Genomic DNA, 57671 nt, shown 5'->3' with positions numbered 1-57671 from the left:
ACCCGTTATTGGCTTCTCAGTTGAGAAACATGATTGCAAGCATGTTATTGCCTAGACTATTAACCAATGAGGATATTGAGGATATCATGGGGAGATTTCAGCAGTTCATACTTCAACTGCCTGTCTCTGAACAATTGGTTTTTCAATTCACTGATGACCGCAAAGAATATCGACCGCTTCAGGAATTTTTTATAGGTTCAGGCGTGTTAGCGGAAACCTATAGGGACATGGATCATAACAAGTCTGTGCTTTTTCATCTTTCAATGGGATTACGAGACGCCTTAATGAAAGCTTTATATGGTGAAAACGCCAAAGCGCTCTTCCCACGATTAGGAAGATTTTCCATTGATTTGATCGATGCAGGCATGCATCGAGGTGGCCGATATTCATGTGTTCCCTTTTCAAAAACAGCAGAAACTGAAAGCTTCCATGGGCAAAATGCCGGTGTTTTTTATGCTTTATTGCACGATGAAGTGCATCGTCGACTTATCTCAGCCATTCCCAATCATTTATATCAAGCGGTGTTTCATTCCATTGATTTGATTCGCGAAAAAACAGGGGTGAAATGGTCGCATTTTATCTGGAACATGGTGGATCTCGAATTTCAGTCTAATGATCAAAATACCAATGGAAAAATGGAGGATACGGCTTCCTCAACAAGGGCTTTCTGTGAAATTCTCTCAGAAAAAACTGCTGACACAGGATGAACAGTTTGGTCTTTTTACCGCTTCACCGAAAAACATTTCAATCTGGATATTATTGCTGGATATATTCGAACATCCTGATGCCTGGAAGCGTTATGGAGTGGTAGCTGAACACTTAACAATACCTTATTTATCTCTTTTTCAGCAGATTGAAGCCCGGCAGAAACAACTTGCAGGTAAAACCTTGGCAGAAAAAGTACTTTATTTATACGCTTCCTGTCTCGAAAATGAAAGCTATGAAACCAGTTATTCCTTACGATTTACAGTAAAAGGAGCAAAAGGCAGAAAAGCGATTGTGATGACAACCGACTCTCCTGAAGAAGATAAAAAATTTAAGGAACTATCCGAGTCGGACTGCCAGCTATCCTGGTCTGAAAAAGTATACCTTTCAAACCCACTTGTTTCTATAGATAAATACCTGGTTCGAGGATATTGGGATCTTGAAAAATTGTTGGATATTTATCCTTTACATTTCAGAGAAATCGCTCAAAGGATAATTGATGATGGTTTAATAAAGGTGTTCGATGGAGATCGTTTTGTCGAAATGGTAGAACGTTTCCCCTCTTCTATTCAAAAAGAGCTTATTAACGCATTATTTGCTAATCCCTATTACCTAAGTGATATTTTCTCTGATATTTTATCGTTAAAAACGCTTTGTACGCTTGAAGGCGTAAAGGAAAGAATTTTACCTGAAATTCTGAAGTCGACGGAGTTATTAGAATCAGTGACTGTAGGCTTTCATCCTGAACAGATTGATATGCTGATTAAATTTTTTCCAGAGCATGGCAGAGAAATTTCAGAAAAAATTAAGGAAAGGGCTGAATCTGCAACTAAGGTAAATTTGTTCTTTGGACAGAAAACAGCATTTAATTTTTTTGTCAATAAAATCATTAATTTCGAAAAAAGCGATCCAAATAACTTAAAAGAAAATCAAAATCATATTGAAAAATTCAATAAGAATTTCTTCTGACCCTTAACATTTGTAAGTTACCAATCTAAATGATGAACATGGAGTTCAAAGTTTAAAGCACGATATTCTCGATAAAGTTGTCGGCTACACTCTTTCGAAGTGTCATCGTTTGCTACAATTTCGATAATTCGTTGAAAGCGGGAATGGAATGAAGGCATGCTCCCTGACATGTTCATTAAAATGTCATTAAACCCACGTGGCTCGCCCGCATGACCTATTTGAATGGGGGGAGGTGGCTCCGGGCCTTCGCCTTGCAGATTATGAGGGACAAAGCTATCTTCCCGATAGGTCCATAACCGTTCATCCAATTTTTCAGCTTCCTGCTGACTTGAGCAAAAGACAAAAACCTGACGGCCTTTAAAATAAGCCTTTTCAAGCAAGCGACAGGCCACCAGCCAGCGATGGTCTGGCTGATGCTGGTTCAGCAGATAAAAATCAACTCTCATGAGCACTCTGGCGAAGCAATTGAGTTAACAAGGGAACCGGTCTGCCGGTGGCATGATGATTCTTCCCCGATGTCCAGGCCGTTCCGGCAATGTCCAGATGCGCCCAACGGTATTTTTTCGTAAATCTTGACAGGAAGCAGGCTGCGGTAATGCTGCCAGCGGAGCGGTCAAAGCTGGCATTTACAATATCAGCAAGCGAACTGTCCATGGCCTCTTGATAAGCATCATCCAGAGGCATTCTCCAGGCTTTATCCTGACTGTATTCAGCAGACTCATTAATTAAAGAAGCCAGCTCCTCATCTTGAGTCATAAAACCAGTAGCGACACTGCCAAGGGCAATCACCATGGCTCCGGTTAGAGTGGCAATATCGAGAACAAACTGCGGATTAAAACGCTCTGCATAGGTGAGAGCATCGGCTAATACCAGCCGGCCTTCCGCGTCTGTATTGATGATCTCAATGGTTTGTCCGGACATGCTGGTGACAATATCACCTGGTTTAACGGCTTTGCCGCTTAACATGTTCTCAGCACAGGGTACTAAACCTATAACATTAAGGGGTAAATTAAGCAAGGCACAGGCTTTAATGGTACCTAAAACACTCGCGCCGCCTGCCATATCGTACTTCATTTCGTCCATGGATTGTGCGGGCTTTATGGAAATACCGCCGCTATCAAATGTAATGCCTTTACCCACCAGGACAATGGGAGCAGTTCCAGGATTTCCCTGATACTGTACCTCGATAAGCCGCGGTGGCTCATCAGAACCTTTTGCCACAGCCAGTAAAGACCCCATGCCCATCTTCTGCATGTCTTCTGGCCCTATAATATTCGTTGTGATCTGGGGATGATCTTTTGAGAGTTCCCTGGCTTTTTCAGCCAGATAGGACGGCGTGCAGATATTCGCTGGTAAATTGGCGAGTGTTCGACAAAAGCTGATCCCTTCAGCAATACTTTGCGCTTCCTGTAAGGCTTTTTCACTGGCATCAGGCACATAGAAACTGATTTTTTCCAGTCGATGAGCACTATTATTTTTCTTTTTAAAATCAAGAAGTTGATAGCGCTGATAATCCGTTTGTAACAACATTTGCTCCAATTGCCAGTCGGCTGAATGAGAGGATAATTGCGGCATGCAAATGGTAGCGGAGTGAATCTTCTGTTTAACCAGCTGATTGATAATTTCCTTCATGCGCTTTTTTAATGAGGAAGGATTATAGTCTTTGTGTTTTCCGCAATGAATTAAGAACAAACTATGTCCTTGTACGTCAGCCTGCCATAAAAAATCACCTGGTTCATGCAGTTTTTGGCTAAGTCGTTCAAGCAATCTATCCGTCGTTTTGTTAAGATCCTTAAGAAAGTCATTAAACTGGCCGTTTTGCAAAATACCTATCACCAGACATTCATTGGCAGTGAGTTCCGGTTGATGTATTAATCCATAGTTCATGATGATTTCCTTAGATGGATAAAATGACTCTTAGTTTACCTGGGTTGTATTGAGTTTTCTACTCCGTTGAGTTTCCATTATGATGTCTTACGCGCTATTGCAAGGCTCGAATTTCGATGTTTTCATGTCTGAGGATAAATTATAATTGTACATTTGAGCCTCCGAAGTATGGGAAAAAATTATACAATGAGGTAAAATAAACCTTTTTTTAGATTTTTACAGGATGTTCGATGAAGTCCCGGGAACGAGGAGCTGGAAAATTGAACATTGCGTAAATTTATTTTCATCGATCATTAGGATAATTCGTGCTGATATTTCGCTATCTGGCAAAAGAAGTCTTTATAACCTTAGTGTCATTAACCAGCATTCTGATGCTCATTTTTATGAGCAATCAGTTTGTGCGTTACTTAAACCGTGCAGCAAGCGGCAATATTCCGGGTGTTATCATCATGAAGTTAATGATGCTGGAATTGCCTACTTTAATAGGATTATTGCTGCCTTTAGGTTTTTACGTGGCCTTGCTGATTGCCTACGGCCGATTGTATGCTGAAAGTGAAATGACCGTGCTGCGAGCCTGCGGCTATAGTTCGGGGCAGTTGCTGAAGCACAGTTTTATTATGGCAACGGTGGTGGCTGTGATTGTTGCTCTTATCATGATATGGGCCAGCCCAGGAATTGCCGTTGAACGTGCCAAATTATTACGCTCTTCCGGGGTACAGACATTGATTCAAACCATTGTACCAGGACGCTTTCAAGCTGTTTCAGGAGGTAAGCATGTGTTTTATGTGGAATCGATGTCTCGTGATCACACTAAGGCAAAGCATATCTTTCTCGCTGGATTGCAGGCGAAAAACACTGGACTGCAATGGGATGTCCTATGGGCTGACAAGGCTTATGCAGAAACGGATCCTCAAACCTCGGAAGATTACATTGTTTTGCATGACGGTAAGGAATATGAGGGCGTGCCAGGGCAAGCCAGTTATCAGGTGGCGGAATTTAAACAATACAAGGCGCGTTTACCGCATCCTGTGATCGCTGTGAATAAAGATATTCGTACCGTTAAAACATCAGAGTTATGGCCGCTTAATAATTCCGATAAAGTAAAGGCGGCGGAGTTGCAATGGCGATTTTCAGTTCCTATCATGGTACTGACCTTAACTTTGATCGCCGTGCCTTTAAGTCGAGTCAATCCACGAGCTGGAAAATTTGCCAAATTGCTTCCGGCCATCGTGATCTATATTATTTACGCCAATTTTATGTTCATTGGACGTGATGCAATGATGGATGGCAAAATTCCGGTTTGGGTTGGCATGTGGTGGTTGCATTTATCTGTGTTGGCTTTGGGATTTTTTTTAGTCTGGCGTAATCGGATAAAAATGGCATGAAACTTCTGGACCGCTACATTGCAAAAACCGTTTTGTCTGCCATTGCTTTAGTGACCTTAATGCTGGCTGGACTGCAGATCTTTATTTTGTTTGTCAATCAGTTGGATGATTTGGGCAAAGCAGATTTTGGGATTGTACAAGCGGCTTTTTTTGTATTACTGCAAATGCCTTACCAGGTTTACCTGTTTTTCCCTATGGCCAGTCTGTTAGGATGTTTGATTGGTCTTGGTATTTTAGCCAATCATAGTGAGTTGGTCGTCATGCGCGCTGCTGGAATGTCTATCACTCAAATTACCCTGGCCATATTTAAAGTCTCTGTATTGCTCATTTTACTGGTGACCGTTATAGGTGAAATGTTTATACCGCGTATGGCTTCTTATGCCAATGATTTTAAAATGTCCAGTTTAAGTAAGGGACAGACCTTGCGTACGGCGAAAGGTGTCTGGCTTCGCGATCAAAACCGCTTCATTATGATTGGTGCGATCATGCCAAACCATGTCCTGCGGCTGGTTTATCAGTTTCAATTTGATACAGAACACAGGATGCAATCTGCTCGTCTCATCGATCAAATCAGGCTTGAAAACAAACATTGGCAAGCTTATAACATAAATGAAACACGTTTCCATAAGGATAATCGTACTTCATCTCATCATATAGACAGTATGCCCTGGGATGTGGCAGTGAATCCTGCGGTGCTTAGCATCAGCGGCAATGAGCCAGATGAAATGTCCCTCAAGCAGCTCAGACGATTTATCAGGGAGCAGAAACGCAATAAACAAAATGTCATGGACTATAAGCTCGCTTATTGGCAGCGATTAATACAACCATTAACGACAATGGTCATGATGATATTGGCTATTCCTTTTATTTTTGGCCCTTTACGCTCTTCGACCATGGGATCGAAATTTTTAATCGGTGCCACCGTAGGCTTTGGTTTTTATATCGTTAATCGCTTTTTTGGCCCAGTCAGTATGGTGTACCAATGGCCGGCGGAACTTGCTGCTGTGGGACCTACGTTGATGTTTAGTATTATTGGTGTTTATCTTATGCGACGGGTACGTTGAATGGTTGCTTTTCGACAATTATTAGAAGCCTTGCTGAATCCTTTTTTCTTATGTATTCTGTTGTTTGGCATTGTTTTTATCGTTTTGTGCCTTAAAGGCTACAGTCATTCACTACGCCTTCTTCTGGGTTTGATTCTGGTTATTTTGTTGGCATTAAGTACCGGCTGGCTTCCCAGGTATTTAACTCATCGACTGGAAAACCAATATCCCATCATCGAGGAAGTAAATCCAGATATACACTGGATCGTAGTGTTAAGCGGCGGCCAGGCCTCGGTACAAAACATACCGGCCAATATGCTATTGTATAACTCAAGTATTCGGCGTCTGGTGGAGGGAGTGAGACTTTTTAGACAATTGCCCAAAGCACAGTTACTGCTTTCTGGAGGCAGTCATGATGAAAACAGGTCGGAAGCCTTTCATTTAAGCCAGCTTGCTCGTTGGTTTGCTATTCCTGAGCATCGCCTACAGCAAGAGCCGTTTTCATTAAATACGGCGGACCAGGCGCGAGAGATTAAAAAAATAGTAGGCGAGCAACCTTTTTATCTAGTGACGGCAGCAAGCCATATGCCAAGAGCAATGGCTTTATGCCGGAAGCAAGGGCTACATCCCATTGCCGCACCTACAGATCACACTTTTTACTGGAATGATGAACGTTGGCAAAAAACCTGGATACCCGATGCTCATAATATAGTGTATTTTAACATTGCCTTACATGAATTACTGGGAATGTTATGGGGAAAGCTGACGGGGCAGATCTGATGTCACTGATGCTTTTTTAACATTAAAATTTGAATGACGGGTATAATGTTTAGCCAGAAATCGGTAAAATAAGTCACTTTATCTTAGATTTGTTGTAAATATGCCAAAACGAACTGATATAAAATCCATCCTGATACTTGGAGCAGGGCCGATCGTCATAGGTCAGGCCTGTGAATTTGATTATTCTGGAACACAGGCTGTGCGAGCGCTTAAAGAGGAAGGTTATCGCGTTATACTGGTGAATTCCAATCCTGCCACCATTATGACCGATCCTGAGCTTGCCGATTCCACTTATATAGAGCCTGTGCAATGGCAAGAGGTCGCCAGGATCATTGAAAAAGAACGACCGGACGCACTGCTGCCGACCATGGGGGGGCAGACTGCACTGAATTGTGCCCTGGATCTGGTTCGTGAAGGCGTATTGGCTAAGTACTCTGTGGAAATGATAGGCGCTACCCGGGAAGCGATTGACCGGGCCGAAGATCGTGATCAGTTTCGCAAACTGATGGCAGAAATTGGTCTGGAAATGCCTCGTTCAGCCATTGCTCATAGCCTTGAGGAGGCGCATCAGGTTCAGGCGCAATTAGGATATCCTGTCATTATCCGTCCTTCCTTTACCATGGGAGGAAGCGGTGGTGGAATTGCTTATAACCGTGAAGAGTTTGAGGAAATATGCAGCCGTGGGCTGGAACTGTCTCCGACTCACGAATTATTGATTGATGAATCGGTTCTTGGCTGGAAAGAGTACGAAATGGAGGTTGTCAGGGATAAAAATGATAATTGCATTATCGTTTGTTCCATAGAAAATTTTGACCCGATGGGTGTGCACACAGGAGACTCTATTACGGTAGCTCCGGCACAAACCTTAACCGATAAAGAATATCAACGCATGCGTGATGCAGCGATTCTTGTTCTTCGGGCCGTAGGGGTAGATACAGGGGGTTCTAACGTTCAGTTTGCCATTAATCCTGATGATGGAAGGATGCTTGTGGTTGAAATGAATCCTCGTGTTTCTCGAAGTTCTGCCCTTGCTTCCAAGGCCACCGGATTTCCCATTGCTAAAGTCGCGGCTAAGTTGGCTGTAGGTTATACTCTGGATGAACTGAAAAATGACATTACCTGCGGCAAAACGCCAGCTTCTTTTGAGCCAACAATTGATTATGTGGTGACCAAAATCCCACGTTTCAATTTTGACAAATTCCCACAGACCTCCACCACACTTTCCACTCAGATGAAATCGGTGGGAGAGGTGATGGCCATTGGCTCCAGTTTTCAGGAATCCTTACAAAAAGCGATTCGAGGTTTGGAAATTGATCGTTCAGGTTTGATTCCTCTATTTACAGAGGAAGATAAAACTTTATTACGTGGACATTTGCGAGAACCAACACCAGACAGACTTTGGTACATCGCCGATGCGTTTCGTTATGGCCTGTCTATCGAAGATGTTTACGCTGAATGTAAAATAGATCCTTGGTTTCTGGCGCAGTTGGAAGAGTTGGTTGTCCTGGAAAGAAGCATCTCCGGCAAGTCACTGAATGAAATCGATACAACGTTTCTGAAATTATTAAAAAAACGCGGCTTTTCCGATGCCCGCATTGCTTCTTTAACAGGCAGTAAGGAAGAAGAGGTCAGAGCTTACCGGCATGAGATGGGCGTGCTTCCGGTATACAAGCGCATTGATTCCTGTGCCGCGGAATTTCCGAGCGATACCGCTTATTTGTACTCTTGTTATGAGGCGGTATGCGAAGCTCGTCCTGAAAAAGATAAAAGAAAAATCATGATATTAGGAGGCGGACCTAACCGAATTGGTCAGGGAATTGAGTTTGATTATTGCTGTGTTCATGCGGCAATGGCCTTAAAGGAGGCAGGATATCAAACCATTATGGTGAATTGTAATCCTGAAACGGTTTCCACGGACGTTGATATTTCCGACCGCTTGTATTTTGAGCCTTTAACTTTGGAAGATGTATTGTCCATTGTTCAGCTTGAAGAGCCCATGGGAGTTATAGTGCACTATGGGGGACAAACACCCCTCAAATTGGCAAAATCCTTAGAAGCCAATAGGGTGAACATCATCGGCACCTCACCGGATGCCATTGATCAGGCTGAAGATCGTGAGCGTTTTCAAAAACTGGTCGGCGAGTTACATCTGCATCAGCCGGCGAATGGGACCGTCCGCAGTGAAACGGAAGCCTTGCAACTGGCTGAGAAGATCGGCTATCCCTTGGTTGTTCGCCCGTCTTATGTTTTAGGAGGCAGGGCTATGGAAATTGTCTATCATGAAAATGAGTTACGGGACTATTTAGGGCATGCGGTGGAGGTGTCTAATGACTCACCCGTATTGCTGGATCGTTTTTTGAATGATGCTATTGAAGTGGATATTGATGCCGTTTGTGATGGCAAAGAGGTGATGATTGGTGGGATAATGGAGCATATTGAGCAGGCAGGTGTTCATTCAGGTGATTCTGCCTGTACCTTACCGCCATATAGCTTAAGTTCGGTTGTACAACAGGATTTAATTGAACAACTAAGACAAATGGCTCTGAAATTGGGTGTGGTCGGATTGATCAATGCCCAATTTGCCATCCAGGCTGATGATATTTATGTTCTGGAAGTTAATCCGCGTGCTTCAAGGACTGTTCCTTTTGTCTCCAAGGCCACCGGTTTACCTCTTGCCAAGATTGCAGCTCTTTGTAAAGCCGGTAAGAGTTTAAAACAACAAGGGTTAAGACAGCATTATCCAATGCCTGCTTTTTATTCTGTTAAACTGCCAGTCTTCCCTTTTGTTAAATTTTCTGGGGTTGATTCCATTTTGGGGCCGGAAATGAAATCCACCGGTGAGGTGATGGGTATTGCCAGGCGCTTTGGACAAGCGTATTCTAAAGCTCAGTATGGTGCAGGTTCTAATATTCTTAAGCGTCGCAGAGCTTTCGTTTCTGTTCGCGATGCAGATAAAACCCGTGTGGGTGAAATTGCTAAGCGGCTGATTGAACTGGGTTTTGAAATCATTGCCACACGTGGGACGGCTTTAGTTATTCAGGCTGCGGGTATTGATTGCAGACGCGTATTTAAGGTTGCAGAAGGACGGCCTCATGTGGTTGACTATATTAAAAACAATGAAATTGATTTTATTGTGAATACCACCGAAGGCTGTCAGGCGATTGCTGACTCCTTTGCTATACGCCGTAATGCCCTTCAGCACAAAGTCAGTTATACAACAACATTATCGGGCGCTGAGGCGGCTTGTTTGGCAATGAAATATGAGGATCGGGAAACGGTGACCCGATTGCAGGATTTGCATTAGGCCATGTTTTTAGAAGGTTTCTTGGTTGTAAATTGAGGCTGATTTGCTTAAATTTTATTTTGACCTCATTAAATAGAAATAGCTATTCGTCTCGGTCAAAAATAATTTGAGTTAAATCATTCCCATTTTTTGAGAAATATCAGGACTACACGGCCTAAGTCGTGGGGTAATGTTATCATTTGAGTCGTAAATCTTTGGTTTTCTTCGCTTTGTGATTTTTGCAAGGCTCTAAAATTCAGAGTTACCCACTCAAGTCAATCTTTTATCCCATGATCAGGTATAAAACTCTATTAGAGGTGATTATGAAAAAATATCCTATGACTGTAAAAGGTGCAGAGGCGCTTAAAGAAGAATTAAAACGTTTAAAATCTGTAGAACGCCCAAGAATTATTGAGGCTATTGCCACGGCGAGAGCGCATGGTGATTTAAAAGAAAATGCTGAATACCATGCGGCCAGAGAAGAGCAAAGTTTTAATGAAGGACGTATTCAGGAGCTGGAAGAGAAGCTGGCCAATGCACAGATCGTTGATGTCAGTAAGTTGTCGAATGAAGGTAAAGTGGTTTTTGGCTCAACGGTTAAAATATGCCATGTATCTACAGATTCAGAACTGATTTACCAGATTGTTGGGGAAGATGAAGCTGACATTAAGGTAAATAAGATATCCTACAGTTCCCCCATTGGCCGAGCCTTAATTGGTAAGGAAATTGACGATACGGTCACGGTGAATACTCCGGGAGGTATGGTTGAATATGAAATCATTGAAGTGAAATATGTTTAACCTTTTGGCTTTTTCTTGCTTTTTGGGAAAAATTTTTAGATTAGGCTGTGAGAAAGCTTCTCTCAGGTGAAGTTTTTTTTCGACTGGTGATTTGGACACCGTGGCATCGACCGCGGTATGCGAAGTTCCGTATGGACCCCGCTATCAAGTAGCGGGGATTCGATCCCTAAAAAATGGCTAAAATTAAGAGATAGCTATGTGAGCACTTTGAAGGCTTATTTTTGTTCAAAATGGACCAAATACGGCCGCTCAAGGCAGGGGGTTGATCTCTTACAACAGAACTTAGGATAAATAATAAAAAGGATTGGGAAGCTTAAAGCCCATTTGAGTATAGCCACCTTCAATATCACTGACTTGATCTCCAATGGAAGCAATGATGATATAGCCTTTCCGAGTAATTTCAGCTCGCTTCTGAGTTTTATACCGGAGGGCGGGAAGAGTTTTTTGTGCATTGGATTTCAGGTAAAGACCAGACCAGTTTCTGTAGCCTGCTTTATGAAGATTTTTAATGGTTGCAGTGCGCTCATCCTCCGTTCTGCCCGTGATGAAAAAGACATGGATACCGTGCTTTATAGCATCATTGTATAAGGCCCGCATAGGCAAAATGGCAGGAGCGTCTGCTTTAAGAATTTCCTGATGAACCTGTTTTGGGTTATTGCTGAAATCTCGCTGTAAAAGATACTTATAATTGGAAAGACTGGTTTCATCAATATCCAGAACAATGGCCAGCTTTTGACCTTTCCTGTAATGTTTCGCCTGTTGGAGAATCAATTGATGTGCTCTGTCGATTGCTCTGGTAAGTTCCTGTTGATAGGCTCCTGAATCATGATATTGGATTAGCATTTGCTTGGCTAAGCCTAAATTATAGGGTTCTGCATAAGAGACTTGGTAAAACAGGGAAGCAAAAAATAAGGTCAAGAAGAATTGCCGAATACAGGGGAGAGTATTTTTCATTCAATGAGCCAATTAATTGTTAAGAGCAACTTATTATATCGCTAAAACCTTGTCTGTCAATTCAATACATCGTGTTGGCTTATTTTCCTATAAGATCCTTGTTTGCTGTGATAGTTTAAATTTTGATCATTATCGGTTATAATTCTGCCCTTTTTACGATCTTATAGGCGTTAAAATGTTAAAAACGAAAATAGCGAATACCAAATCAAATGCTTTAAACATCAGGGTGATAAATAACTTGCCCTATAAGGCAGACACTACAGAATTTTCATTAAGACCGGTTCATGACGTGTTTACAGAGGAGTGTATCGGATGGACAGATATGCCGATTATAGGAGAAAGTCTCGCTCATGAGCAAAATATTGATCCGGAACAATTTGAACTCAGTTTTCGCAAGGAATTTGCCGATTATCTGCACAATCAGCAAGCTATTTTGGATTTGTTGGCGTTGGCGGACATGGGAAAGTATGGAAAGGGACTTTTTGCCTTTCAGGATATTCCTGAAGGTACGGTTCTTGGTGTTTATACCGGTGAGATTCTTTCCTTAAAAGACAATACACCTTCTGATTATGCTTTGGGAATGCTAACCCACAATACCAGTAGTCAACATACAATAGCCGCCCGGAAAGATAACTTATTGGCCGTTGATGCTTTAAATTATGGAAACTTGACTCGTTATATGCAGCATTTGGTCAATAAAGACAACATAGAATATCATTTCACCAATGATCTTAAAAAAATTCAAACCGCTAATGTTCAATTAAAAGTGAAGCTAATAGCAAATGTGCCTGTTTTTTATCTTGTTGCCTCTGAAAACATCCCTAAACATTCCATCATCGGGTTTGATTATACCTTGCAATACTGGAAGGCCAAGAAACAACAGCCTGCTTTTTTTACACATAATGGCGAGGAAATTTCTGATTGTGTCCCATATAAAGAGTGGTCTCCCAAAGTACTGAATATAGCTACGCTGGTTACCGAGATATTTCATGCTTTGGCAAAAGCCGAGGGCAAATTAAACAAAGAAGATTTGCTTTTATATTGGCAGGCCTTTACAACGGCAACAAACGTTTTAATTGATGAAGATAAAGAAATCATTGAAGAATTGAAAGAATTTAAAATCGGCAATGACTTGTTGATGGACGTTTTAAAAGCCTTGATTTCTCAGCTACCTGTGTCTTTAATGCAAGAGGATATTCAGCAAAAAATAAACCTGCTCGGTATACCGAAAACAGCCGCAGCGGATTTGACTCCTGCTATAAAGATATTAGGGCGTGATTCAGCCGTTTATGCTTTGTATAAAGAAATAAAACCTGAAATTATAGGAAACCTTGATCACATGAGAAGACAAGTTTTTGGACAATTATCCACAGATGCTGAATTCAAATTGCATCTGAAAGCGATGTCGTCTGTAGAATGGAAATCCAAACAAAGTGAAAATCGTTATACTTTCTGGTCTATTGGCGATAAAAAGACCATGGATAAAGTGGATGAAATACTGACAGAACATCATATTGAGCATAGAAAGGGACAGATTAAAGGAAAGGATGAATACTCCGTTCAAATTGCAAAAACCTTTTAAATCATCTTGATGCAGCCATAGGCTGTATCAAGGCATTCATCTGCTATTATGAAAGTTTCCCATTCAGTTATTTTAGTTCACTAGTTCCGTCCATTTCGGGCTTTTTCATTTGCTATAATTTTTTAGCAGATATTTTATTTGCTTTGAATATTGCCTTTGCAAGGGAAAAGCCTAATGTCCGAACAAAAAAAAGTAAGTCCTGTTTTAAATGAACAAAATTTGCTTATTTTGTTAAAAAAAGTAAATTTTTTAAAAACCTTAAAAGAACGACAAATAAAAAAGCTGGTTAAATATTGTGAACAGGTCAATCTCAGCAAAGATGAGATTTTATTTCGTCAGGCTGATCCTTCCGACGGTTTTTATATTTTATCGTCAGGTCAGTTGGCCGCTATCTTGGAAAATGATAAAGGCAAACAAGTAGTGGGTATCGTTCATCCAGGCGAAACGGTAGGTGAATTAGGTGGGCTTAGTCATTGTCCCCGGACATTAACGATTAAAACCCTTACTGATGCTGTTCTCATCAGGTTTTCGCATGAAAACATTAAAACGTTTATGGATAAATACGGCTCTGCCGAGTTGTACATGCAACTGCTGGACACCATTATAGCCCGCTCGCAATCTGTTATTAAACTGTTGGGAAATGAAAAGTTGTTCCATCATTCTGTTCTGATTCCAGCAGCAAACCATCCTGTTCCTGAAGCGTTCATCGATGCTTTGAAAAAAAACACTCATCCCAATCATCGTTTGTTGCTGGTGGATGATACTTATTTGCCTGAAGAAGATGTGGAAAAGAAGATTGAAAAAATCAGGGAAATGATGAAACAGGCTGATGAGAACTGCCAACGCTTGCTTTTTATTATAAAAACATCTGAAAGACTACGTCAGTATCTGCAATGGTATATGCAACATCAGGACATGCCACTTTTCCAAAACATTGACGGATTGTTTGTCATTGCCGATGCGAGCAAGGACAGTACCTTAAGTGAAGAAGTGAAGCAATTGCTGAAAGCTGAATTCGCTCCTTTTCTTTCCAGAAAGGAATTGATTTTGCTGCATGAGCCAGCACCTGTCTGCCCAAAGAACACAAAACGATGGCTTGCTGAAGGTGAATTTAGTTTTCATCATCATCTACGTTACCGTTCAGAGGATTTTCTTCGCCTGCTTCGTTTTATTCTCGATAAACCCAATGCAATGGTGTTAAGCGGTGGTGGCGCCAAAGGCTGGGCTGCCGTGGGTGCAATAAAAGCGCTTCAAGAATCCGGCATTCCCATTGATGCTATTGCGGGAACAAGCGCCGGCTCTATTTTCAGCTCAGCTTTTGCTCTATGCCAAGATTATAAGGCAGCCTATCAAATGATAAAGCCGATAGCCAAAATAGGCTATAAAATGTTTGCCCCCAAACATTGGTCTTACCCCTTGATTTCAGTGACCAGTGCCAAACATGTGACCCATACCTTGCAGGAGGTGTTCGGGGATTTGCAGGTAGAAGATCTCTGGTTGCCTAACTTTTCTGTTGCCGTGAATTTAAATACGGGGAAAGAAGTGTTTCAAAGTCGGGGAGCTGTATGGGAAGCGGTTCGTTGCAGTACATCCATTCCCCTGGTTTACCCTCCTTTTACTAAGAAGGGTGAGATGATTGCTGATGGCGGATTATTAAATAATTTATCAGTGGATAAAATGCGAGAGTTTACCAGCCATGGCAGCTTTGTATTTGCACTGAATTTAAAGCCTTTTACAAGCAGTGGGCATTATGATTTTCCTCCTATCATCACCTTTATAAATGGGTTGATGAGACGTTGCAATTTGATTAAGCCCCCTTATCATTACCCCTCTCTGGTGGATATTTTTTTGAAATCTTTAATGATTGGCTCACTGAGCCGTACTATTGATAATGCCAAAGCTTCTGATGTTTTAATAAGCCCAGAAATGGAAGAGATTCCCTGGCTTAATTTACCGCCCGATAAAATAGAACTATTAATCGATATGGGTTACACAGCCACGATGAAAGAAATCAAAAACTTAAGCATTGAAGCCAACACGCAGATCTTGAGTAACATGAGCATATAATTGCAGAAAGTGGTTTCTCTGCACCTTGCTCATTGTGTTACAATCCGCAGGTGTCTAGGAGTAAGTGCCCAGCCTTGCTCGGGGGAACGGCCATATTTGGCTTATCTTGCAAGAAACTTCACTAAAAAGTGCTCACATTGGTCACTATACTGCGCTTTTTTAGCAAAGTTTTCTCGCAACCGGAACTCAAATTAGTCCGTTTGTAATATGTCAACATAGAGGGTTGAGCCATGATGTCCAGGACACCTGTTGCTTATTACTGGTTTAAATAGTACAAAAATGGTACTATATTTAATATAAGACTTGTTCAGTACTAGATTATTTTAGGGGAGAATGTTATGCTGCGCATCAGCAAACTGGCCGATTATGGAACAGTGGTTATGGTGTATCTTGCCAAGCGTCCTGAAGCGTTATGCAATGCGCGGGAAATAGCAAAACATACTCATATTACTGTGCCAATGGTCAGCAAATTATTAAAACGTTTGACCGCTGCAGGTTTGTTGGTCTCTGCGCGCGGTGTCACGGGTGGTTATCGTTTACAACGGTCTGCAAAGCAGATATCTGTGGCTCAGATTATTTATGCCCTGGAAGAACAACGTGGACTCACAGAGTGTAGTTTGCAGCCTAATGAATGTTCTCTGCAGGGAGTTTGTCATGTACAGGGGAATTGGCGTTTGATAAGCCAGGCGATTGAGACGGCACTGGACAGTGTGAGTTTGGAGTCGCTGGCAAAACCATCTCTCCAGGCGGTTGAAGTGGACCGCATTCAGCAATTAGCAAGTGGAGTTAGTCGTGGCTAAAAGCAATGAACAAATTAATTCCCTGATTGAAAGGGAGTATCAACACGGTTTCGTGACTGAAATTGATGTGGATACCTTTCCGCCCGGTTTAGATGAAGAGGTCATTCGTCGTTTGTCAGCTATTAAAGGGGAGCCGGAATTTTTATTGGAGTGGCGGTTGAAAGCGTTCAGACATTGGCAGACCATGAAGCATCCGCATTGGTCCAGTGTTCATTATCCTCCGATAGATTATCAGGCAATCTCCTATTATTCTGCGCCTAAAAAGAAAGAAAATGCACCTAAAAGCCTGGATGAAGTGGACCCAGAGCTGTTGCGGACTTATGAAAAACTCGGTATTCCTTTAAAAGAACAGGAAATGCTGGCTGGCGTTGCTGTGGATGCGGTTTTTGATTCTGTTTCTGTGGCAACTACCTTTAAAGCAAAACTTGCTGAAGCAGGGGTTATTTTCTGCTCTTTCTCAGAGGCTGTACGTGAATATCCTGATTTAGTGCGCAAGTATCTGGGTTCGGTGGTTCCCTATCGTGATAATTTCTATGCCAGTTTAAATTCCGCCGTATTCAGTGACGGTTCTTTTGTCTATATTCCCAAAGGCGTGCGTTGTCCGATGGAGTTGTCCACGTATTTTCGCATCAATGCGGCATCAACCGGTCAGTTTGAACGAACATTGATTGTGGCTGATGAAGATAGTTATGTTTCTTATCTTGAAGGTTGTACGGCGCCGATGCGGGATGAAAATCAATTGCATGCGGCAGTGGTTGAGTTGGTGGCGCTAAAGGGTGCGCAGATTAAGTACTCCACAGTACAGAACTGGTATCCTGGCGATAAAGAAGGAAAAGGCGGTATTTATAATTTTGTTACCAAGCGAGGAGCCTGTCGTGGGGAGCATTCCAAAATCTCCTGGACGCAAATTGAAACAGGTTCTGCCATCACCTGGAAATATCCCTCTGTCATTTTACAGGGCGATAATTCTATAGGAGAGTTTTATTCCGTAGCATTGACCAATCATTTTCAACAGGCGGATACGGGAACAAAAATGATTCATTTAGGTAAAAACACTCGCTCAACTATTATTTCCAAAGGAATCAGCGCCGGCCGTGCTCATAATGCTTATCGTGGGCTTGTACGCATTGCACCTACTGCTGTGAATGCCCGTAACTACACACAATGTGATTCCATGCTCATGGGCAGTGAGTGTTCTGCACATACGTTTCCTTATATCGAGGTCAAGCATCCTTCTGCCCAGGTGGAACATGAAGCAACAACCTCCAAAATCAGTGAGGAACAGCTATTTTATTGCCAACAGCGCGGTATTGATACTGAGGATGCTGTATCGATGATTGTCAATGGTTTTTGTAAACAGGTATTGAAAGAATTGCCTATGGAATTTGCAGTGGAAGCCACTAAATTACTAGGCATCAGTTTAGAAGGGGCAGTAGGTTAAATATGTTAACAATCAAACAGTTAAATGTTGCAATAAACGAGAAACCCATTTTAAAAGGTATCAACCTCGAGGTAAAAGCAGGAGAGGTGCATGCGATCATGGGGCCTAATGGTTCAGGTAAAAGTACTTTGTCGAAGGTACTTGCCGGTCATCCTTCCTATGAGCTCACACAGGGTGAAATGATTTATCAGGGTGAAGATTTGCAGCCTTTATCGCCTGAGGAACGCGCTCGTGCCGGTATTTTTATGTCCTTTCAATACCCTGTGGAAATACCGGGTGTCACCAATATTAATTTTCTCAAAGCAGCGGTTAATGCGGTTCGAAAAGGACAGAATCGAAAAACACTGGATGCTATTGAGTTTTTAAGTTTTATTCGAGAGAAATGTCAGTTGCTGGATATGGATGAAAGTTTTTTATATCGCAGCATCAATGAGGGTTTTTCCGGCGGTGAGAAAAAGCGCAATGAAATCTTACAAATGGCAGCCCTTGAGCCTAAGCTTGCCGTTCTTGATGAAACAGACTCAGGGCTTGATATCGATGCCCTGCGCATTATTGCCCAAGGGGTCAATGCCATGCGTTCTCCGGAACGTGCCATTATTCTGGTGACTCATTATCAGCGTTTACTTGATTACATAGAACCGGATCATATTCATGTGCTATCAAATGGCCGAATCGTTAAATCCGGCGATAAATCATTGGCTTTAGAGCTTGAGAAAAAGGGCTATAGTTGGCTTGAGGAAAGGGAGGAAGCATGAGCGAACTCCTGAGGTATTATCATGAGCAGGCAAGAGCCAGTTTATCATCGATGCCCTGGCTTGCCGAGCTTCAGCAAAAAGCACTGCGGGATCTCTCGCAGCAAGGATTTCCGAAGCGCTCGGATGAGGACTGGAAATACACGCGAATAGAACCTTTATTAGAGCATAAATTCATTCCTGGTCGTGCGCAGAAAACGGTAAAGCCTGATTATACCACTGATGCTCCTGTTGCTCACCAGGTTCGCATCATTAACGGCCAGGTTTTTGATATAGAGAAAGTAGCCGGTGCATTGCCGCAAGGGGTTATTCTTCTGTCTTTATCGGAGGCTTTAAGGCAACATGCAGATAAAATAAAGCCTTATCTCGGTCAGTGCTTTTCTCATGAGCATGGATTTCAAGCGTTAAACACGGCCATGTTACAAACAGGTGTTTTTCTTTATTTGCCCAAAGGGGTTCAGCTTGAACAGCCCTTATTACTGACTCATTGGCAGGATGAAAAAGAGCAGGCTGTTCACGTTCGTCATTTGCTGATTGCTGAAGAAAACAGTCAGGCCAGCATCCTGGAAGAATACCGGGGAGCCGAGCAGTGCATGTATTTGACCAATACGCTGACAGAAGTGATGGTTCATGCGCATGCCAATATCAGCCATTATAAAATACAGCGTGAAAGTCGTATGGCTTATCATATTGGCCATGTTGCTGTAAAACAGGAGCAGAACAGTCAATTTAACAGCCATTCCTTAAGTTTGGGCGGTAAGCTGGTACGCAGTGACGTGCATATTCAATTATTACAAGCACAAACCAGTTGTTTGCTGAATGGCATTTATGCGCCTGGGAAACAGCAGCATGTTGACCATCATACCACAATCGAGCATTTGGTGCCCAATTGCAGCAGTCATCAGGACTATAAAGGCATTTTGGCAGGGCATTCCAGGGCGGTATTTAATGGAAAAGTGATCGTGGCTAAAGGTGCACAAGGTACAAACGCCAGACAGCAGAATAAAAATCTGCTGCTATCCGAGCAGGCAGAAATAGATACCAAACCACAGCTTGAAATTTTTGCTGATGATGTGCTTTGCTCTCATGGTGCCACAGTGGGGCAATTAGATGAAGAAGCTTTATTTTATCTGGCAACCCGAGGCATAGAGCGGGAAGAAGCCAGTGCTTATTTAATTCAAGCTTTTGCTGCCGAGAATATTCAGCTCATTCCCGAGCCAATTTTGGCAGAATGGATGAGTCATTTGTTAAATCAACAATTAGGTGAAAACAATGGATAATGCAGCTTCCTTGATTGAATCTCTGGATATTAACGCCATCCGCGCTGATTTTCCTGTATTGCATCAAACCATTAATGATTATCCTCTGGTGTATTTTGACAACGCTGCTACCACGCAAAAGCCTAAAGCGATGATTGAGGCCATGTCAAAATTTTATGAGCATGATAACTCCAATGTGCATCGAGGTGTTCATTCTTTAAGCGTCAGGGCTACTTTGCTTTATGAGGCGGCGCGAGGAAAGGTCAAACGCTTTATCCATGCCAATTCATCAACAGAGTGTATTTTTGTAAGAGGAACCACTGAGGCCATTAACATGGTCGCGCAAAGTTATGTTGCGCCAAGAATTTTGCCGGATGAGGAAATTCTTATTACTCATATGGAACATCACTCCAATATCGTACCCTGGCAAATGGTATGCAAGAAAACAGGCGCCAAACTTAAAGTGGCGCCCATTTCATTGTCTGGTGAAGTGCTGCTCGATGAATTTGAGAAATTACTGAACGAAAACACCAAGTTTGTATCCATTAATTATGTATCCAATGCTTTGGGAACCATTAACCCGGTTAAGCAAATGATTGAAATGGCGCATGCCTATGGAGCCCTGGTGTTACTGGATGGAGCGCAGGCTACACCCCATTTGCCGGTCGATGTCCAGGATTTGGATTGTGATTTTTATGCCTTTTCCGGCCATAAAATGTACGGTCCCACGGGCATTGGTGTGCTTTGGGGAAAAGAGCGATTACTGGATGATATGGCGCCTTATCAAGGCGGTGGTGAAATGATCAACTATGTTACTCTGGAATCCTTTGACTATGCATCGCTGCCTCATAAATTTGAAGCCGGTACACCCAATATTGCCGGCGCTATAGGACTTGGGGCAACCATTGACTATCTATGGTCCCTGGATATGGATGCTATTTTAGCTTATGAAGCGCATCTGCTGGAGTATGCCACTGAAGCTGTAAAATCGGTGAAAGGATTTAATATTATTGGAACCGCCAAAGATAAAATTCCAGTGATCTCCTTTGTTCATGGGAAGATTCATGCGCATGACATTGGTACGATCCTCGATAATGAAGGCATTGCTATTCGCAGCGGACACCATTGCACCATGCCATTAATGGATTTTTTTGATGTGTCAGCAACAACAAGAATATCCTTATCGTTCTATAATACAGAGCAGGAAATTGATCAGTGCATGGAAGCCTTGCATAAAGTAAAAGAGGTATTTGCATGAGTATGGAATTGCGAGAGCTTTATCAGGAAATCATTATTGATCACAATCGCCATCCGCGAAATCATCATTCCATGGACGATGCAACCACTCAGGCGAATGGTTATAATCCGCTTTGTGGGGATAAATTGACCGTTTATCTTAAAATGGAAAAAGGCCGATTAGCGGATATCAGCTTTGTCGGTTGTGGCTGCGCCATCTCGCAGGCTTCAGCTTCCTTGATGACGGAGGCTTTAAGAGGAAAGAGCAAAGAAGAAGCGGAAGAGATGTATCATCATTTTCACAACATGTTAACTCGAGATGAGGTCAGTGGCTCTGTTTCCATGGATAAACTGGCCGTGTTGGCAGGGGTTAAAGCTTTTCCAGCCCGGGTTAAGTGTGCCACTTTGGCATGGCATACCTTTGAAGCTGCATTAAATAAAAAAGAAGCCACAGTGAGTACGGAGTAGAAGCGATGTTTGGCCTGAAAAAAAAACAGGATAAGGATGTGTTGAAAGAAGCTATAATTGCCGCCTTGAAAACGGTTTATGATCCGGAAATCCCTGTTAATATCTATGATCTAGGCCTGATTTACGATATTAACGTGGATGATAAGCAGCACGTTGATATTAAAATGACCTTAACGACGCCTGGTTGTCCCGTTGCTCAAACTTTCCCCGGTACCGTAGAGCAGACTGTTCTTAACGTCGAAGGGGTTAATGAGTGTACGGTTGAGTTGGTCTGGGACCCACCCTGGACACAGGATCGTATGACTGAAGCCGCACGACTTGAATTAGGTTTATTTTATTAAATATGCAAACAACGTCCTGGCATCCTTCTGCCTCCATTGAAACACTGCAGCAGCGTGCAAAGCTTATTAAAAACATTCGCCGGTTTTTTGAGCAGCGCGACTATCTGGAAGTAGAAACGCCTGCCATGAGCCGTTTCGCTGTTACCGATGTTTATTTGAATAATATTGAAGCTTCTTTTCGTCAAAAGACCTATTATTTACAGACGTCACCGGAATATCATATGAAGCGCCTGCTTGCAGCAGGTAGCGGTCCAATTTTTCAGTTGGTAAAAGTATTTCGTGATGATGAACTTGGGCGATGGCACAACCCTGAATTTACCATGCTTGAATGGTATCGGCCAGGGATTGACCACCATGCTTTAATGGAGGAAGTTAACCAGCTGCTGCGAGAGGTATTGCATTGTCCAGTTTTAATTAAAAAAACGTATCAGCAGGTTTTTAAAGAAAGTTGTGAGATTGACCCTTTTAAGGCCAGTTTGAGTGATTTGCGCCAGATTTTAACCCATTTTGGATTGGATGGTGTTCTGCCGGAAAATGAAGTAGAAAGGGATCAATATTTATTTTTACTGATGAGTCATGTGATTGAACCGTTTTTGGCTGAAACTAAGGCGCCTGTGGCTGTTTATGATTTCCCCGCTTCTCAGGCTGCTCTGGCAAAAACGAACACTGCAGGTTTTGCTGAGAGGTTTGAAGTGTATTATAAGGGCGTGGAATTGGCTAATGGTTTTCACGAGTTGACTGATGTCGGCTTACAATCAGCTCGTTTCCATCAAGATAACGTACATCGCAAGGCACGAGGTTTATCTGTAAAACCGATTGATGAATATTTTTTACAGGCTTTAAATTCCGGGTTACCTGAATGCAGCGGTGTGGCTTTGGGAATTGACAGGCTGATAGCCTTATCCTTAGATAAACCAACGCTTGCAGATGTCATGGCTTTTGATTTCAATAGGGCATAAATCTTGTTGTTGTACGGTGAACATTGTCGATGACTGGGAAAATACAACCTCACGAATGACCGCAGTATCCACACGAAGCTCTGTTTGGGCCTCGCTATCAAGTAGCGGGGATTCGATGTAAAAAATGACTTTGGAAAAAAATAATTCCACGAATGACCGCGGCATTGTAAGTTACAAAAAATTATATAATGGCCATTAAGAGAGTAGCCCCTTATTGTAAAAATAAAGGGCACGGGCGTGAGCGACCGTCGCGGAATAGGTTTTAACAACCGTCTGGATCAAGGTACTCTAGCCCTGCTCTCGAAACGTTTGAATAGTTGAAAGGACTCTGATTAAAGAACGTCCGCTTACAATCCTAAACAATAAAATTTCGAGGCGCGCATGTCATTATACAGTAATTATATTGGTATCGATATTGGAAAAATTTCTTTTGTTGTAGCGATGTATGGCTCAAAAAAGATATACGAATATGAAAATAATCCGACAGGTATTAAAGCGTTTATAAACGATTTCAAGAGTAAATTAAAATATGCTTTAACTGTATTAGAAACGACAGGCGGTTATGAGATGCAATTATTGCTCACTTTGTGTGAGTCAGGGTTTGCAGTACATCGAGCTAATACACGTAAGGTCAAACGATTTATTCAATCTTATGGCAATGAGGCAAAGACGGATAAACTGGATGCCCTCTCATTGGCTTTATATGGGTATGAGCGAGCACAACGACTAGAACTATTTACTCCTCAATCAACAAAAGCCCTTGCCTTATTTGAGTTGGTGCAGCGTCGTAATGATTTAAAACAAATGCTTGTTGCAGAAAAGAATAGATTAAAAGCTCCTCGCGCGGACATCATCAAAGCGAGCTGTAATGCAATGCTCGAGGTGCTTAATAATCAAATCAAGACCATTACAGATGAAATAAATACCTTGATAGAGGCTGACTCTGTGTTAAGAGAAAAAAAAGCTATTCTAAAAACTATTCCCGGCATAGGGGATATCATTGCTAATGAGCTTCTTGTCTTATTACCAGAATTAGGTTCCTTAACGCGACGTAAAATTGCTTCGCTTGCTGGCCTTGCACCAAAGGCAAATGATAGCGGGCAGTTTAGCGGTTATCGGTGTATTGGTTATGGCAGATGTGGAATTAAGCCCATATTATTCTTAGCTGCCATGGCTGCAAGAAATTCAAATTCTAGCTTAAAATCTTTCTACAATCAGTTAATTTCTTCCGGAAAGAAAAAGATGGTAGCTTTAACTGCTTTAATGCGAAAAATCATTGTTATTGCAAATGCCAGAATAAGAGATTTTAATTCGGGATTATTTTGTGCATGATGATAGATTAATTAAATTTAAAAAAACGGTTAAGACATAGTTGATCCATACAAAGCTAAATTTCAATGACAAATCGATTTAAGCGAGCTCATAATGGAATAAACCTCATTATCCCCGATGATTAAATGATCAAGCAGACGGACATCTATGAGCTCCAAAGCGTTTCGCATTCGCTTTGTCACCTCAAGGTCCTGTTGGCTGGCATCAGAGAGGCCGGACGGATGATTATGCGCCAGAATTAATGCAGCAGCGTTCAGTTGCAATGCCCGCTCGACCACTGGACGCGAATAAACCACTGCAGAATGGATGGTACCTTGAAACAATTCTTCATAGGCCAGTACACGATGCTGATTATCCAGGAAGAGCGCTGCAAAAGTCTCGTGTTTTTTATCCCGCAATTGTTTTTTTAAAAAACAGTAAGTTTGTTGTGTATTGGAAAGTTTGATGTTTTTCTGTAAAGAAATGAAATCGCTGCGGCGACAGATTTCTTTACCGGCTTGAAGTTGTGCAAAGCGGACGGTTCCTAATCCGGCAATTTTTTTAAAACTGGTCAAATCGGCGTTGAGGATAGCGCGTAAATCACCGAAAAGCCCAATTAAGTCCATGGCCAGTTGCAGACAGGATTTTTTGTTGCTGCCTGAGCTGATGAATACAGCAAGCAATTCGGCATCGGAGAGGCTTTTAGCGCCTTGGTGAAGTAATTTTTCACGCATACCAAGCGTGCGGGGCGCAAGGACGGTATTCATTTTTTCTATTCCTTTATAGCGAAGTTTATGCTTTGATCTCAGATATTGTTATTAAAATTAATCTATCATGCAAGATTTTCGCAATAAAAAAGTTTTGGTTGGTGTTTGTGGTGGCATAGCAGCTTATAAATCCGCCTTTCTTGTTCGTGAACTGACACGTGCAGGCGCTGAAGTTCGCGTGGTCATGACAAAATCGGCGCAGGAGTTTATTACTCCCCTGACCTTCCAGGCTCTGAGTGGACATGATGTGCGTTGTGCGTTGTTTGATGCGCAGGCTGAGCGGGCCATGGGGCATATTGAACTGGCACGCTGGGCTGATTATTTGCTGATTGCCCCTGCAACAGCCAACGTTCTGGCAAAAATGGCTCAGGGCATTGCTGATGATTTATTATCCACATTATATCTTGTGGCAGAAATACCGGTGATTGTTTGTCCGGCGATGAATCGCAGCATGTGGGCTCATCCATCGACACGTCTTAATTGTGAGCAGCTGCTTAGTCGAGGAGTGATTTTCATGGGACCAGGAGAAGGTTCGCAGGCTTGTGGAGATGAGGGATTAGGGCGGCTGAGTGAGCTGGAGCACATTCTTAATGCTTTGCGTCTTTGCAATGTTAGCCAGCTACTTACAGGACAGCAGGTGTTAATTACGGCAGGTCCTACACGAGAGCCTGTTGATCCGGTCCGTTATTTAACCAACCGAAGTTCTGGAAAAATGGGTTATGCATTGGCTCAAGCTGCGGCTATTGCTGGAGCAGAGGTCGTTTTGATCAGTGGGCCAAGCGAACAATTACCTCCAGAACATGTCAAGTTGATACCCGTTGAAACAGCGCAGAATATGTATGAAGCAGTTATGGAGCATTTGCAATCGGGTATGATATTTATTGGCGCGGCAGCTGTTGCTGATTATCATTGCGTACAGCCAGCCAATGAAAAAATGAAAAAAAGCCAACGCTCATCGATGTCGCTTGAGTTTGCCCTAAATCCAGACATTCTTGCGGAGGTTGCTGCCTCCGGTAAAGCTTTTACGGTGGGCTTTGCGGCTGAAACAGAACATGTTTTAACCTATGCCAGAAAAAAACTTAAGCAAAAGAAACTCGATATGATCATCGCCAATCAAGTAGGTGAAAATTTGGGATTTGATCGGGATGAAAATAAAGTTACCGTACTCACTCCAAAGAATCAAATTGAATTGCCTGAAGAACATAAAGTTCGAATTGCAGGAAAAATTATTGCAATCATTGCCGCATCTTTGCAAAATGACGCATAACTCTTCAGCACGATTCACAAAAAGCTGTATTAGATACATTTTAATCCAGTCTGTATTCAAATGTAGCTTTTTACCCTGTTCGATAAATCCTGCTGAACGGTTACAATGATGCAAAAAACACAGGAGAAAGAAACATGCGGCAGGGCATTCAGTTAAAAATACTTGATTCACGTATCGGTAAGGCCATTCCTTTGCCCCAATATGCAACCACCGGTTCTGCCGGTCTTGATTTACGGGCCTGTTTGGATGACTCACTTCAGATAGCACCACAAGAGACGGTGTTGTTGCCTACCGGACTTGCTATTCATATTGCTGACCCCAACCTGGCTGCTGTGATTCTGCCACGTTCCGGTCTTGGTCACAAACATGGCATTGTCCTGGGTAATTTGGTAGGACTTATTGACTCGGATTATCAGGGAGAATTGAAAGTCTCTTGCTGGAATCGAAGTCAGGAGCATTTTACCGTTCAGCCTGGAGAGCGTATTGCACAATTGGTTTTTCTGCCCGTGGTCCAGGCCGATTTTGAGATAGTTGAGTCTTTTGCGGATAGTCAGCGCGGTGAAAATGGATTTGGTAGTTCTGGGAGAGTATAGATGTATCAGCAGAAATCAATTCATCGCTCTGTGTTCAGAGCATACGATATTCGCGGTATTATAGATCAGGATTTAAATGAGGATGCCTATTACGCTATCGGACGGGCTTTTTCCTGTCTTTTGGCTGACAGTCAAAGAGACAAGGCTCTGTTGGCCCGCGATGGACGATTAACGAGCGAAAGGCTGGCCTCTGCTTTGAAACAAGGACTGCTTGACAGTGGCATTGATGTTGTTGATTTAGGTGCCGTAGCAACGCCTGTTCTGTATTATGCCACGCATACTTATGGAATTGATTCGGGATTGATGGTCACCGGCAGCCATAATCCCTCTGAATACAATGGCATTAAAATGGTTTTGGCGGGAAGGACTCTGGTGCAGAAGGACATTGATTTGCTCTATGAGTTGGTCTGTTCCGAAAGAAGCATGGATGGTCAAGGTAGGGCGCAGGATTTTAATATCATTGAAGAGTATAAGCAGCGAATTTTGTCGGATATTCATCTAGAACGTCCCTTGAAAGTGGTGGTCGATTGTGGTAATGGAATTGCCGGAGCGGTGATCCCTCATGTCATAGAGCAACTGGGGTGCACAGTGATTCCTTTGTATTGCGAGGTTGATGGCCGCTTTCCCAATCATCATCCTGACCCAACCATAGAAGCCAATTTAGCTGATTTGAAGAAAGCAGTCATTGAGCATCAAGCTGATCTTGGCCTTGCTTTTGACGGAGATGCGGACAGATTGGGTGTAATTACTAACAAGGCTGAGCTTATCTGGCCTGATCGTTTAATGATGTTATATGCCAAAGACATATTAAAGCATCAGCCTAAGGCAACCATTGTTTTTGATGTCAAATGTTCCAGCCATCTGGCAAAAGTCATTGAGGCTGCTGGAGGCAAAGCTAAAATGTGTCCGACGGGACATTCCATTGTCAAAGCCGTCATGAAAGAAGAGAAGGCAGCGCTTGCGGGTGAAATGAGTGGACATCTTTTCTTTAAAGACCGATGGTATGGTTTTGATGATGCTTTATACAGCGCTTGTCGCTTATTAGAAATCTTAAGCCAAAGTCCTCAAAAAGTCAGCGAACAATTTTTTGACATACCAGACAGTGTGAATACACCAGAAATAAAAATTGGTATTTCCGAGGCTCTGAAATTTGAATTTATGCAACGCTTTATTCAATTAGCACAGTTTCCCGAAGGGAAAATGCTTCATATTGATGGTCTGCGAGTAGAATTTGCCAACGGCTGGGGACTGTTAAGAGCATCGAATACAACGCCTTGTCTTGTGGCTCGCTTTGAAGCGAATGATCAGGCAAGTCTTGCAGAAATACAAACTTTATTCAGGGCTCAATTACAACAAGTGGACAGTACGCTCAATATTCCCTTTTAACACCGAAATATATTCGGCCGGGCATTCAAAATATGAGATTTTAGGCGATTTAATTTTTTTGTCCATGCCGTCAACATAAGGGTTGGGCTATTACCATCTTTTTTGCATGATGGCCGGAGAATGATCGTTCTCAAGCAAAGCTGAGCGTTCCATTTTATTTGGGTGCTTGTAGGGCTTGTTTAAATGACAAGGCCTGTTGCAGATGAGAAACTGACACGCTGTTTTGTTGCTTCATATCGGCTATGGTTCGGGCAACTTTGAGTAAGCGATGATAACTGCGAGCAGACAATTTGAGTTTGTCCATGGCCTTGCTTAGAAATTGCTGCTCAGGCGATCCAAGTGAGCAAAGTTGTTCGCAAGCTTTAGCGCTTAAATGCGCATTCAGGCAATCCTGACGCAACCATTGTGTTTTTCTTATGCTTGCCACTTTTTCTCTAAGGACAGCACTTTGATTTTCCTTTTGTTCATTAGGCTTGATGAGTTCTTCTTTTGACAAGGGATAAACATGAATTTGCATATCAATACGATCCAGTAAAGGCGCGGATAATTTACCAAGATAACGACTGATGCGATCGGGGCTGCACAAGCAGTCAGCCTGAGGATTTCCCCACTGACCGCAAGGACAAGGATTCATTGCGGCAATGAGTTGAAAATGAGCTGGAAATTCCATTTGTATAGCTGCTCTGGAAATACAAATATGACCAGATTCCAAAGGTTCTCTTAAAGTTTCCAGAACATGGCGATTAAATTCCGGTAATTCGTCAAGAAACAAAACACCACAATGAGCGAGAGAAATTTCGCCGGGTTTAGGTGGATTACCACCTCCGACAAGAGCAACAGGTGAGGCCGTGTGATGCGGTGAGCGAAAAGGCGGTATTCGCCATTGCTGAAAATTAGGCAACTTGCCGCGAATAGAGTGAATAGCCGCACATTCCAGCGCTTCATTTTCCGAAAGATCAGGCAGAAGTGTGGCAAATCGTTTTGCCAGCATGGTTTTACCGCTGCCTGGCGCGCCGCTTAATAAAACGCTGTGGCCTCCACAGGCTGCTATTTCCAGGGCATGTTTCGCGTGAGGCTGACCTTTAACCTCTGACCAGTCGAGTTTTTGATCATCGCGAGTAACTTCAGGTCTGGGTGGCAGGGTTTGTAAGGTTGTATCCCGGCATAGATAACTGCAGACTTCTCTTAGATGATGTGCTGTGTAGACGTTTTGATGTCCTGCAAGAGAAGCTTCTTCCTCATTATCATGGGCGATGATGAGTTGTTGTTTCTCTTTAAAGGCAGCAAGAACAATAGGAATGATGGCTGTGACGCCTCTCAGGTGGCCATTGAGCGCCAATTCGCCAATGAACTCATGGTCGGCTAATTTTTGTTGGGAAATTTGTCCGGAAGCTGCAAGAATGCCGATAGCAATGGGTAAATCAAAACCACTACCGGACTTGGGTAAATCCGCTGGAGCCAGATTGACCGTGATTTTACGACAGGGAAATTCAAACTGGCTATTGATAATGGCACTGCGCACGCGATCCTTGCTTTCCTTCACAGCCGTTTCAGCCAGTCCTACAATGGTGAAAGCAGGAAGACCATTGGAGAGGTGAACTTCTACAGAGACTGATCGTGCGACAATGCCCACAGCACTGCGCGTTTTAATGATGGCGAGGTTCATGGGTTGGAATTCCTTTATTTTTTTAATGGATAAAGCGTTATTTTTCCGTTTTATTCTGGGCTTGTTGCTTGGTTAAACTGTCAATCTGCATTTGCAGGGTATCCACTTTTTCACGAGTTCTTGCCAGAACTTTACTTTGGACATCAAACTCTTCACGAGTGACCAGGTCAAGACGGGAAAAAGCAGCCAACAGGATCTCCTTAAATTTCTGCTGCATTTCCTTTTCAAAGTTTTGTGCGCTTTCCGGGAGGGCTGCAAATAGTTTTTTGGCAATTTCATCAAATTGTTTGGGATCGAACATGATCTATACTCCTGTAGATTGTCATCAGACTACTTTTCAAATTCTACTGCAGAGGAGAAGGTCACCGGCGATAGTGCTCAAATCCTACACACTCCTCTGGTTCTGCGCTCTGTGCCTTTGCGCACTTCTCTGTAGCAAGTTTCGAAAGAGGTTTATTCGCAGTTTAGCAAAATTAGATGGACATGATAATTATTATTTGTGCAAAGGCAGGGAAAACCATAAAATGATGGACTCTATACACAAATATAAAGCTGATATTGACTTTTTCAATAACAACGAACTGACATTAAAGACCTGGTGGTTGAGCGAGTGACTCTGATGAAAATGATTGTAGCAATTATTAAACCTTTTAAGCTTGACGATGTCCATGAAGCTTTGATAGAAATCGGTATTCCTGGTATCACGATTTCAGAAACCCGTGGTTTTGGTCGGCAGAAAGGGCATACTGAATTGTATCGCGGCGCAGAATACGTGGTGGACTTTCTGCCTAAAATAAAAATTGAGCTTGCTTTGCCCGATGAAATGGTTGAAGCAGCCATTGATGCTATCTGCAAATCTGCCTATACGGGCAAAATTGGAGACGGTAAGATTTTTGTCTATGAACTGGATCAGGTTATAAGGGTGCGTACCGGTGAAGTAGGCAGGGATGCACTGTAAATAATAGCTCGCCTGCTCGTGAAACGGCCATTTTGAACGCCCTCAAAATAATAGATTAGCCCCCATGTTGAAGTTTTATCGTAAGAGCTCAACTCCTGCCTTGAACGGTCGGATTTGAGCTGCCGTCAACATAGGCGAGTTATTATACTTAACGCAGCTCACGTTGAATAAAATTCCAGGCTTTTTCGCTCACAGGCATAACCGAGAGGCGATTCCCTTTTTTTACCAAAGGCATATCGGCAAGTTCTTCGTGTTTTTTTAATTCATCTAAAGGGATGATCTCATCAAATTTTTCCTTAAAGCGTATATCGACCATAAACCAGCGCGGATTATCGGGAGTGCTTTGAGAATCAGGGTGATCGCTTTCAGGATCAAAGGCCGTATAATCCGGATAGGCTTCGCTGCTGACTTCAGCGATACCCACAATGCCTGGAGGCTTACAGTTGGAATGATAGAAGAAAATTTGATCACCTATTTTCATATCGTTTTTCATGAAATTTCGTGCCTGATAGTTTCGTACACCATCCCAATGGGTGGTTTGGTTTGGCGAGTGATATAAATCATCAATGCTGAAACAGGAAGGTTCTGATTTCATTAGCCAGTATTGGGTCATGATTGGCTCCAGTATAGTTTTTTTGGGGTTACTACAGCAGTTAAAGGAATGTCCCAGGACTGTACACTGAGAAAACCTTCATGCTGGAAATCATAAGCCACGCCAATCAGTAAAGAATGTTTTTTTTCAGCCAATGTACGATCATAATAACCTGCGCCCATACCCAGGCGAGTCCCCATGTCATCGAAAGCCACCAGCGGCATAAAAATGATATCCAGTTCGTTGACAGGTATAGCTAATTCGCGACTGACATCAGGTTCAGGAATATTAAATCGGTTAGGTTTAAAGGCCGTTGCTGGTGTGGCAGGCAGAAAGGAAAGTGTTAGATTTTCATTTAAAACCGGAAAATAACAGAATTTACCTTGATAAGGTGCTGACCGCCATAATCTTTCCAGATCAATTTCACCCTGAACAGCATGGTAAAGCGCAATTTTTTTGGCATAACGATATTGATGAATTCTGTTGATGCGCGCGCAAACTTTTTCAGAAGCTGCATTTTGATAGGTGGCAGGTAAATGAGAGCGCACCTGCTTGTATGATTTTCTCAGAATTTGTTTAAAGCGATCAACCATGGTCTTTATGAGCGTCAAAATGATAACCGATTATGGCGCAGTTTGTTAAAGAAATTCAAGGGTCGTCAAAGGCATTTCTCAATTGATGAAGAAGATTTTGAAAAAAAATTTAAATATTGAAAAAAGGGGCTTTGCAAAAAAATAAAAAATAATGTATATAACCTCAACTCGACGTAAGGCGTGATGCTTAGGTCGAGTTGAAGTTATATGGCCATCAAAAATGATAATGATAACTGAGAGAAATAACATGAGTGACTTTTATGACGATGATGAGTTGCTGGACATCGAAGATGAATTTGCAGATGCGGATATAGAAACGACATCGAAGGAGTCTTTACGTACTGGTCAGGATGCGCGAAGACGCCTTGAAAGCCTGTTGGAAGAAAAACGTTTAAGAGATGAACTGGATGATTTTGTTGATTATTAGTCGCCTATGTCGCTTTGCCCATCCATTTTTCAGAAAATGTTCCCTGCTACGGAATATTAAAAACGGCAAAGCTAAATCATTACTGTTATGAGTAACGGTATTGTCCTGGACGGTTATCCTGACGAGAGGAGGCTTTCCATCAGAGATCGCATTTTTCTTGGTGAAGGATTATTTGAAACGATTCGCGTGACACAGGCCAGAAGCCGCCATGCGGAACTTCATTGGCAAAGATTGGCTCGTTCAGCAAAATGTCTTGGCATGAAATTTGACGTATCTTTGCAGGATTGGAAAATGCTTCTGCAGCAACACATCAGCCAGGAAAAATTACAGGAAGGGGCTCTCAAGGTTATTCTTACAGGAGGTATAGCTTCTAGAGGTTTAACCAAGCAAGGGAAGCATCCTCAATTGCTCTTGCAGACGTTTCAGTATGCTCGACAGAAAAAGCCCATGCGCTTAATCAGCTCAGATTGGCTTCGTGATGCCAGAAACCCGATGTATGGTTTGAAAACCATTAATTATCTTGAAGCCATTCTTGCTCGTCGAAAGGCCATGGCGGCCCAAGCAGATGATGTTTTGTTTTATAATACAGTCCATCATGTGACTGAAACCAGTTGTGCGAATGTCTTTTTGATTCAGCAAAACAAATTGTTTACACCTCCCCTCGCAGACGGTGTTCTTCCAGGCATTACCCGGCAACGGGTCATCGCCGCCTGTATAAATCAGAATATTAGCTGCACTGAAAAATCATTGACACAGCAGGATATTGGCAATGCTGAGGTTGTATTTCTGACCAATACTCTACAAGACATACAGAGCGTTTGCTCCATTGATGAATTGGTTTTTTCTGTAGAGCATCCTCTATTGGAAAAATTGGAAAACCAATTAAACAAAATATGATGAATTTATCAATAGGCAGGGGTTATCCTGATGCTATTGGTGTCTGAACTGCATTGCTCGCCTCGCCTAACGATCAGAATATTTACAGGATGAAGTACTAGTCCTTGTCGATGTCCTTTTTTAATTGCATTCTGCGACGGTGCATATATTTAAACGTGGTGATTAACAAGGTGGTGACCACCAGAATGACGACACCTGTATTTTTATAAAATTGCTCAGGATTTCTCAAAATTTTGATGCCGGCATGTCCGCAATAGGTATATATAATTTCAGCAGGAATAAGAAAAATAAAAGTGGTTATAAGATAGGTTCTGAAACGGATACCTGTGAGGCCTAGACCATAATTCACCAGATTAAAAGGAATAAGGGGGAGAAGACGCAGAATAGCTACAAACTGCCATCCTCGTCGTTCAACACCAGAAATCAGCTGATTTAACCGCTCGCCTTTTCGTTGTTCAAACCAGTTATAAGCGAGGTAACGAGTGATAAGAAAAGCACAGGCGGCGCCCCAGCTAGCGCCAAGCAAGTTAAGAAGCGTTCCTGCAACAGGCCCAAAAATGGCCCCGCCTGCAAGAGTTAAAACCATAGTAGGCAAGATTAATATGGTAGCAAGACAATAGATGATTAAAAAAAGCAAAGGTGCGAATAAACCAAGGCTTTTAATAGCAGAGATTAAATCAAGCATGTATTGTTGAAAAAACCAGGCACAAACAATGAAAGTCGCTAAAACAAGGGCGAAACAAATGGTTTTTATGTGCTTTATTGTATTGCTCATGACAGACACTTTATTACAGCTCGCAGCTACAAACAAGTTTGAAGATGATTCATTTTTTAGCTGAAAATGAGATATAGTGATATATTTGCTTTTCTAGGGGTTCTGTTTATGAAAATTTTTTTATTAAGTCTCTTGCTGGGGGCTGTTTTAGTCACTGTGATTATGCATTTTTTTCCTAAAATCAATTATAGAAGCATGCCCGAGGGACTTTGTGAAGGGCAGTTGAGCAGTAAAAAAACCAATTGGGTCAGTAGTCAGGTGAAGCGCACCGATACTCATTATGTAGAACCACTTCGTTTATCGGATATTGAGACACTGGCCAATTGCCTTAAGCTGAAATTTCCTTCCATGACAGTGACTGAGGTGAACGACTCTTTTCTTATTGCCTATCGTCAGTCAAGAGTGTTTAATTTTGTGGACTGGATTTGTATCAAAAAAGACGGAGCTGTCAGCGCATCGGCAACCCTGGGACATTCAGATTTTGGTAAAAATCGAGAGTTGGTGGAGCAGATTCGTCTGTTATGTCAGGGCATATGTGGTCAACAGTGCGATTAACCATGTAAACTGCGCTGTGCTGCTATACGCCTGTATTTGGATACTGAATATCAGCTTATTTACTGTTATCTGAATCCTACGATTTTTTCAGTACGTACTCACCTGGCGCATCTGCCAGCGGTTGATAGGGCAGTTTCGCCATTTCAGGTGCATTTTTTAATCGTCCTGAATGTCTTTTCAACCAGGTTATCCATTCCTGCCACCATGAACCCCCATGTTCTGTTGCTGATTTCAGCCACTTTTCAGGTTCCGCAGGTGCGTGCTGATTGGTGTAATAATTGTATTTATTTGCAGAAGGCGGGTTGATAATTCCAGCAATATGGCCTGATCCTCCCAAGATAAATCTCTTAGGACCTTTCAGGAGTTTAAAACCTGCATAGACGCTTTGCCATGGGGCAATATGATCTTTTATCGTGGAAACAAAAAAGCTGGACGTGTCAATACGCGTTACATCCAGGGGTACGTCATTGAGTTTGATTTTTCCTGGTTTTACCAGATCATTATGTAAGTACATCCAGCGTAGGTATTGAGAATGCATGGTGGCTGGCATGTTGGTGGAATCAGCGTTCCAGTACAATATATCAAAGGGAACGGGATTTTTTCCCTGTAGATAATTTTTAATGAAAAATGACCAGATTAAGTCGTTGGCTCGCAGTGAATTGAAACTGGAGGCCATGAACCTGCCAGCAAGATAGCCGTCTTGCCTCATTTTTTCCTCAATGTTTTGGATCTGTTGCTCGCCAATAAAAACGGCCATATCCCCGGGATCACTGAAATCGATCATGGACGCTAAAAAGGTCGCGCTATTGATACTGTCATCGCTCCTGGCCTTATTATAAGCTAGCAAAGAGGCCAATAAAGTTCCACCGATACAAAAACCAAGTGCATTGACTTTTTCAACAGCCAACTGTTTTTTAATGATCTCAATTGCTGTGTGGGGTCCTTCATTGAGATAATGGTAAAAGCTTTTTTGTGCATAGCTGGCATCTGGATTCACCCAGGAAATGACAAAAACCGTTATCCCCTGTTTCACAAGCCATCCTATCAATGAATTCTGCGGGCTTAAATCAAGAATATAATATTTATTGATCCAGGGCGGAATGATCAATAAGGGCAAGGATTTGACTTTTGTGCTTTGGGGGAAATACTGAATAAGTTCCATCATGTCGTTACGATAAATGACTTTCCCGGGAGTGGTTGCAAGATTTTCACCAATGGCAAAAGCATCCGTATCCGTCATTTTGATAATAAGACGTGCAGAGCCGGTCTCAATATCTGATAGAAAATTCTTTAAACCCCTTAACAGATTTTTACCATGGGTTTGCAAGGTCTCAGCTAAAAGTTGAGGGTTGGTATGAAGAAAGTTTGCCGGAGATAATGCATCAAGATATTGGCGCGTGAAGAATTGAATCCGCTTCGCTATCTGCGGATCGCCATAATCTACTTGTTCCAGAAGCGAATTCATGTGCTCTGTCGCCAGTAAATAATGTTGACTGAGCAGATTAAAAAAAGGATTGTTAATCCATTCCTCGCTGCTGAAGCGTTTATCTTGAATAGGCATTGATTTGCCTTCCAGCCAGTGTTGAAATTGATCTTGCGCCAGACCAATGGCATCCTGCATATAGGCAATTTGCATCTGCAGGAATTTTTCAGGATTTTTCAATAAAGCGCTGATGAGTGATTGAAAATCCTGCAAGAGAACAATGTATTGATGAAGCAATTCAGGAAGCTGGGGGGGATTTTTTTTGATGCCCTCAATAATGTTCAGACTTTTGCTTGCAATGGATTGCATAAGATCATGAAGCTCAAGATCCTGGGTCATCCTTAACTCCTGCTGAATAATGTTAAAAGTAATTACATTTATGGCAGTACATATTTACTCGACTTTGTGAATTTTTCCACTTACGAATCACTGCGGCATCCAGTATCTTTATCAAAGTCCAGTGTTTTCCAGGGCTTTAATAAATAGGATTAGCCTTTTTATAGATCTCGTGGTCAAGCCACGTGGATTCGTAAATTTTTCACAAAGTTAAGACTTAAACTGTTCGCCAGTATAGGATTATGGATATGGAGTTTCAAGAGCCAGTAGCGTCTTTTTACATTTCTGAGTACAATAGATTTCTTTTGAAACTCGCTGCAAAGAAGCAAGAGGAGAAATAGCGCGGCAAAAGCGCATCCGATAAAGCATTCTTCTTTACTGTAGCGTTTCGAAAAATTTTGTTCACAGAACCTAAACATTGCCAATTTTATTCTGTCCTATATGCGCCTTAAACAATTAAAGCTTGCAGGTTTTAAATCTTTTGTTGAGCCTACTACCGTTCAGTTTCCAGGCCAGTTAGTGGCTGTTGTTGGACCGAACGGTTGCGGTAAATCCAACATCATTGATGCTGTTCGATGGGTATTGGGTGAGAGCTCGGCAAAACATTTACGCGGCGAAGCGATGACCGATATTATTTTCAAAGGGTCTTCACAACGCAAAGCTGTAGGACAGGCCTTTGTTGAGCTCGTTTTTGAGAATAATGCAAATCGATTAACCGGAGCTTTCGCCAGTTATGCCGAAATTTCAATCAAGCGTATGGTGAACCGTGATGGGGAATCGTCTTATTATTTGAACGGCAGTCGTTGCAGAAGACGAGATATTACCGATCTTTTTCTTGGAACGGGCGCGAATGCCAGGGGGTATTCCATCATTGGCCAGGGAACGATTTCCCGTTTAATTGAAGCAAGACCTGAAGATATGCGCGTTTATCTTGAAGAGGCCGCTGGCGTCTCTAAATACAAGGAACGCCGTCGTGAAAGCTTGCAGAGAATTCAGCATACACGCGATAATCTCGTGCGAGTGGCAGATGTTCGCGAGGAGCTCGATAAGCAATTGCAGCGTCTGGAAAAACAGGCGAAAGCTGCGGAGCGTTACACGCTTCTTAAGAAAAAAGAAGCGCGTTGTCGGGCTGAAATCATCGCTTTGAAGTGGCGGGAAGTCACTGAGGCTCAAAAAATAAAAGCCCAGAGACTTCAAAGTTTGTCATTGGAGTATGAAGCCTGTCAGAGTGATATAGCCAAAGCCTTTAAAAAAAGAACGCTTCTCACAGAGGAATTGCATAAAGCCAATGAAGGCTATCAACAGATTCAAACCCATTATTATCAGCTGGCCACCGACATCGCTCGTCTGGAAGAAAATATTCTTCAAAGACAGCGTGAGAAAAAGCGCTATGAAGATGACAGTCAACAAATCCGCCATGATTTAAAGAAAGCTGAAGAACAATTGGCCAAGGATCAAGAGGAATTACAAGCCAGCTGCAAGCGGGTAGAATGGCTTAAAGGAAAGAGAGATGAGCTTTATGGCCGTTTCCTTGAGCAGCAAGAAAAAGTTAACGAAAAAAATCAGCGGCAGGTACAATGGCAGAAAGATTTGCAGCAATTGCATTCAGAACTCAATGACTGGCAGAGCAAAAAGCAAAGCAGTGAACTGAAAATGGAACATCAATTGCAACAACAGCAGCATTATCTGCTTCGTTTGGAGAAATTAGAGACTGAAAAACAGTCATTAACCATAGAAGATCTGACAGCAGAACAGCAAGGGATAGAACAACAAAAGGTACAAATTTTTCAACAACAGCAAACTGAGCTTGATGAACTTAAGCAGATTAATGAATCAGAAGGCCAGTTTAAAGAGCAGCTGAGGCATACAGAACAGCAAATCAACAAAACTTATGATGACTACCAAAACTGCAATACGGAGCATTCAGCATTGGTGGCCAGTCAAAAGGCTGCTGTTTCTCACCATTCTATTCCAGCTCCCTGGAATGAGCGGCCGCTTCTTTTGAATTGCCTTAAGGTAGACCCTCAATGGCAGTGGGCCTGTGAAGTGGTTTTGCAGGATATGCTACAGGCAGTCACACTGGACTCTTTGACAGACGTATTTTTTACTGATGAAAATGTCTGCTCTTTTACGGGAAATGCCATTACTTTCAGGCCCCGTTCTGACAAAATAAAAGACAGATTTCGATTGGCTGATAAGATAGAAGGCGGTTTGTTGCCTGCCTTCATGATTCGACTGGAGTCGGTTTTTATAGCCGAGAACATTTCTGAGGCTATGGTTTTGCTCTCCGGTTTAGAAGACGATGAATCAGTTATCACCAGAGAAGGCGCCTGGTTTGGCAAAGGATGGTTGCGTATACCCTCAACGAGGCAGGAAGATCAATCAAGTCTGCTTGCCCGTCAGCAAAGAATCGTTGAATTGGAAAAGACTTTATCTCACCATCAGCATAGCCTTGAAAAATGGCGTCAGCAACGTGATCAAATAACGGCTTCTCTAGCGGAAAAAATAAAAGAAAAAGAGCAGCAGCAATGCACCTTGGCAAAAATAAATGAACAGATGCGTGAGCTTGATGCAGCCTTTAATACCTTGCAAATGCGCATAACTCAGCAAAGTGAGCATTTGCATGCTGTGGAGGAAGAAACGGAAGAGTTGAAGCAAAATCTGCAGGATGTTGTAGAAGCCCAGGTTCTTTTGCAAGAACAAAAAGAATTGGCAGAAGCTAAGATTGCCGCGCTGAAGGAAAAGCAAATCCAGATGGATCAGGCATTCAGCATTGAGGATATAAAGACGATGCAGCAAGAGCTAGAGGCCACACGATGGCAACTGCATCAGACTGAGCGTGAGTGTGATGAGGTAAACATACGCATCCAGCAGTTTGAAGAAAGTGGAAAAAGAGAGCAGGAACGAATCGAGGTATTAAAGAAGCGTCTGCAAAAGCTTGAGGAACAAGAGCAGGAATTTAATACACCCAATGAAGCATTGGACGATGAACTGAAGTTTAAACTTAGACAACATCGACAGATGGAGCATAAATTGCAAATTAGCCAAGAGAATGTGGCAGAGCTGAATGCTCGTCTGGATGAGATGGAGCAATGGTTAAGGCAGAAAGAGAAAGAAGGCGGAACAGTCAGAGAACAAATTGAGCAGAGTCGGATGGAGGAGCAGGCTTTGGTGGTTAAAGCAGGCGCTTTTATTGAGTCATTGAATGAATCGGGCTTCTGTATAGAGGAACTCATATCGACGCTTCCTGCCCACATGAGTCAGAAGGATAAGGAAGAGGAACTGCTGAGTTTGGTGGATCGTATAAAGCGTCTCGGCGCCATTAATCTGGCTGCCATTGAGGAATATGCAACACAGTCTGAGCGCAAGTCTCTACTGGATGAGCAATATGATGACCTGATGGAAGCTTTGAGCAGTCTCGAGCAGGCTATCCGTAAAATGGACAAGGAAATCTGTCAACGGCTTGAAACCACATTTGAAGAAGTTAACCGCTCCTTTAAATCGCTTTTTCCCAGGCTTTTTGGTGGGGGTAAAGCCCAGTTGGAATTAACCTGTGATAACCTCTTGGAAGCGGGCATTGTGGTTATGGCTCAGCCGCCCGGCAAACGAAATTCAACCATTCATTTGTTGTCGGGAGGAGAGAAAGCCATGACAGCCGTGGCATTGGTTTTTGCTATTTTTCAGCTTAATCCATCTCCTTTTTGCATGCTGGATGAGGTTGATGCGCCTTTGGATGATGTAAATATTGGTCGTTTTTGTGATTTGGTGAAAGAAATGTCAGAATATATTCAGTTCTTGTTTATTACGCATAATAAGATCACAATGGAGTTGGCGGATCATTTAATTGGGGTAACGATGCGAGAGCCGGGCGTTTCCCGTTTAGTTGCCGTGGATGTGCAACAAGCTTTGACAATGGAGTGAACCATGCAGGCAAATTGGAGTCTAATGATTAACTTGCTTTTACTGATCGGGGTGATCGTGGCCATCATCCGAGTCATGAAGTCCAGGCACCAGAGATTGAAATTTAATGATTATCCACCCTCTCCTGGAGTTGTAGAGTCAAGGGTACAGGACGATATTATTTCCGTTCGTAAGATTGAGTCAAAACATATTGATGATCTTGAAAAGCAGTTTCAGAAAGAAAGGGACAGCAAACCGAAGCTATCTATTCAGCAACGGTCTGCAGAACTGATGAATAAAAAAGATGAGGCCAATCCTTTGTCGCAATCTGTGTCTTCAGCCGCTCAGATGAGAGAGAACACTTCAGTTGTAGCGAAAAAAGAACATGATTCCAGAAATTCCCTGATGTTATTTTTATTGGCAAAGAATAATCGCCAATTTGCCGGTTATGAATTGTTGCAAACGCTTCTTACTGCAGGCTTACGTTATGGGGAAGGCCAGTTATTTCATCGTCATCAGTCACCCAATGGCCAAGGGACTGTTTTTTGCAGTCTGGCCGCAGCAACCGAGTCCGGTACATTTGACATGCAGAATATAGGCGCTTTCAGTGTGCGAGGACTCTGTTTGTTTATGCAGACTTCAAATAATCCGAGCATCGATGAAGAGCGTTTCTCCATCATGCTGGAGACGGCGCAGCAGTTACGTGAAGAGCTGGATTGTTATCTTTTGGATGAGCAACGCAAACCCTTAACGGAAGAAGGTATTGCAGGATATTACAGAAGATTAAATTTGTCCGAGGAGTAATGGTGTTTTAATAAGTTCTTGCTGCTAAAATTATACAAACCCCTGTTCGGATTTTAAAGCTATCTATCATGAACCTTACCCAAATATCTAAATGTTTATCTCTACCCCACTCTCAGGATATTGAAATCAGAGGGTTTTCTATTGATACGCGTCAACTTTGTCCTGGAGAATTGTTTGTTGCCATAAAGGGAGCGACTTTTGATGGCCAGGATTTCATCTCTGAGGCAGTCAATAAGGGCGCTTCAGCCGTGTTGTGCAGAAAAGCCGTTGAAGGGCTTTCCATACCCCAGTTGATAGTGGATGATCCCTTACAAAGTCTGGTGGAACTTGCCAAGGAGCATCGCCGGATTCTGAAAGGTCCTGTGATTGCATTAACTGGCAGTAATGGTAAAACAAGTGTAAAAGAAATGATTGCAGCCATTTTACCTTCCCCATCACTGGCTACAAAAGGCAATTTGAACAATCATATCGGTGTGCCTTTATCTGTGCTGAGATTAAATGCCTCACATCGTTATGCCGTTTTTGAACTGGGAGCGAATCATGCAGGTGAAATTGCCCATACGGTCAGTATTGTCTCTCCCGATGTTGCACTTATCAACAATATTGCGCCTGCGCACATTGAAGGGTTTGGCTCAGTAGCGGGAGTGGCGCGTGCTAAAGGTGAAATTTATCGGGGCTTGAAGCCTGGGGGGACGGCTGTTGTGAACGATGACGATGATTATTCCCATTTTTGGGATGAATCATTAAAGGGTAAAAAAGTTCTTCGTTTTTCATTGACTAAAGCTGCTGATGTTTATGTACGCCATCTTCGTTTTAACGAAGATGGTATCCCTTTGTTTTCATTGATATTACCCGGCGATACAATTGACGTTAAGTTGAACGTTTCAGGTGAGCATAATGTCCATAACGCTTTGGCAGCAGCGGCCTGCTGTCATGCTGTCGGACTTTCATCCCAAGACATTGCCAGGGGCTTGCAACAGTTTCGTGGAGTGTCTGGCCGGATGACTTATTTGACCGGAAAAAACAATGCTCTTGTTATTGATGATACCTATAATGCTAATTTGCGCTCCACGCTGACTGCATTGTCCGTACTGGCTGCCCGAAAAAGTAAGCGAATTTTTGTTTTTGGCGATATGGGCGAACTGGGTCAGTGGGCGGAGGCTCACCATGAAGAGGTGGGCACCGCTGCCCGCCAACTGGGTATTGATAAGGTCTTTACTTATGGTAATTACAGTGCATTCACAAGAAAGGCATTTACCGGACCAGGGCAGCATTATTCAAATCAGGAGGAATTGATTTCTGATTTACTTAATGAACTTGATGAAGAAACGACTGTCCTGATTAAAGGATCACGTTCCAGTGCTATGGAAAATGTGGTTCGCCAGTTGATTGACCACGCATCTCATTCGAATTCCCGTTTTTGAACTTGATTTAGCGAACCCAGGGAGCCCTGAGTAAATTATTCGGTACTCAGAACGCAGGTATTTTGTCATTTCAGGATTTATGAGATGCTTTCTGTTATGGTATGCTTGGTGATTTTTTGTTCTTATATTAATTTCTGAGGAAAAATAAATATGCTCTATTGGCTGACGCAGCTATTTCAGGGACATTATCATGCGTTCAGAGTATTTCAATATCTGACGTTTCGATCAATCCTTGCTGCATTGACCGCGTTGTTGGTCAGCCTGTTTTGCGGGCCTTTCATGATACGTTGGTTGAAAGGACTGCGAGTAGGTCAAATGGTTAGAAATGATGGTCCGCAAACGCACTTATCTAAGGCGGGAACGCCAACGATGGGTGGCCTGTTGATTTTATTAGGCATCACGGTAAGCTGCCTGTTTTGGGGGGATTTACGACAAGCCAGTCTCTGGTTGGTTTTGCTGGTGACGCTGATATTCGGTTTGGTCGGCTCCATTGATGATTATCGAAAACTGATTCTTAAAAACAGCAAAGGACTTCCAGGCCGCTGGAAATATTTCTGGCAGTCGGTTATCGCATTAATAGCAGCTTTTTATTTGTTCTTCACCGCTTCTCTGCCTGTGCATACGCAATTGATTGTGCCTTTTTTTAAAAATACCACTTTTGCTCTGGGTTGGCTGTTTCCCTTTTTGGCTTATTTTGTCATTGTAGGTAGCTCCAATGCGGTTAATCTGACCGATGGACTTGATGGACTGGCGATTGTGCCCATCATTATGGTTGCGGGAGCTTTAGGAATATTTGCCTATGCTTCAAGCAATGTTATTTATGCCCACTACCTTGCTATTCCTTTTGTTCCTGATATCGGTGAGCTAACCATTTTCTGTTCATCGATTGTAGGCGCCGGCCTCGGATTTTTGTGGTACAATTCTTATCCTGCACAGGTCTTTATGGGGGATGTTGGTTCTTTATCTCTCGGTGCCGCTTTGGGTGTTGTTGCCGTTATCGTGCGTCAGGAACTGGCTTTATTGATCATGGGCGGTCTGTTTGTTATAGAAACCATTTCTGTCATTTTACAAGTAGCTTATTTTAAATATACAGGGGGAAAACGCCTATTTCGTATGGCTCCTTTACATCATCATTTTGAATTAAAAGGCTGGCCTGAACCAAAAGTGATTGTTCGTTTTTGGATCATGACGGTTATTTTTGTTTTATGTGGTCTTGCTACCTTAAAATTACGATAATTCGGATACCATTATGAGCCGGTCATTTTATCTTATTGCAGGCTTGGGGCAGACAGGATTTTCCATAGCACGCTATTTAAGACGGCGAAATCTCGATTTTGCCATATTCGATACAAGGGAAAAGCCGCCCACACTGGCTGATTTTCTGCAGGTATTTCCAAATACCCCTGTTTATCTTCAGCATTTTCCCAGTGATCAGATAAAACTCCTGAAAGCGGTCATTACCAGTCCCGGCATCCCTCTTGATGCGGAGATTTTCAAGCGAGCGTCGCTTGAAGGCGTTGCTGTGTATGGCGATATTGAATGTCTAGCTAAAGAAATAAGCAGCGATGTCATTGCCATTACTGGAACGAACGGCAAGTCAACTGTGACTACTTTGGTGGGGGAAATGACAAAAGCAGCCGGACGCTGTGCCGCTGTCGCCGGCAATATCGGCTTGCCCGTGTTGGATTTGCTGGATGATGGACAAGAGTATGATGTTTGGGTTTTGGAATTATCCAGTTTTCAGCTGGAATTGACTTATTCTTTAAGGCCTGTTGGTGCCGCCATTTTAAATATCAGTCCCGATCATCTCGACAGACACCACTCGTTTGACCATTATAAAGCTGCCAAACAGCGCATTTACCGTAAGGCAAAAACCCTTGTTTATAATCGTGATGATAAACATACCACGCCAGTTTCCGGGGAGTTGATAAGTGAAGATTATAAAACAGTGACTTATGGAGCAGGTGTCCCGGAAGAAGATCATTGGGGGTTGCGTTATGATGCAGGAATGACCTTTTTATCCAGAGGCGAGCATAAGATATTGGCGGTGGATCAATTAGCTATCAAGGGTGTGCATAACTGGTTAAATGCTTTGGCTGCTTGTGCTCTCGCTGAAACCATCGGTATTTCAGTCACACACATGGTGGATGTCCTGAAAACCTTCACTGGTCTGCCCCATCGTTGCCAATGGGTAAGAACACGGGATGGGGTGGAGTGGATTAACGACTCAAAAGGAACCAATATTGGCGCCACCATAGCTGCTGTTTCCGGTGTAGGGGGGGCTATTTCAGGAAAAATCATCCTGATAGCTGGCGGGCAGGGCAAGGGTGCCGATTTCAGCGAACTTAATCCTGTACTCATGAAATACGTTCGTACAGCAGTTCTTATGGGAGAAGATGCAGAAAAAATCGCTCTCGCAATGGATGAACGCTTGCCTGTTTTGCGAGCTTATTCTATGAGTGAAGCCATCAGCTTGGCTCAACAGCATAGTAAACCTGGCGATGTTGTCCTGCTGTCGCCGGCCTGTGCAAGTTTTGATATGTTCAGAGATTTCAACCATCGGGGTGAGGTCTTTACCTCACTGGTGAAGGGATTGTAACATTATGGGGCCTCGTCATTATAATCAAAGAGGAAAGGCCGTCGGTAAATCCATATCACTTTATGATCGGTGGTTAATTGGAGCGGTTGCTGGCTTGTTGATCATCGGTTTGGTGATGGTCGCGTCCAGTTCAGTCATGATATCCGTTAAATACTATCATCAACCTTTTCATTTTTTAATTCATCAAAGTTGTTATTTGCTGGTGGGCTTTATCGTTGCCATCGCAGTGATGCGAATTGACAGCAGTTTTTGGGAAAGAATTTCAATGCCCTTGTTGTTCGTTTGTCTTATCTTGCTGACTGCTGTATTGATCCCAGGTATTGGTCGCTTGGTGAATGGAAGCCGTCGCTGGCTTGCATTCGGACCTATTGGTATTCAGGTCTCAGAACTGACTAAACTAATCATGATTTTTTATTTTGCCGGTTATCTGGTTCGGCAGGGAAAAACGCTGCATGAAAATATCCTTGGATTTATTAAACCACTTATGATTCTTGGTTTTGTTTCGGTTTTATTGCTGATGGAGCCGGATTTTGGTGCCACGGTGGTCATTGCCGGAACGATATTGGCAATGCTGTTTTTAGCAGAAATCCGATTCAGATATTTTACAGGTTTGATGGTTCTTATCGGCAGTGCTTTGCTTGTTTTGGTCATTACTTCTTCTTATCGCATGGCGAGATTGACGGCATTCCTTGACCCTTGGGCTGATCAGTTTAACACCGGTTATCAGTTGACTCAGTCATTGATTGCCTTTGGTCGGGGGGGATGGACAGGTATGGGGCTTGGAGAAAGTGTACAGAAATTATTTTATCTTCCCGAAGCACATACTGATTTTTTATTTGCTGTTTTGGCTGAAGAACTTGGCTTGGTAGGTGTTCTGTTTGTTATCCTTTTATATAGTATACTTGTCTTGAGAGGATTAATGATCGCTTACAATGCCTATGTTCAACAGCGTTTTTTTGCAGCATTTACAGCTTATGGTCTAATCTTCTGGATAGGGCTACAAGCAATCATTAATATGGGGGTAAATGCTGGCTTGTTGCCAACAAAAGGACTGACCTTACCGTTACTGAGTTATGGTGGCGCCAGCATGGTCATTAATTGTGTGGTCATCGCTTTATTACTGCGTATTGATCATGAAAATCGCTGGCAGTCTCTGGGATTGAGACCGTTGGCTACATAGGGGGATATTTTGGATAAGGTTACATCATTTTTATCGCCAAGGATGGGGCGAGTAGAACAAATCCATTTTGTAGGCATTGGCGGTACTGGAATGTGCGGTATCGCTGAAGTTCTTCATAATGAAGGATATCGAATTACAGGCTCTGATGTTTGTGAAAATCGTACAGTGCAGCGACTTCGCTCCCTGGGTATTCAGATTCACATTGGTCATTGCTCTGAAAACATTGAAGGAGCTGATGTGGTGGTCCGCTCCACAGCGATTGTCAATGATAATCCTGAAGTTATAGCCGCTCACAGACAATTCATTCCCGTTATTCCGAGAGCGGCTATGCTGGCCGAGCTAATGCGTTTTAGACATGGAATAGCCATAGCAGGAACACATGGAAAGACAACCACCACCAGCCTTGTCAGCAGTTTGTTGGCTGAAGGTGGATTGGATCCCAGTTTTGTGATAGGTGGAAGGCTGAATAGCTGTGGGTCCAATGCACAATTAGGGAAATCAGCTTATTTTGTCGCCGAGGCGGATGAAAGTGATGCTTCTTTTTTGTTTTTAAAACCAATGACAGCCGTAGTCACCAATATTGATATGGATCATATGGAGACTTACGATGGCAGTCTGGATAAGTTAAAAAACACCTTTATCGAATTTTTGCATCATTTACCCTTTTATGGCTTGGCTGTGGTTTGTCTGGAAGATAAAGAAGTTCGAAATATATTACCCATGATACAGCGCCCGACAGTCACTTACGGTTTCAGTGAGGATGCTCATTATCGCGCCGTTGACTGGAAGCAAAACGGATTAACCAGTGAGTTTAAAGTCATCAGGCCCGCTCCTCATTCGGAATTGAATATTCAGTTTCAATGGCCAGGAAGACACAATGTGTTAAATGCACTGGCAGCTATTGCCGTTGCCACCGATTTAGGAGTGGATGATCAGTCTATAGCGAATGGATTGGCAAAATTTCAGGGTGTTGGTCGACGTTTCCAATTGTTGGGTCATCGACAGTTTATACATGGCAATGCTTTGGTAGTCGACGACTACGGACATCATCCTCAAGAAATCGTGTCCACCATTGATGCCTTCAGACAAGTATGGCCAGACAAACGCCTTGTTCATGTTTTTCAACCGCATCGCTATTCTCGAACCAAGGCCCTGTATACACAGCTAGCCAATGCTTTAAGCCTTGCTGATGAAGTACTGTTGTTGGATATTTATCCTGCGGGCGAACAGGCTATCACTGGTGTCAGCAGCGAGTCTCTGGCAAGTGAAGTTCGCTTGAAACAGCCTAAAATTACTCTGGTGAATGAAAACAATCTTGAGAGTACTTTGGATGGCTTAGTCGGTGATGGCGATGTTATTCTTATGCAAGGTGCCGGAAGCATTGGGCAAATGGCAATAAATCTGATGCAAAAAGTACAGGAATCAGCATGAACATAGAGGAAGAAGTTTGCAGAGAAAGAGGCATTGGTTGCCGAGGCCAATGGCTTTTAAATGAATCTCTTGCAGACTATACCACCTGGCGTGTAGGAGGTTGTGCAGCTCATTTATATAAACCGGCTGATATCTCTGACCTGGCCTTGTTTATGCAGCAATTGCCGAAAAATGAATCAATATTGTGGTTAGGGTTAGGCTCAAATTCATTGATTAGAGATGGAGGATTTAAAGGCACCGTTATTTTGACACGCGGAAAACTTGGTGCGATGTCGTTAATCACCTCAGATACAGTGCGTGTTGAGGCCGGCGTCTCCTGCGCAAGCATGGCTCGTTTTTGTGCCAGAAACCATTTATCAGGTGGAGAATTTTGGGCGGGTATTCCTGGGACCATGGGCGGTGCCTTACGTATGAACGCAGGATGTCATGGCGGTGAAACATGGGATTATGTGATTGAGGTAGAAACCATCACCCGCAGTGGTGAGATCCGTGTTCGCAGTGCAAAGGAGTTTAACGTGGCTTACCGTCATGTATCAGGTCTGGCCGATGAGTGGTTTCTCTCTGCTACTTGCAAACTGGCTGCCGGTGATAAAGCTAAATCCTTACAGCGCATTAAAGAATTATTGGAGCACAGAAGCGCCACCCAACCGACCAGCGATTATAATTGCGGTTCAGTGTTTAGAAATCCCCCGGATGATTTTGCTGCCCGGCTCATCGAATCCTGCGGACTGAAAGGATTTCGTCTGGGCGGTGCTATGGTGTCGCCTAAACATGCCAATTTTATTATTAATTATCAAGGCAGCGCTACTGCATCAGAGATTGAATCACTTATTCATCACGTCCGGTGCTGTGTCAAGGAGAAGACATCCATCGAATTAATTCCAGAGGTTCATATCATTGGAGAAAACTATGACGCATCCCGTTAAACTCGTGTTGCTGTATGGTGGAAAATCAGGTGAACATGAGATTTCTCTGGTTTCCGCAGCTTCCGTGCTTGCTCATCTGAACGCTGAAAAATATGAGATTATCCCCATAGCCATGGATAAAAAGGGACAATATCATTTACATTATTATGATGATCTTTTGTCTTTTAAAGAAAAATTACCAGTGACGACAGACAAGTCAAAGCCTTTGCAGAGTCTGGTTGTTAATGGCAAATTGTTCATGGCTGCCGATGTTGTATTTCCTGTGGTGCATGGTCCTCTGTATGAGGACGGTTGTTTACAGGGACTATTAAAGCTTGCTGAGGTGCCCTTTGTCGGCTGTGATGTACTGGCATCAGCCGTGGCCATGGATAAAGATATGGCAAGACGTATTGTCTGTCGGAACGGATTAAAATGCGCGTCTTATAAAATGTTTTCCTCTACAAATACCTCACAGAGTCGTCAACAGTTTATTGCCGAAGCCATTGAAGAACTGGGGTGGCCTGCTTTTATCAAGCCTTGTTCTCTTGGCTCAAGTGTAGGGATTCACAAGGCGCATAATTTGCAGCAATTCACAGAAGCGATGGACGATGCCTTGCGCTATGATGAGTCCGTGGTCGTTGAGCAATTCATCAATGGGCGTGAGATTGAGCTGGCTGTTTTGGAGCAGCCGGGCCAGGCACCGGCAGTCAGTATTGCCGGTGAAATTCGCGTCCATCATCCTGATGGTTTTTATTCCTATTCTGCAAAATATCTAGAAAGCAGTAAAACAGAACTTATCATTCCGGCGCCCATGGATAAGGACATGTTAAGCAGATTGCAACAAGCGGCTGCGGATGTATTTACACGATTAAAATGCAATGGCATGGCCCGGGTTGATTTTTTTATCGATGAAAAGGCGAATGAAATTTATTTTAATGAAATCAACACGCTACCAGGGTTTACTTCCATCAGCATGTATCCTAAATTGTGGCAAGCCAGTGGTAAAACATATCCTCAATTGCTGGAGGATTTAATTGAACTGGCTATGGCTCGTTATCATTATCGGCAACATTTAGTGACTGATTATCTGTGAAAGTAGGAACAGAATCTAAGATAAAATCCCTGGGATGGCGAGATAAGGGTATGCTCGCTTTCTTGTTTATTCTTGCGATTTTTTTAACCTTTCGTCTTGGTTATTTGTTTTTGGCCGATGCTCAACGTTTTCCCATTCATACGGTCAAAATCGTGGCAAGCTATCGGCATATTACTCATAAACAACTGGAATCCGTTTTATCCTCTTATCTTAAAGAGAGTTTTTTTTCTTTATCGGCAAGCAAATTGCAGTCTGCTTTGAAGAGCATGGACTGGGTGGACAAAGTTTTTGTTAAAAAGGTCTGGCCGGATGCACTTAAAATCACTTTGATTGAAAAAAAACCGCTTGCTGTGTTCGGAAATGCCTTCATCACCAGTGATGGCCGATTATTTCAAAAAGGTTTAGTGCATCATGATATGAATTTACCGGTTTTGCAAGGTCCGAAAGAACAACAGGCAAAAGTCTTACAAGTTTATCAAAAATTAAGTAAGATACTATCAGATTATGGGTTATCTTTGTCAAAATTACAGTTGCGGGATAATCAGGCCTGGGAGCTGACTTTAATGAACGGAACAGACCTGTTTTTAGGCAAGCAGGATCTTGAACAACGATTAGTACGTTTTTGCAAGGCATATCCAGCCTTAATGGCTGAAAAAACCGAACCTCCTGCCAGAGTGGATTTACGATATCCACGTGCGATGGCTATACAGTGGACACGTTAACGGGAAAAAAATGGCTAAAAAATCAGAAAAAAATATTATCACAGCTTTGGATATTGGCACCTCTAAAATCATTGCTTTAATTGGCGAAGTAGCAACCGATGGAGCGATTGAGATCATTGGTATTGGGCGACATCCTTCACGGGGTTTGAAACGAGGCGTTGTCGTTGACATTGAAGCGACAGTAAGCTCAATTCAGCGCGCTGTACAGGAAGCTGAGCTGATGTCGGGATGTGAAGTACGCCATGTATATACAGGAATTGCCGGAAGCCATATTCGCAGTTTAAATTCCCATGGCATTGTCGCGATACGTGATCAGGAAGTTTCTCAGGCTGATGTAGAGCGGGTGATTGATGCGGCAAAAGCAGTGGCTATACCGGCTGATCTGAAGATATTACATGTTCTTCCTCAGGAGTTTATCATTGATAATCAAGGCAGTATTCGTGAACCTGTTGGGATGGCCGGTGTTCGTCTGGAAACTCGTGTACATATTGTGACCGGTGCAGTGAGCGCGGCGCAGAACATTGTTAAATGTGTTCGCCGTTGTGGCCTTGAGGTGAATGATATTATTCTTGAGCAATTGGCATCAAGCCATGCAGTGCTCACCGAAGATGAAAAAGAGCTTGGTGTTTGTCTGGTGGATATTGGTGGAGGAACGACTGATATTGCCGTTTTTCTTGAAGGGGCTATTCAGCATACAGCCGTTATTCCTATTGCTGGCGATCAGGTGACCAATGACATTGCTATGGCTTTGCGAACACCTACTAAATCGGCTGAATCTCTTAAATTGTCTCATGGCTGCGCACTTCCTGAATTGGCTAGTTCCAGCCAGATGTTGGAAGTTTCAAGTGTCAGTGAGCGGCCGGGTAGAAAAATTTCTGCCAAAGCTCTGGCAGAAGTAGTATCTGCACGTTATGAAGAGTTGTTTTCTCTGGTCTATCATGAATTGCGACGCAGTGGCTTTGAAGACAGGGTTGCAGCCGGAATCGTATTGACGGGAGGGGCCTCTGGTGTTTATGGTGTTATTGAGTTGGCTGAACTTTGTTTTAAAATGCCAGTAAGGCAAGCCTGCGCGCATAATGTGTCAGGGCTGTCGGAAGCTACCAGCAGCCCATCTTTTGCAACAAGTGTTGGTATATTATTGCATGGGTTTCAACAGCAATATGAAGCTGGTTATAATGGACCAATATTAAGCGGTCAAAAAAGTCTTTGGTCACGAATGAAAGAATGGGTTCAAGGAAATTTTTAATCAACGATATCTGAAAAAACAGAAGCCAATGTTTCTTACAAAGCTGTTTTTAAAAGACAAAAAATCACGGGTTGTCGGCGAAATCAATACCAGGCCTTAAAATAATAAGCGGTATACGAAAGGGGAGATGCAAGATGTTTGAATTAATGGAAAGCCAGCAGGATAATGCCATTATTAAAGTCGTTGGCGTTGGCGGCGGTGGTGGAAATGCCGTTGAGCACATGGTAAATGAAAATATTGAAGGGGTTGAATTTATCTGTGCAAACACGGATGCACAGGCTTTAAAAAGCTCAAATGCAAAAATACACATTCAGTTGGGTGAAGAATTGACCAAAGGATTGGGTGCCGGAGCTAACCCTCAGATTGGGCGCGAAGCAGCTGAAGAAGACAGGGAGCGTATTAAGGAAGTTTTAAAGGGTGCGGACATGGTCTTTATTACTGCCGGAATGGGAGGTGGCACCGGAACAGGAGCTGCCCCTGTTTTTGCGGAAATTGCTAAAGAACTTGGCATACTGACTGTGGCTGTTGTCACCAAGCCTTTTTCTTTTGAAGGTAAACAACGTTCACTTTCTGCAGAAGAAGGTATTCGCAATCTGGCTGAACATGTGGATTCATTAATTACCATACCCAATAACAAGTTGCTCAGTGTATTGGGTAAAAACATCAGCTTGCTGAATGCATTCAAGGCTGCAAATAATGTCCTGCTTGGTGCGGTGAAAGGTATTTCTGATTTGATCACTCGTCCCGGCTTGATAAATGTTGACTTTGCTGATGTTCGTACCGTTATGTCGGAGATGGGCATGGCCATGATGGGAACCGGTAGTGCAGTTGGTGAGCAGCGAGCAAGACAGGCTGCTGAAGCGGCCATTGCCTCACCTTTATTGGAGGATGTGAACTTTTCAGGTGCTCGCGGCATTTTGGTCAATATCACTGCAGGTCTTGATATGTCCATTGGCGAATTTGAAGAAGTCGGCGATGTGGTCAAGGAATTTATTTCTGACGATGCTACTGTAGTGGTGGGGACCGTCATTGATCCGGATTTAACGGAAGAGATGCGCGTGACAGTGATTGTCACCGGCCTTGGCGATAACCGCCAACGCTCGCCTCAGTCGCAAGGTGCCAGAACGCGCTTAGTAGAAACTACGCGCAGCGATGGCACATTGGATTATCATCAACTGGACAGACCTGCCGTGATAAGAAAACAGACTCAAGGTGCCTCTAAAACAGCCGTAAAATCAACAGAGGAAGTTGTTCCAGATGTTGATTATTTAGATATACCCGCTTTTCTTCGTCGAGAAGAAGAGGCATAGTTACTCTCTTTATGGAGCCTCTCCACATAACGCAGTGTGGAGGGGAAATGATGTCTAATCGTAACTGCTTATCTTTAATGTCATGTAATGTTCAGGCTCATTTTCACCGTAAGGTGAAATGAGTCAATAAATGCAGCGCACTACTTAACCTTTATTCCCACACTTGGTAAGTCTGTTTGTAAGTCTGTGACCTCACCCTTCCCAGGTTTCTGAGAATTTGATAGCGGTATAATGTTTTCGTTAAGTTCTTTTTGACTGTTTAATTCTTCTTCCCGGTTTTTTTCCGGATCAATATCCAGCTCATTGTCACTAATATCCTCCAACACGATCAAAGGAGACTTGAGAGTTTCGAGCAAAGAATTGCCATGCTCACTAATAAAATTACTTGATTCAATAGCCTTGATGTGATCGGTTGCCTGTGCTTCTTGATCAATACAGATTTGCAGAAAATCGAGAAAATCTTCAGAATTAACTTTATTTTGCTTGATAGCTTCAGCCATAACTTTGTTAAATACATCGACTCGGTCGAGCTTAAGGGCTGCATTAAAAGCCTCATTCAGATTATTAGGCTTATGTTCCAGAGGAATCATGTTTTGTAAGCGCTGTTGAATATCAAAATGTAATTTTTTCAACACGTGCATACCAAATCCTTTATCTTTCGCCGTATTAATATAGCGCTGTAAAAAAATGACTGCATTACGTGTTACCAGCAGTTTCATTTCTTGAGTGTTAGTAGGTTTGGTCATTTCTGAAATATAATCATCAACTAATTTTAAAATACGACCACGATGACCTTCCCCATAAGCGGTACTGATTTGCTTCAAATCATCAGGGTTTAGGTAATCCACTTCGTGTTTCATTTGAATCTTAGACTCAGGGTGCAGCATTGTCTCATTCAAGGAAAAAAGATCTTCTTCGCTGATTTCAATTGCTTTAGATGAGTTGAGCCGGATAGAATCGCTGCCATGTCGTTTGATAAAATCTACCATTTTTGCAGATGGTTTACTCTTAAACTTAAGTAAAATGTTACCATTACGAAGACGTTCCAAAGTTTTTACAGGATTATCCTGGCGGTAGGTCCACGGATTTTTATAAGGCCTGCCGTCATCCGTGAACAGAGTGGGATTGTGTAACAATTTTTCCAAAACTAGTGATTGCTTAATGTGTTCCATGCGGAAGCTATCATGTTGTTCTGTCCGTACCTTTGGCAAGATGCCAGAAATTTTATCGATACGAGCTTTTATCGCTTCTCTGGTTTCAATAGCATCGTCTTTTAAGTCAGTGACTTGTTTCCTCTTCTCTATAAGAACCTGTTTGTCTTCCTCACTCAACAGAGGATTGTTCAGCATATCTTCCAACCGCTCTATTTCCTCTTGGTGTCTATCAGCAACGGTGGTGGCGTAAGTGTAAATTCGATTCTGTTGGGCTAACAGATGCATCAGGCTATCAAATTTGCTGCTGAGGGAAGAGTCTTCTATGAGGGTACGATTTCTGCCTTGACCATGTCTTGTATGCTTCATAAAAAATTCATCGGGTTGCAGGCTCAGGCGCGAATCCAGTTTCATTTTGTCGGTGGACATTATGACCTGATCAAAAATATAGAGAGAACGATTATCACGCAATGCTTTGTTTTGGTTGTATCCTCCGATACTGTCTGGATCGCTGCATACATAGAAAAGCCCAAAAGAGTCACCAAAATCGTCGATAAACTGATCGCTTTGCAAACCGGATCCAACTGTATTAATGGTTGAATAATGCTGATAAGTTTTTTTTTCTTTTTTTAAGGGTTCAAAGGCTTCAAAGATTTTTCCTTTGGCAAACTCTTTCATGAGTTTGATGTCATCAAAAGGTACAAAAAGGGCAGGTTGGCCATCATGTGTTACGATGGAAGAGCGAGTAGTATCCAGTCCCAGAATGCGAGATACGTTGAGAGCCATAGCTTCTCTCTGCACTTCTTTAATATCACCGTGTTTAGGTAATTTTAATATGCCCTCAGTACTCAGTTTATAATCATGGTGGTTACTCAAATAGTCATCGATAGAGTCAATATCGGTATCTTGTAAACGTTGCAACTGGGTTGTAACGGTTGCAAGACTCACCAGTGAAATTTTTTCAGTCACGCCTCCGGCTGCTTCAGCTAACGTACAATAGGTATTACCACCGCCATTCTCACCAGGTATTGCTATGGCAGTTAATTTGTTGATTTTGAGGAGATCTTTGGCAACGGTTAGGTATTTTTTTAAGTTTGCGGCCTGGTCATAGTTATTTGCTTTTTTAGCTTGTTTTTTCTCATCTTTAAGCTGTTATATTAAGCTTTCTATATCGGTATTACTGGTTGCGTCAAAGTCAGTGTTTTTTGTAATCTCATGAAGTAATGAAACGAGTTTGTCACGGCTTGTTTCGATTAAAGGAGTGATGATATCCCTCTGAGTGTCATTATCAATTGTTGTGATACGATTATAATAATCCGGCTTTGGCAGCTCGTTAATAAATATGCGATCTTCAATGCTTCTTGCCCGGTCTATCATCCTTCTTGGAGCAATGGCTGTAATCACGCTTGGGGCACCTATGGTAATCGTTACTCCGTTCCCAAGGACATCAGATAATCTTTCCCATTTTGCTTCATCTGTTTCAACATTTGGAAAGTCGAAAAGTTGATGATGAGTTTGCTCCAAAGTATCCAAAGCATTTCCCAACTCCTTATAAAAAGGTACATTTTCTATTTCTTCATATGGTACACTTATTTGTTCAAGATAACGTTTTATAATTCTTTTTTTTAATTCGGTATCCATAAAAATCCTCCAAAATAAATTGGGAGATATACTAATATTATAGATAAGTATTAGAGTGATTGAGTAATCGTCATGAAAGCTAAAGAAGATCATTTTAAAGAAGTTAATGCCTTGTTAGAGGCGGCACAATTTTCGAATGCCAGTGAAAAAATGAAATCTTGGCCTAAAGTATGGCTTAATCAGTTCCTGCAGACGTACCCCGAAAATTATGAACTTCTAAAACATGAAGATTTCGATGTATTTTGGGCAGGTAGACGAACCAATTTAGATTCCAGATTTTCTTTTGTTAAGCAAAAAAATCTTTCGGATATGGATGTGGTTTTAGGGTATGTTTTTTATCTTATGGCCAACAGAGCAAAAGCTAATGACGATGAGAAGCAATATATTGAATATCTAGGAATGGCTCTCAAGCATCATTCCATTCATGCTGCACAAACTTTTTTGCATAACCTGATGGTGAAAAAAAGCAGCGATAAGACCAAAGAAATGGAGATGATGGCTGCTGTTTTATATAATTGGAAAAACCTGGCTGCGCGATATGGTACTCCGGGATATTTGCTATTAGCTAATGGTTATCTGCATTTGTTGCAGTGGGGCAGCGAACAAAAGAAATCTGATCTTTATGATAATGCCAGCTTTTGCCTTTGGCAGAATCTTATTTTGGCGGAGTTGTATGAAGCTGAATCGGAAGCATCCCTTCAGAACGCTTATTTTGGGAAAGGACTGGCCTTGTCAAATTCTTTTAATCTTCATACTATCCAAGACATGAAAGAAAAAATCGCTCCGTTGATAGTCGATAACACAACAAGAGCGCGAGCGGAAAGCAAGGCTCGTCACTTGTTTGAAACCAGTGACAACTATAAAGTTGGACTTTGGTTGGAGTCAAGACAGAGAGCGAGACGAAGCGAGGTAGAAAGTTTTCATAGTCCCAAAATGTCATTATAGTCACGTAACTTTTTTGCACCATCAGAAATATTTCTTTTTCTAGTCCGCAATCGATAAAATAAAGAGTAAGGGACAGTTTCACGAATGTCACGGTTAAGACCGCAACTGCTGATTTATAGCCAAGCAAGCGTTAAATCTGTACTCAAATAAGCTATTCACGATACAAATAAGGATCACCATATTGATGATGTGATTTAAAAAAATATTGCTTGACAATTGTTTTCGTTTTCGGTGTACTACGCTGTTTGATGGCTTGGCTTTTCTTGCGCTGTTATCCTAAGCGTACAGGATATTTTGATGGGATGTAAAACATACGCGTTATTTCTGGAAAAAGCATTCAGAACACATCGTGTAGCACGCTGCTTTTGTGGAAAAATTCAAAAAAATTAGACTAATCAATGAATTGTTGTTATACTGTACGAGATTTGCGCGCAAAATAATAAGATCGATAAGAGTGAGCACTGAATGATAAAACAAAGAACTCCTAAGAAGGTGATCCAAGCCACCGGCGTGGGCTTGCATACTGGCGAAAAAGTGCTTCTCACCTTACGCCCAGCCCCGATTAACACTGGTATTGTTTTCAGGCGTGTTGATCTTTCCCCGGTTGTTGAAATTCCTGCAACTTACGATAATGTCAGCGATACCATGCTTTGCACTTCCTTACTTCATAATGGGGCTAAGGTTGCAACTGTGGAACATTTATTGTCTGCTTTTGCTGGCTTGGGTATCGACAATGCTTATGTGGATATCAATGCTCCGGAACTACCTATCATGGATGGTAGCTCAGCTCCTTTCGTGTTTTTAATTCAGTCTGCCGGCATTCGTGAGCAAAGTGCAGCGAAGCGCTTTATCCGTATTATTAAACCACTACGCGTAGAAGATGACGATAAATACGTCCAATTTCTTCCCTATAATGGATATAAAGTATCCTTTACCATTGGTTTTGAGCATCCTGTTTTTAATGATAAGCCTCAATCGGTAACTTTCGATTTTTCCGGCTCTT

General features: G+C 42.5%; 51 protein-coding genes (2 of these 51 only partly in view). 39 read left to right on the top strand and 12 right to left on the bottom strand.

Going from position 1 to position 57671, the window contains the following annotated elements; translation table 11 throughout:
• Positions 1-707, top strand: partial view of a hypothetical protein gene (locus tag E4T55_RS05040; protein ID WP_058500704.1) — the 3' portion only. Its footprint begins 313 nt before the window's first position; 707 of the gene's 1020 nt are visible here — the last part of the coding sequence; the start codon falls outside the window, past its left edge; it ends in the stop codon at positions 705-707.
• On the top strand, positions 670-1674 hold the full coding sequence (locus E4T55_RS05035; RefSeq protein WP_058500703.1) for a hypothetical protein: 1005 nt from the start codon (positions 670-672) through the stop codon (positions 1672-1674). The genes E4T55_RS05040 and E4T55_RS05035 overlap by 38 nt, the downstream gene beginning before the upstream one ends.
• Positions 1675-1691: 17 nt before the next feature.
• On the opposite strand, the gene E4T55_RS05030 is transcribed toward E4T55_RS05035, so the two are convergent.
• Both E4T55_RS05030 and E4T55_RS05025 read right to left on the bottom strand, forming a co-directional pair.
• The gene (locus E4T55_RS05030) at positions 1692-2120 is read right to left on the bottom strand and encodes a DNA polymerase III subunit chi (RefSeq protein WP_058500702.1); all 429 of its coding nucleotides are present in this window, start codon (positions 2118-2120) and stop codon (positions 1692-1694) included.
• The gene (locus E4T55_RS05025; RefSeq protein WP_058500701.1) at positions 2110-3561 is read right to left on the bottom strand and encodes a leucyl aminopeptidase; all 1452 of its coding nucleotides are present in this window, start codon (positions 3559-3561) and stop codon (positions 2110-2112) included. Before E4T55_RS05025 ends, E4T55_RS05030 begins: the two co-directional genes overlap by 11 nt.
• 305 nt (positions 3562-3866) lie before the next feature.
• Between E4T55_RS05025 and lptF the strand changes: the two genes are divergently transcribed.
• The 5 genes from lptF (at position 3867) to greA (ending at position 10852) form a co-directional block, all read left to right on the top strand.
• Positions 3867-4946, top strand: coding sequence for an LPS export ABC transporter permease LptF (gene lptF, locus E4T55_RS05020; protein ID WP_058500700.1), 1080 nt, complete (start codon positions 3867-3869; stop codon positions 4944-4946).
• Positions 4943-6010, top strand: coding sequence for an LPS export ABC transporter permease LptG (lptG, locus tag E4T55_RS05015; RefSeq protein ID WP_058500699.1), 1068 nt, complete (start codon positions 4943-4945; stop codon positions 6008-6010). Before lptF ends, lptG begins: the two co-directional genes overlap by 4 nt.
• On the top strand, positions 6011-6769 hold the full coding sequence (locus E4T55_RS05010) for a YdcF family protein (RefSeq protein WP_058500698.1): 759 nt from the start codon (positions 6011-6013) through the stop codon (positions 6767-6769). It begins immediately after the preceding gene.
• Positions 6770-6869: 100 nt separating this feature from the next.
• The gene (gene carB / locus E4T55_RS05005; RefSeq protein ID WP_058500697.1) at positions 6870-10073 is read left to right on the top strand and encodes a carbamoyl-phosphate synthase large subunit; all 3204 of its coding nucleotides are present in this window, start codon (positions 6870-6872) and stop codon (positions 10071-10073) included.
• A 302-nt stretch (positions 10074-10375) separates the two neighbouring features.
• Positions 10376-10852, top strand: a complete 477-nt coding sequence (greA, locus tag E4T55_RS05000; protein ID WP_058500696.1) for a transcription elongation factor GreA — start codon at positions 10376-10378, stop codon at positions 10850-10852.
• 282 nt (positions 10853-11134) lie between these two features.
• On the opposite strand, the gene E4T55_RS04995 is transcribed toward greA, so the two are convergent.
• A complete protein-coding gene (locus tag E4T55_RS04995; protein ID WP_058500695.1) occupies positions 11135-11806 on the bottom strand; it encodes an HAD family acid phosphatase in 672 nt (223 codons plus the stop codon).
• 175 nt (positions 11807-11981) lie between these two features.
• Between E4T55_RS04995 and E4T55_RS04990 the strand changes: the two genes are divergently transcribed.
• The 11 genes from E4T55_RS04990 to E4T55_RS04940 all read left to right on the top strand — a co-directional run bounded on the left by E4T55_RS04990 (position 11982) and on the right by E4T55_RS04940 (position 24043).
• Complete coding sequence (locus tag E4T55_RS04990) at positions 11982-13388, top strand: SET domain-containing protein-lysine N-methyltransferase (RefSeq protein ID WP_058500694.1); 1407 nt, start codon at positions 11982-11984, stop codon at positions 13386-13388.
• Positions 13389-13562: 174 nt separating this feature from the next.
• Positions 13563-15455: a patatin-like phospholipase family protein gene (locus E4T55_RS04985; protein ID WP_058500693.1), complete on the top strand. Its 1893-nt coding sequence runs from the start codon at positions 13563-13565 to the stop codon at positions 15453-15455.
• 338 nt (positions 15456-15793) lie between these two features.
• Positions 15794-16255, top strand: a complete 462-nt coding sequence (locus E4T55_RS04980) for an SUF system Fe-S cluster assembly regulator (protein ID WP_058500692.1) — start codon at positions 15794-15796, stop codon at positions 16253-16255.
• Entirely contained in the window at positions 16248-17696 is a 1449-nt protein-coding gene (gene sufB / locus E4T55_RS04975; protein ID WP_058500691.1) for a Fe-S cluster assembly protein SufB, read from the top strand. The genes E4T55_RS04980 and sufB overlap by 8 nt, the downstream gene beginning before the upstream one ends.
• Positions 17697-17698: 2 nt before the next feature.
• Positions 17699-18451, top strand: a complete 753-nt coding sequence (sufC, locus tag E4T55_RS04970; protein WP_058500690.1) for a Fe-S cluster assembly ATPase SufC — start codon at positions 17699-17701, stop codon at positions 18449-18451.
• The gene (gene sufD, locus E4T55_RS04965) at positions 18448-19728 is read left to right on the top strand and encodes a Fe-S cluster assembly protein SufD (protein WP_058500689.1); all 1281 of its coding nucleotides are present in this window, start codon (positions 18448-18450) and stop codon (positions 19726-19728) included. Before sufC ends, sufD begins: the two co-directional genes overlap by 4 nt.
• Positions 19721-20965 carry a cysteine desulfurase gene (locus E4T55_RS04960; protein WP_115325284.1) on the top strand — a complete coding sequence of 415 codons (1245 nt, stop codon included), beginning with the start codon at positions 19721-19723 and terminating at the stop codon, positions 20963-20965. Before sufD ends, E4T55_RS04960 begins: the two co-directional genes overlap by 8 nt.
• Complete coding sequence (gene sufU / locus E4T55_RS04955) at positions 20962-21411, top strand: Fe-S cluster assembly sulfur transfer protein SufU (protein ID WP_058500688.1); 450 nt, start codon at positions 20962-20964, stop codon at positions 21409-21411. The genes E4T55_RS04960 and sufU overlap by 4 nt, the downstream gene beginning before the upstream one ends.
• A 5-nt stretch (positions 21412-21416) precedes the next feature.
• Positions 21417-21752 carry an SUF system Fe-S cluster assembly protein gene (locus tag E4T55_RS04950; protein WP_058500687.1) on the top strand — a complete coding sequence of 112 codons (336 nt, stop codon included), beginning with the start codon at positions 21417-21419 and terminating at the stop codon, positions 21750-21752.
• A 2-nt stretch (positions 21753-21754) separates the two neighbouring features.
• Positions 21755-22711, top strand: coding sequence for an elongation factor P--(R)-beta-lysine ligase (epmA, locus tag E4T55_RS04945; protein WP_058500686.1), 957 nt, complete (start codon positions 21755-21757; stop codon positions 22709-22711).
• Between the two features lie 381 nt (positions 22712-23092).
• A complete protein-coding gene (locus E4T55_RS04940) occupies positions 23093-24043 on the top strand; it encodes an IS110 family RNA-guided transposase (RefSeq protein WP_115325220.1) in 951 nt (316 codons plus the stop codon).
• A gap of 62 nt (positions 24044-24105) precedes the next feature.
• On the opposite strand, the gene radC is transcribed toward E4T55_RS04940, so the two are convergent.
• Positions 24106-24789: a RadC family protein gene (gene radC / locus E4T55_RS04935; RefSeq protein WP_058500452.1), complete on the bottom strand. Its 684-nt coding sequence runs from the start codon at positions 24787-24789 to the stop codon at positions 24106-24108.
• 67 nt (positions 24790-24856) lie between these two features.
• Here radC and coaBC point away from each other — a divergent pair, with 67 nt between their 5' ends.
• The 3 genes from coaBC (at position 24857) to E4T55_RS04920 (ending at position 28035) form a co-directional block, all read left to right on the top strand.
• Positions 24857-26056, top strand: a complete 1200-nt coding sequence (gene coaBC, locus E4T55_RS04930) for a bifunctional phosphopantothenoylcysteine decarboxylase/phosphopantothenate--cysteine ligase CoaBC (protein WP_058500453.1) — start codon at positions 24857-24859, stop codon at positions 26054-26056.
• 134 nt (positions 26057-26190) lie between these two features.
• Positions 26191-26649 (top strand): dUTP diphosphatase, encoded by a 459-nt coding sequence (gene dut / locus E4T55_RS04925; RefSeq protein ID WP_058500454.1) that lies wholly within the window; start codon positions 26191-26193, stop codon positions 26647-26649.
• Positions 26650-28035, top strand: coding sequence for a phosphomannomutase/phosphoglucomutase (locus E4T55_RS04920; RefSeq protein WP_058500455.1), 1386 nt, complete (start codon positions 26650-26652; stop codon positions 28033-28035).
• A gap of 154 nt (positions 28036-28189) precedes the next feature.
• Here the strand turns inward: E4T55_RS04920 and E4T55_RS04915 are convergent, their stop codons facing one another.
• Together E4T55_RS04915 and E4T55_RS04910 are read right to left on the bottom strand one after the other, a co-directional pair.
• Positions 28190-29701, bottom strand: a complete 1512-nt coding sequence (locus E4T55_RS04915; RefSeq protein WP_058500456.1) for a YifB family Mg chelatase-like AAA ATPase — start codon at positions 29699-29701, stop codon at positions 28190-28192.
• A gap of 37 nt (positions 29702-29738) precedes the next feature.
• On the bottom strand, positions 29739-30002 hold the full coding sequence (locus E4T55_RS04910) for an accessory factor UbiK family protein (RefSeq protein WP_058500457.1): 264 nt from the start codon (positions 30000-30002) through the stop codon (positions 29739-29741).
• Positions 30003-30320: 318 nt separating this feature from the next.
• Here E4T55_RS04910 and E4T55_RS04905 point away from each other — a divergent pair, with 318 nt between their 5' ends.
• Positions 30321-30659, top strand: a complete 339-nt coding sequence (locus E4T55_RS04905) for a P-II family nitrogen regulator (protein ID WP_058500529.1) — start codon at positions 30321-30323, stop codon at positions 30657-30659.
• 148 nt (positions 30660-30807) lie between these two features.
• Here the strand turns inward: E4T55_RS04905 and E4T55_RS04900 are convergent, their stop codons facing one another.
• Both E4T55_RS04900 and E4T55_RS04895 read right to left on the bottom strand, forming a co-directional pair.
• Complete coding sequence (locus tag E4T55_RS04900; RefSeq protein ID WP_058500459.1) at positions 30808-31272, bottom strand: EVE domain-containing protein; 465 nt, start codon at positions 31270-31272, stop codon at positions 30808-30810.
• Positions 31269-31844, bottom strand: a complete 576-nt coding sequence (locus E4T55_RS04895; RefSeq protein ID WP_058500460.1) for a 5-formyltetrahydrofolate cyclo-ligase — start codon at positions 31842-31844, stop codon at positions 31269-31271. The genes E4T55_RS04900 and E4T55_RS04895 overlap by 4 nt, the downstream gene beginning before the upstream one ends.
• Before the next feature lie 247 nt (positions 31845-32091).
• Between E4T55_RS04895 and E4T55_RS04890 the strand changes: the two genes are divergently transcribed.
• Both E4T55_RS04890 and E4T55_RS04885 read left to right on the top strand, forming a co-directional pair.
• Positions 32092-32271, top strand: a complete 180-nt coding sequence (locus E4T55_RS04890; protein WP_058500461.1) for a PA3496 family putative envelope integrity protein — start codon at positions 32092-32094, stop codon at positions 32269-32271.
• 87 nt (positions 32272-32358) lie between these two features.
• The gene (locus E4T55_RS04885; RefSeq protein WP_058500462.1) at positions 32359-33168 is read left to right on the top strand and encodes an aminotransferase class IV; all 810 of its coding nucleotides are present in this window, start codon (positions 32359-32361) and stop codon (positions 33166-33168) included.
• A gap of 97 nt (positions 33169-33265) precedes the next feature.
• On the opposite strand, the gene E4T55_RS04880 is transcribed toward E4T55_RS04885, so the two are convergent.
• Positions 33266-33943, bottom strand: a complete 678-nt coding sequence (locus E4T55_RS04880) for a TVP38/TMEM64 family protein (RefSeq protein WP_058500463.1) — start codon at positions 33941-33943, stop codon at positions 33266-33268.
• 108 nt (positions 33944-34051) lie between these two features.
• On the opposite strand from E4T55_RS04880, the gene E4T55_RS04875 reads away from it, so the two are divergent.
• Positions 34052-34498, top strand: a complete 447-nt coding sequence (locus E4T55_RS04875) for a DUF1499 domain-containing protein (RefSeq protein WP_058500464.1) — start codon at positions 34052-34054, stop codon at positions 34496-34498.
• 76 nt (positions 34499-34574) lie between these two features.
• Here the strand turns inward: E4T55_RS04875 and E4T55_RS04870 are convergent, their stop codons facing one another.
• Positions 34575-36320, bottom strand: coding sequence for a PHA/PHB synthase family protein (locus E4T55_RS04870; RefSeq protein WP_058500465.1), 1746 nt, complete (start codon positions 36318-36320; stop codon positions 34575-34577).
• A gap of 438 nt (positions 36321-36758) precedes the next feature.
• Here E4T55_RS04870 and smc point away from each other — a divergent pair, with 438 nt between their 5' ends.
• The 12 genes from smc to ftsZ all read left to right on the top strand — a co-directional run bounded on the left by smc (position 36759) and on the right by ftsZ (position 52931).
• Positions 36759-40238, top strand: coding sequence for a chromosome segregation protein SMC (smc, locus tag E4T55_RS04865; RefSeq protein WP_058500466.1), 3480 nt, complete (start codon positions 36759-36761; stop codon positions 40236-40238).
• A 3-nt stretch (positions 40239-40241) separates the two neighbouring features.
• Positions 40242-41021 (top strand): cell division protein ZipA, encoded by a 780-nt coding sequence (gene zipA, locus E4T55_RS04860; RefSeq protein WP_058500467.1) that lies wholly within the window; start codon positions 40242-40244, stop codon positions 41019-41021.
• A 68-nt stretch (positions 41022-41089) separates the two neighbouring features.
• On the top strand, positions 41090-42445 hold the full coding sequence (locus E4T55_RS04855) for a UDP-N-acetylmuramoyl-tripeptide--D-alanyl-D-alanine ligase (protein ID WP_058500468.1): 1356 nt from the start codon (positions 41090-41092) through the stop codon (positions 42443-42445).
• 150 nt (positions 42446-42595) lie between these two features.
• Positions 42596-43681 (top strand): phospho-N-acetylmuramoyl-pentapeptide-transferase, encoded by a 1086-nt coding sequence (gene mraY / locus E4T55_RS04850; RefSeq protein ID WP_058500469.1) that lies wholly within the window; start codon positions 42596-42598, stop codon positions 43679-43681.
• A gap of 13 nt (positions 43682-43694) precedes the next feature.
• Positions 43695-45044, top strand: coding sequence for a UDP-N-acetylmuramoyl-L-alanine--D-glutamate ligase (gene murD / locus E4T55_RS04845; RefSeq protein ID WP_058500470.1), 1350 nt, complete (start codon positions 43695-43697; stop codon positions 45042-45044).
• A gap of 4 nt (positions 45045-45048) precedes the next feature.
• A complete protein-coding gene (gene ftsW / locus E4T55_RS04840) occupies positions 45049-46224 on the top strand; it encodes a putative lipid II flippase FtsW (RefSeq protein WP_058500471.1) in 1176 nt (391 codons plus the stop codon).
• Positions 46225-46266: 42 nt separating this feature from the next.
• Positions 46267-47655 (top strand): UDP-N-acetylmuramate--L-alanine ligase, encoded by a 1389-nt coding sequence (gene murC, locus E4T55_RS04835; protein WP_058500472.1) that lies wholly within the window; start codon positions 46267-46269, stop codon positions 47653-47655.
• Entirely contained in the window at positions 47652-48581 is a 930-nt protein-coding gene (murB, locus tag E4T55_RS04830) for a UDP-N-acetylmuramate dehydrogenase (RefSeq protein ID WP_058500473.1), read from the top strand. Before murC ends, murB begins: the two co-directional genes overlap by 4 nt.
• A complete protein-coding gene (locus tag E4T55_RS04825; RefSeq protein ID WP_058500474.1) occupies positions 48565-49653 on the top strand; it encodes a D-alanine--D-alanine ligase family protein in 1089 nt (362 codons plus the stop codon). Before murB ends, E4T55_RS04825 begins: the two co-directional genes overlap by 17 nt.
• 50 nt (positions 49654-49703) lie before the next feature.
• Positions 49704-50375 (top strand): cell division protein FtsQ/DivIB, encoded by a 672-nt coding sequence (locus E4T55_RS04820; RefSeq protein WP_058500530.1) that lies wholly within the window; start codon positions 49704-49706, stop codon positions 50373-50375.
• Positions 50376-50385: 10 nt separating this feature from the next.
• Positions 50386-51621, top strand: coding sequence for a cell division protein FtsA (gene ftsA, locus E4T55_RS04815; RefSeq protein WP_058500475.1), 1236 nt, complete (start codon positions 50386-50388; stop codon positions 51619-51621).
• Between the two features lie 134 nt (positions 51622-51755).
• Positions 51756-52931, top strand: coding sequence for a cell division protein FtsZ (ftsZ, locus tag E4T55_RS04810; RefSeq protein WP_058500476.1), 1176 nt, complete (start codon positions 51756-51758; stop codon positions 52929-52931).
• A gap of 140 nt (positions 52932-53071) precedes the next feature.
• On the opposite strand, the gene E4T55_RS04805 is transcribed toward ftsZ, so the two are convergent.
• Together E4T55_RS04805 and E4T55_RS04800 are read right to left on the bottom strand one after the other, a co-directional pair.
• Positions 53072-55051 carry a hypothetical protein gene (locus E4T55_RS04805; RefSeq protein WP_058500477.1) on the bottom strand — a complete coding sequence of 660 codons (1980 nt, stop codon included), beginning with the start codon at positions 55049-55051 and terminating at the stop codon, positions 53072-53074.
• 183 nt (positions 55052-55234) lie between these two features.
• On the bottom strand, positions 55235-55723 hold the full coding sequence (locus E4T55_RS04800) for a hypothetical protein (protein WP_058500478.1): 489 nt from the start codon (positions 55721-55723) through the stop codon (positions 55235-55237).
• Between the two features lie 72 nt (positions 55724-55795).
• On the opposite strand from E4T55_RS04800, the gene E4T55_RS04795 reads away from it, so the two are divergent.
• Together E4T55_RS04795 and lpxC are read left to right on the top strand one after the other, a co-directional pair.
• A complete protein-coding gene (locus tag E4T55_RS04795; RefSeq protein WP_058500479.1) occupies positions 55796-56668 on the top strand; it encodes a DUF5630 domain-containing protein in 873 nt (290 codons plus the stop codon).
• A gap of 465 nt (positions 56669-57133) precedes the next feature.
• Positions 57134-57671, top strand: the 5' portion of a protein-coding gene (lpxC, locus tag E4T55_RS04790) for a UDP-3-O-acyl-N-acetylglucosamine deacetylase (protein WP_058500480.1). Its footprint extends 377 nt past the window's final position; 538 of the gene's 915 nt are visible here — the first part of the coding sequence; the start codon lies at positions 57134-57136; its stop codon lies beyond the right edge, outside the window.

This window comes from Legionella israelensis (assembly GCF_004571175.1).
Lineage (GTDB): Bacteria > Pseudomonadota > Gammaproteobacteria > Legionellales > Legionellaceae > Legionella_D > Legionella_D israelensis.
This window is presented reverse-complemented; position numbering and strand designations above follow the sequence as displayed.

Coding starts and splice junctions, on each gene's coding strand:
- murD (WP_058500470.1), top strand. CDS start 43,695: ATGAGCCGGTCATTTTATCTTATTGCAGGCTTGGGGCAGACAGGATTT.
- carB (WP_058500697.1), top strand. CDS start 6,870: ATGCCAAAACGAACTGATATAAAATCCATCCTGATACTTGGAGCAGGG.
- E4T55_RS04895 (WP_058500460.1), bottom strand. CDS start 31,844: ATGGTTGATCGCTTTAAACAAATTCTGAGAAAATCATACAAGCAGGTG.
- ftsZ (WP_058500476.1), top strand. CDS start 51,756: ATGTTTGAATTAATGGAAAGCCAGCAGGATAATGCCATTATTAAAGTC.
- murC (WP_058500472.1), top strand. CDS start 46,267: ATGGGGCGAGTAGAACAAATCCATTTTGTAGGCATTGGCGGTACTGGA.
- E4T55_RS04900 (WP_058500459.1), bottom strand. CDS start 31,272: ATGACCCAATACTGGCTAATGAAATCAGAACCTTCCTGTTTCAGCATT.
- E4T55_RS04910 (WP_058500457.1), bottom strand. CDS start 30,002: ATGTTCGATCCCAAACAATTTGATGAAATTGCCAAAAAACTATTTGCA.
- E4T55_RS04915 (WP_058500456.1), bottom strand. CDS start 29,701: ATGAACCTCGCCATCATTAAAACGCGCAGTGCTGTGGGCATTGTCGCA.
- E4T55_RS04920 (WP_058500455.1), top strand. CDS start 26,650: ATGTATCAGCAGAAATCAATTCATCGCTCTGTGTTCAGAGCATACGAT.
- ftsA (WP_058500475.1), top strand. CDS start 50,386: ATGGCTAAAAAATCAGAAAAAAATATTATCACAGCTTTGGATATTGGC.
- E4T55_RS04885 (WP_058500462.1), top strand. CDS start 32,359: ATGAGTAACGGTATTGTCCTGGACGGTTATCCTGACGAGAGGAGGCTT.
- E4T55_RS04800 (WP_058500478.1), bottom strand. CDS start 55,723: ATGGATACCGAATTAAAAAAAAGAATTATAAAACGTTATCTTGAACAA.
- epmA (WP_058500686.1), top strand. CDS start 21,755: ATGCAAACAACGTCCTGGCATCCTTCTGCCTCCATTGAAACACTGCAG.
- E4T55_RS04950 (WP_058500687.1), top strand. CDS start 21,417: ATGTTTGGCCTGAAAAAAAAACAGGATAAGGATGTGTTGAAAGAAGCT.
- E4T55_RS04820 (WP_058500530.1), top strand. CDS start 49,704: ATGCTCGCTTTCTTGTTTATTCTTGCGATTTTTTTAACCTTTCGTCTT.
- mraY (WP_058500469.1), top strand. CDS start 42,596: ATGCTCTATTGGCTGACGCAGCTATTTCAGGGACATTATCATGCGTTC.
- E4T55_RS04980 (WP_058500692.1), top strand. CDS start 15,794: ATGCTGCGCATCAGCAAACTGGCCGATTATGGAACAGTGGTTATGGTG.
- E4T55_RS04990 (WP_058500694.1), top strand. CDS start 11,982: ATGTTAAAAACGAAAATAGCGAATACCAAATCAAATGCTTTAAACATC.
- E4T55_RS05025 (WP_058500701.1), bottom strand. CDS start 3,561: ATGAACTATGGATTAATACATCAACCGGAACTCACTGCCAATGAATGT.
- E4T55_RS05030 (WP_058500702.1), bottom strand. CDS start 2,120: ATGAGAGTTGATTTTTATCTGCTGAACCAGCATCAGCCAGACCATCGC.
- dut (WP_058500454.1), top strand. CDS start 26,191: ATGCGGCAGGGCATTCAGTTAAAAATACTTGATTCACGTATCGGTAAG.
- E4T55_RS04855 (WP_058500468.1), top strand. CDS start 41,090: ATGAACCTTACCCAAATATCTAAATGTTTATCTCTACCCCACTCTCAG.
- coaBC (WP_058500453.1), top strand. CDS start 24,857: ATGCAAGATTTTCGCAATAAAAAAGTTTTGGTTGGTGTTTGTGGTGGC.
- E4T55_RS04995 (WP_058500695.1), bottom strand. CDS start 11,806: ATGAAAAATACTCTCCCCTGTATTCGGCAATTCTTCTTGACCTTATTT.
- sufC (WP_058500690.1), top strand. CDS start 17,699: ATGTTAACAATCAAACAGTTAAATGTTGCAATAAACGAGAAACCCATT.
- sufU (WP_058500688.1), top strand. CDS start 20,962: ATGAGTATGGAATTGCGAGAGCTTTATCAGGAAATCATTATTGATCAC.
- E4T55_RS04795 (WP_058500479.1), top strand. CDS start 55,796: ATGAAAGCTAAAGAAGATCATTTTAAAGAAGTTAATGCCTTGTTAGAG.
- sufD (WP_058500689.1), top strand. CDS start 18,448: ATGAGCGAACTCCTGAGGTATTATCATGAGCAGGCAAGAGCCAGTTTA.
- smc (WP_058500466.1), top strand. CDS start 36,759: ATGCGCCTTAAACAATTAAAGCTTGCAGGTTTTAAATCTTTTGTTGAG.
- E4T55_RS04825 (WP_058500474.1), top strand. CDS start 48,565: ATGACGCATCCCGTTAAACTCGTGTTGCTGTATGGTGGAAAATCAGGT.
- radC (WP_058500452.1), bottom strand. CDS start 24,789: ATGAATACCGTCCTTGCGCCCCGCACGCTTGGTATGCGTGAAAAATTA.
- lptG (WP_058500699.1), top strand. CDS start 4,943: ATGAAACTTCTGGACCGCTACATTGCAAAAACCGTTTTGTCTGCCATT.
- E4T55_RS04890 (WP_058500461.1), top strand. CDS start 32,092: ATGAGTGACTTTTATGACGATGATGAGTTGCTGGACATCGAAGATGAA.
- E4T55_RS04875 (WP_058500464.1), top strand. CDS start 34,052: ATGAAAATTTTTTTATTAAGTCTCTTGCTGGGGGCTGTTTTAGTCACT.
- E4T55_RS04870 (WP_058500465.1), bottom strand. CDS start 36,320: ATGACCCAGGATCTTGAGCTTCATGATCTTATGCAATCCATTGCAAGC.
- E4T55_RS04940 (WP_115325220.1), top strand. CDS start 23,093: ATGTCATTATACAGTAATTATATTGGTATCGATATTGGAAAAATTTCT.
- murB (WP_058500473.1), top strand. CDS start 47,652: ATGAACATAGAGGAAGAAGTTTGCAGAGAAAGAGGCATTGGTTGCCGA.
- zipA (WP_058500467.1), top strand. CDS start 40,242: ATGCAGGCAAATTGGAGTCTAATGATTAACTTGCTTTTACTGATCGGG.
- ftsW (WP_058500471.1), top strand. CDS start 45,049: ATGGGGCCTCGTCATTATAATCAAAGAGGAAAGGCCGTCGGTAAATCC.
- E4T55_RS04960 (WP_115325284.1), top strand. CDS start 19,721: ATGGATAATGCAGCTTCCTTGATTGAATCTCTGGATATTAACGCCATC.
- E4T55_RS04985 (WP_058500693.1), top strand. CDS start 13,563: ATGTCCGAACAAAAAAAAGTAAGTCCTGTTTTAAATGAACAAAATTTG.
- E4T55_RS05010 (WP_058500698.1), top strand. CDS start 6,011: ATGGTTGCTTTTCGACAATTATTAGAAGCCTTGCTGAATCCTTTTTTC.
- E4T55_RS04905 (WP_058500529.1), top strand. CDS start 30,321: ATGAAAATGATTGTAGCAATTATTAAACCTTTTAAGCTTGACGATGTC.
- E4T55_RS04880 (WP_058500463.1), bottom strand. CDS start 33,943: ATGAGCAATACAATAAAGCACATAAAAACCATTTGTTTCGCCCTTGTT.
- greA (WP_058500696.1), top strand. CDS start 10,376: ATGAAAAAATATCCTATGACTGTAAAAGGTGCAGAGGCGCTTAAAGAA.